Source organism: Parafrankia discariae (genome assembly GCF_000373365.1).
GTDB lineage: Bacteria > Actinomycetota > Actinomycetes > Frankiales > Frankiaceae > Parafrankia > Parafrankia discariae.
The window spans coordinates 57,672-115,342 of the sequence record NZ_KB891170.1 but is presented as its reverse complement, the minus strand read 5'-3'; the positions used below and the strand labels follow the sequence as shown (position 1 = coordinate 115,342).

31 protein-coding genes (1 of these 31 only partly in view) are annotated in these 57,671 nt (G+C 74.1%); 19 read left to right on the top strand and 12 right to left on the bottom strand.

Annotation, left to right across the window (positions count from 1 at the left end; genetic code table 11):
- Positions 1 to 2,338 carry the 3' portion of a LuxR family transcriptional regulator gene (locus B056_RS0109480; RefSeq protein WP_018501629.1) on the top strand. The gene continues 1,370 nt to the left of window position 1, outside the view, so 2,338 of the gene's 3,708 nt are visible here — the last part of the coding sequence; the start codon falls outside the window, past its left edge; its stop codon occupies positions 2,336 to 2,338.
- A gap of 46 nt (positions 2,339 to 2,384) precedes the next feature.
- On the opposite strand, the gene B056_RS35945 is transcribed toward B056_RS0109480, so the two are convergent.
- Complete coding sequence (locus B056_RS35945; RefSeq protein ID WP_035750969.1) at positions 2,385 to 3,056, bottom strand: hypothetical protein; 672 nt, start codon at positions 3,054 to 3,056, stop codon at positions 2,385 to 2,387.
- 459 nt (positions 3,057 to 3,515) lie between these two features.
- Between B056_RS35945 and B056_RS0109470 the strand changes: the two genes are divergently transcribed.
- The 7 genes from B056_RS0109470 to B056_RS0109435 all read left to right on the top strand — a co-directional run bounded on the left by B056_RS0109470 (position 3,516) and on the right by B056_RS0109435 (position 25,212).
- On the top strand, positions 3,516 to 4,547 hold the full coding sequence (locus tag B056_RS0109470) for a helix-turn-helix transcriptional regulator (protein ID WP_035750967.1): 1,032 nt from the start codon (positions 3,516 to 3,518) through the stop codon (positions 4,545 to 4,547).
- A 2,073-nt stretch (positions 4,548 to 6,620) separates the two neighbouring features.
- Positions 6,621 to 15,227, top strand: coding sequence for a type I polyketide synthase (locus B056_RS0109460; protein WP_035750966.1), 8,607 nt, complete (start codon positions 6,621 to 6,623; stop codon positions 15,225 to 15,227).
- Positions 15,220 to 20,574 carry a type I polyketide synthase gene (locus tag B056_RS0109455; RefSeq protein WP_018501625.1) on the top strand — a complete coding sequence of 1,785 codons (5,355 nt, stop codon included), beginning with the start codon at positions 15,220 to 15,222 and terminating at the stop codon, positions 20,572 to 20,574. The genes B056_RS0109460 and B056_RS0109455 overlap by 8 nt, the downstream gene beginning before the upstream one ends.
- Entirely contained in the window at positions 20,571 to 20,909 is a 339-nt protein-coding gene (locus B056_RS0109450; RefSeq protein ID WP_018501624.1) for a phosphopantetheine-binding protein, read from the top strand. Before B056_RS0109455 ends, B056_RS0109450 begins: the two co-directional genes overlap by 4 nt.
- A 102-nt stretch (positions 20,910 to 21,011) precedes the next feature.
- Positions 21,012 to 21,947 (top strand): alpha/beta fold hydrolase, encoded by a 936-nt coding sequence (locus B056_RS0109445; protein ID WP_018501623.1) that lies wholly within the window; start codon positions 21,012 to 21,014, stop codon positions 21,945 to 21,947.
- A gap of 76 nt (positions 21,948 to 22,023) precedes the next feature.
- Positions 22,024 to 23,214, top strand: a complete 1,191-nt coding sequence (locus B056_RS0109440; RefSeq protein ID WP_018501622.1) for a glycosyltransferase — start codon at positions 22,024 to 22,026, stop codon at positions 23,212 to 23,214.
- Between the two features lie 156 nt (positions 23,215 to 23,370).
- Positions 23,371 to 25,212 (top strand): class I SAM-dependent methyltransferase, encoded by a 1,842-nt coding sequence (locus tag B056_RS0109435; protein WP_018501621.1) that lies wholly within the window; start codon positions 23,371 to 23,373, stop codon positions 25,210 to 25,212.
- A 79-nt stretch (positions 25,213 to 25,291) separates the two neighbouring features.
- Here the strand turns inward: B056_RS0109435 and thiC are convergent, their stop codons facing one another.
- On the bottom strand, positions 25,292 to 27,133 hold the full coding sequence (gene thiC, locus B056_RS0109430; protein WP_020572414.1) for a phosphomethylpyrimidine synthase ThiC: 1,842 nt from the start codon (positions 27,131 to 27,133) through the stop codon (positions 25,292 to 25,294).
- 40 nt (positions 27,134 to 27,173) lie between these two features.
- Positions 27,174 to 28,265: a hypothetical protein gene (locus tag B056_RS46370; protein WP_018501619.1), complete on the bottom strand. Its 1,092-nt coding sequence runs from the start codon at positions 28,263 to 28,265 to the stop codon at positions 27,174 to 27,176.
- A 408-nt stretch (positions 28,266 to 28,673) separates the two neighbouring features.
- Between B056_RS46370 and B056_RS0109420 the strand changes: the two genes are divergently transcribed.
- On the top strand, positions 28,674 to 29,618 hold the full coding sequence (locus B056_RS0109420; RefSeq protein ID WP_035750964.1) for a transpeptidase: 945 nt from the start codon (positions 28,674 to 28,676) through the stop codon (positions 29,616 to 29,618).
- Positions 29,619 to 30,096: 478 nt separating this feature from the next.
- Here B056_RS0109420 and gnd read toward each other — a convergent pair whose 3' ends face one another.
- On the bottom strand, positions 30,097 to 31,119 hold the full coding sequence (gnd, locus tag B056_RS0109415; RefSeq protein ID WP_018501617.1) for a phosphogluconate dehydrogenase (NAD(+)-dependent, decarboxylating): 1,023 nt from the start codon (positions 31,117 to 31,119) through the stop codon (positions 30,097 to 30,099).
- Positions 31,120 to 31,316: 197 nt separating this feature from the next.
- On the opposite strand from gnd, the gene B056_RS0109405 reads away from it, so the two are divergent.
- Positions 31,317 to 32,855, top strand: coding sequence for a dihydrolipoyl dehydrogenase family protein (locus tag B056_RS0109405; protein ID WP_035750962.1), 1,539 nt, complete (start codon positions 31,317 to 31,319; stop codon positions 32,853 to 32,855).
- Positions 32,856 to 32,915: 60 nt separating this feature from the next.
- Here B056_RS0109405 and B056_RS43540 read toward each other — a convergent pair whose 3' ends face one another.
- Both B056_RS43540 and B056_RS0109395 read right to left on the bottom strand, forming a co-directional pair.
- Positions 32,916 to 33,059, bottom strand: a complete 144-nt coding sequence (locus B056_RS43540) for a GPGG-motif small membrane protein (protein ID WP_018501614.1) — start codon at positions 33,057 to 33,059, stop codon at positions 32,916 to 32,918.
- A gap of 52 nt (positions 33,060 to 33,111) precedes the next feature.
- A complete protein-coding gene (locus tag B056_RS0109395) occupies positions 33,112 to 34,893 on the bottom strand; it encodes a glycerol-3-phosphate dehydrogenase/oxidase (protein ID WP_018501613.1) in 1,782 nt (593 codons plus the stop codon).
- A 502-nt stretch (positions 34,894 to 35,395) separates the two neighbouring features.
- On the opposite strand from B056_RS0109395, the gene B056_RS0109390 reads away from it, so the two are divergent.
- A complete protein-coding gene (locus B056_RS0109390) occupies positions 35,396 to 36,568 on the top strand; it encodes an acyl-CoA dehydrogenase family protein (protein WP_018501612.1) in 1,173 nt (390 codons plus the stop codon).
- Between the two features lie 102 nt (positions 36,569 to 36,670).
- Positions 36,671 to 37,804 carry an acyl-CoA dehydrogenase family protein gene (locus B056_RS0109385; RefSeq protein WP_018501611.1) on the top strand — a complete coding sequence of 378 codons (1,134 nt, stop codon included), beginning with the start codon at positions 36,671 to 36,673 and terminating at the stop codon, positions 37,802 to 37,804.
- 160 nt (positions 37,805 to 37,964) lie between these two features.
- Here the strand turns inward: B056_RS0109385 and B056_RS0109380 are convergent, their stop codons facing one another.
- Together B056_RS0109380 and B056_RS0109375 are read right to left on the bottom strand one after the other, a co-directional pair.
- Complete coding sequence (locus B056_RS0109380; RefSeq protein ID WP_018501610.1) at positions 37,965 to 39,581, bottom strand: glycerol-3-phosphate dehydrogenase/oxidase; 1,617 nt, start codon at positions 39,579 to 39,581, stop codon at positions 37,965 to 37,967.
- A complete protein-coding gene (locus B056_RS0109375; RefSeq protein ID WP_018501609.1) occupies positions 39,578 to 40,291 on the bottom strand; it encodes a TetR/AcrR family transcriptional regulator in 714 nt (237 codons plus the stop codon). Before B056_RS0109375 ends, B056_RS0109380 begins: the two co-directional genes overlap by 4 nt.
- A 212-nt stretch (positions 40,292 to 40,503) precedes the next feature.
- On the opposite strand from B056_RS0109375, the gene B056_RS0109370 reads away from it, so the two are divergent.
- From B056_RS0109370 to B056_RS0109335, 6 genes are all read left to right on the top strand, one after another.
- Positions 40,504 to 42,273 (top strand): FAD-binding oxidoreductase, encoded by a 1,770-nt coding sequence (locus B056_RS0109370; protein ID WP_018501608.1) that lies wholly within the window; start codon positions 40,504 to 40,506, stop codon positions 42,271 to 42,273.
- A 60-nt stretch (positions 42,274 to 42,333) separates the two neighbouring features.
- A complete protein-coding gene (locus B056_RS0109365; RefSeq protein WP_018501607.1) occupies positions 42,334 to 42,714 on the top strand; it encodes a hypothetical protein in 381 nt (126 codons plus the stop codon).
- A 108-nt stretch (positions 42,715 to 42,822) separates the two neighbouring features.
- Positions 42,823 to 43,557 carry an SDR family NAD(P)-dependent oxidoreductase gene (locus tag B056_RS0109360; RefSeq protein ID WP_020572412.1) on the top strand — a complete coding sequence of 245 codons (735 nt, stop codon included), beginning with the start codon at positions 42,823 to 42,825 and terminating at the stop codon, positions 43,555 to 43,557.
- A 419-nt stretch (positions 43,558 to 43,976) separates the two neighbouring features.
- Positions 43,977 to 45,371 carry an LmeA family phospholipid-binding protein gene (locus B056_RS0109355; protein ID WP_018501605.1) on the top strand — a complete coding sequence of 465 codons (1,395 nt, stop codon included), beginning with the start codon at positions 43,977 to 43,979 and terminating at the stop codon, positions 45,369 to 45,371.
- Positions 45,372 to 45,993: 622 nt separating this feature from the next.
- Positions 45,994 to 48,522 carry an FHA domain-containing protein gene (locus B056_RS0109345; protein WP_018501604.1) on the top strand — a complete coding sequence of 843 codons (2,529 nt, stop codon included), beginning with the start codon at positions 45,994 to 45,996 and terminating at the stop codon, positions 48,520 to 48,522.
- A gap of 225 nt (positions 48,523 to 48,747) precedes the next feature.
- Positions 48,748 to 49,836 carry a hypothetical protein gene (locus tag B056_RS0109335; RefSeq protein ID WP_018501602.1) on the top strand — a complete coding sequence of 363 codons (1,089 nt, stop codon included), beginning with the start codon at positions 48,748 to 48,750 and terminating at the stop codon, positions 49,834 to 49,836.
- Positions 49,837 to 50,068: 232 nt separating this feature from the next.
- Here B056_RS0109335 and B056_RS0109330 read toward each other — a convergent pair whose 3' ends face one another.
- The 3 genes from B056_RS0109330 to B056_RS0109320 form a co-directional block, all read right to left on the bottom strand.
- Positions 50,069 to 52,225: a protein kinase domain-containing protein gene (locus tag B056_RS0109330; protein WP_035750960.1), complete on the bottom strand. Its 2,157-nt coding sequence runs from the start codon at positions 52,223 to 52,225 to the stop codon at positions 50,069 to 50,071.
- 667 nt (positions 52,226 to 52,892) lie between these two features.
- Positions 52,893 to 53,840 carry a S1 family peptidase gene (locus B056_RS0109325; RefSeq protein ID WP_230202917.1) on the bottom strand — a complete coding sequence of 316 codons (948 nt, stop codon included), beginning with the start codon at positions 53,838 to 53,840 and terminating at the stop codon, positions 52,893 to 52,895.
- Between the two features lie 257 nt (positions 53,841 to 54,097).
- Positions 54,098 to 54,475 (bottom strand): hypothetical protein, encoded by a 378-nt coding sequence (locus B056_RS0109320; protein ID WP_018501599.1) that lies wholly within the window; start codon positions 54,473 to 54,475, stop codon positions 54,098 to 54,100.
- Positions 54,476 to 54,769: 294 nt separating this feature from the next.
- Here B056_RS0109320 and B056_RS0109315 point away from each other — a divergent pair, with 294 nt between their 5' ends.
- The gene (locus tag B056_RS0109315; protein ID WP_230202916.1) at positions 54,770 to 56,146 is read left to right on the top strand and encodes a hypothetical protein; all 1,377 of its coding nucleotides are present in this window, start codon (positions 54,770 to 54,772) and stop codon (positions 56,144 to 56,146) included.
- A 282-nt stretch (positions 56,147 to 56,428) separates the two neighbouring features.
- Here B056_RS0109315 and B056_RS0109310 read toward each other — a convergent pair whose 3' ends face one another.
- Positions 56,429 to 57,643, bottom strand: a complete 1,215-nt coding sequence (locus B056_RS0109310; protein ID WP_018501597.1) for an acyl-CoA dehydrogenase family protein — start codon at positions 57,641 to 57,643, stop codon at positions 56,429 to 56,431.
- Positions 57,644 to 57,671: the final 28 nt, after the last annotated feature.

The window sequence follows — 57,671 nt, the reverse complement described above, 5'->3', positions numbered from 1 at the left end:
GTACCGCCCCACCCTGGAGCCCGCGGCCGGGACCACGCAGGAGTGGTACCGGTTCCACCGGATGTTCGCGTCGATGCTGCGCGGGGTGCTCGGGCGCGACCCGCAGGAGGATCCCCGCGAGCTCGACCTCCGCGCAGCTCTCTGGTTCGCCGCGAACGACCACACCCCCGACGCCGCCCGCCACGCGTCGCGGGCCGGTGACTGGCGGTACCTCGCCTGCCTGCTCGTCGACGGCCCGGCACTGGTGGACGTCCTGTTCGGACGTTCGCCCGAGCTCGGTGCCCTCGTCGCCGGGCTGCCCACCACGGCGGCGGGGCTGTCAGCCGAGTGTGATCTCGTCCTGGCCGTCGGGCAGCTGCGCGACGGCCGGCTGGAGGCCGGTTCGGTCAGCCTGGCCTCGGCGCGGGCGCAGCTGCCCGCGGCCGGTTCGGGCCCGGCGGCCGCCCGCCGCCGGACGCTCGTCGACCGCATCGACACCGTGGAGGCGTACCGGGCCGAGCTCGCCGGGGAGCCCGCGGCGATGATCACCGCGGCCCGGCGGCTGCAACGTTCCGGGCCCGCTGGCGACGCGCCCGCCGCGGCGGCGCCACGGCCGGGAGCCGCCACCGGACCGGCGCGGGCGTCCGGGGGTGATCCGGACGACGCGGCGGAGCGGGCCGTGATCGAGCGGGCCGCGGCTGAGCGGGCGCCGTCGCGGCCCGTGCGGGCGCCCGACGAGCGGGCACGCGCGCTGGCGTTGTGCGCGCGGGGCCGGGGGGAGCTGTGGCTCGGCCGGTTGTCCGTGGCCGCCGGCCTGCTGCGCGAGGGCGCCGAGGTGGCCCGGCGGGCCGGGCTCGACGGCGTCGAGGTTTCCTGCCTGGGGGCCCTCGCGCTCCAGTACGCGCTGCGCGGTCGGCTGCGCCAGGGGGAGAGCCAGTTGCGCGCGGTGCTCGGCCCGACGACCGGTCCGCCCGACGCGGCGACCGGCCTCCCGGGCGGGGCGCGTCATCGCGAGCGGTGGGGCGCCCCCGGACTCCCCGAGGCGTACCTGGCCGCTGTGCTGGTCCGTCTGCAGCGTGCGGAGCCGGCCGAGGCGGACCGGTGGCTGGGCGCGGCGCGCATGACGATCACGCCGGCCCACCCCGCGTTCCTCGCCGAGATCGCGGCGGTCTGCGCCGCGCGGCTGCGGCTGCTCGACGGATCACCCGACGAGGTGCGTTCGGCCCGGCGGATGCTGGCCGTCGCCAGGACCGGCCCGACGCCGCCGCTGTGTGTGGCGGCCCGGCGGGCGGCCGAGGCGGACCTGCTCGTCGCCGCCGGCAACCCGGAGGCGGCCCGCCGGCTGCTGCTGCGCGACGGCGATCGGGCGGCCACCGACCCGCAGATTCAGCTCGCGCTGGCGCGTTGCGCCCTGGCCTGCGCCGACGTGCCCGTGGCTGAGGAGGCGCTCGGCCCGCTGCTGCGGGCCGGCGACGGCGGTGCGGGACTCGTCGCGGCGTGCGTGCTCGGCGCGGTCGCGGCCGCCCGGCGCGACGACCACGCCCGCGCCGGTGGCCTGCTCGCCCGGGCGGTGGCGCTCGCCGCCGACGAGGGCATGGTGGCACCGTTCCTCGACGCGGGGCCGGAGGCGTTGGCGATGGTGCTCGCCCATCCCGGGCTGGCCGACGCCCATCCCGCCTTCGTCGCCGTCCTCACCCGGTCGGAGTCGTCCCGATCGTCCGGGCCGCGGCCGGTGGCCGCCCGGTCGCGGTTCATGGCGCCGCGGCCCACGACGCCGTCCCGGGCGGTCGGGCCTGATGTCGTCGTGCCGGCACCGGCCGCGCCGACGTCGCAGCGGTCGTGGACCGCGGTGCCGGCGGCCGGGGCCAGGCCGCCCGGCGGCGTCGGGCCTGGCGGCGGCGTCGGCGGGCCCAGCCGCGGCAGCAGCGGTGGCGGCGTCGTCGGTGGCGGTGCGGGTGGTGCGGGCGAGCTGGGTGGTGCGGATGGTGCGGATGGTGCGAGCGGGCTGGGTGGTGCGGGTGGGCTCGGGTCGCCCCGCGGGCCGTGGCGCGCCGAGGGCGGGGGCGGGGGCGACGCCGGGGGCGCCCGGCGTCGGGGTGCCGCCGGGGGCGGTCCGGCGGGCGGGGGGCCGCGCCCGGGCGGTGGGGGGCATCTGCCGGAGCCGGCCGAACGGCTCAGCGAGCGTGAGCTCGCGGTGCTCAGCTACCTGCCCACGATGCTCACCACCGCGGAGATCGCGGCCGAGATGTACGTGTCGGTGAACACCGTCAAGACGCACCTCAAGAGCATCTACCGCAAGCTGGACGTCGCCAGGCGCCGGGACGCCGTCCACCGGGCGCGTGCCCTTCACCTGCTGTGATCGGCCACCTGTGGTCATCGGCACCTGTTGGGATCGGCACATGCCGTCAGCCCGCCGGGCGGCGCGTCTCGTCGGGCCAGCCCGCGTCGTCGGGGTGCCACCCGGCTCTGGGAGGCAGGTGACGGGCGGGCTCGCCGGGCTCCTCGACGCGGCCTGGGCCGCCCACGGCGGGCCCGCCACCTTGCGGCGCGGCCAGGCCCGGGCCGGTGTCGCACCACCCCGGTGCGACGTCTGAGCGGGGCGGACTCTCTCCGGCACCCCACCACTCGGGACCACCTTCGTGGGGGCACCCGGTGCCGTCGACCGGCCCGGCGGGGCCGGGGAAACCGCTGGGGCCGAGGTCCTCCCACCCGGCGGGGATCCCCGGGTGGGGATGGTGGTCCGGGGGTGGTCCACCGGCCGGGAAACGAAATCCGGTTGGCTCCTCTGTCCCGAATCCTTCAGCGTCGGCCCGCGGCCAGAACCGATCGGTCGTGCCATCCACCGAGGGGGGACGCGGGGGAAAGGGAGGAAGCGGAAGAGTCGCGGCGACCGCGGCCGGCCGGCGGCGGCGCGGCGGACGCAGACCGCGCCCGAGGCAGACGATCAGCGTCGCTCCGCCGGCCAGCATGATGATCGAACCGAGGACCCGCAGGTCGATGCCGGTCAACCGATAGGACAACGCATAGCGGAGGGTTGCGCCCGCGGCGATGAGGAAGATCGCGAATCCGGTCGTCACTCGCTTCACCTCATTTCGGCGGGCCTGGTGGGCCGGCCGCAACGGTGATCGAATGTGATCGTCAGTTATACGTTCGGTGAGAAAACTACCCTCTGTGGCAGCCGGTTACACACGCGCAGCCGAAGGTGGAGGTGGTGGTCGGACCGGGCCAATTTGAGGGCGGTTGCTGGCACCTTTGGGTGGTGGAGGTGCTGCGTTGATGTGACTGTGTGTGGCGCAGTCGTGACGATCAACGGTGTCCCGCGGCGAAATGACGCACGAACTGAGGTTCATTATTCACATAAGCCAGTCAGGCTTATCAGGCGTCAGAAACTAGGCTTCGCAGGCTGGCATCTGGGTAGTCGCGGCCCTAGGCTTGCCGAACATGTCCAGCTTGGCCGGAAATAAGCCGGCTGATTCGCGACTACCGGCCAGTGACCTGGTGTCGGTCTGCCCCCGGAGGCATGTGTGACTGACCGAATGCTCAGCAATCCCGATGGTAGCCCCAGCGGCCATCCGGCCTCCGGCCGACTCGCCGTGACGATGGACACATCGGCGGGGGTTGCCCGGCCGCCCGGCGTGGCGGCCCCGCACCGGGCTCCCACGACGCGGCACGCGCCGATCTCGGCGACATCCGCGGTGGGCCACCCGGGCGCCCGGATGCGTCCCGGCGCGGTCGCGGCGGGGCTGCCCGGCCGCGCCCCCGTCCCGGCCCGCGGGCCGCAGGTGCCGCGGGATCTGGCGCTCGGCGCGGCGGAGCTGCGCGGCGTGCTCCGCGTCGTCGAGGACTGCGAACGGGCGGCGTCGCTGCCGGCGTTCCGTGAGGCGGCGCTCGACGGGATGGCCCGCCACCTCGGCTACCGCCACTCGGCGTTCTTCCTCGGCTCGTCCCCGCAGTCGACCTTCCAGGACGCCCGCCCGACCGGGCGCGGTCTCGCGCTGCGCATGGCCGGGCCCTTCCTGGAGCGCTACCGTAGCCTCGAGGTCTTCAACGACCCGGAGAGCCTGCGGCTGATGTGGGAGCGCGGCCTGGTCACACTCGACGAGATCGGGGTGCCCGACCGGCCCGAGGTCCGGCTGCGGCTGGAGCGCTTCCTGCGCGCCCACGGAATCCACGCGAAGCTGCTGATCAGGCTCGCCGGGTCCGGCGGTGTCGGCGCCGTCGTCTCCCTGCTGGACCCGCGGCCGGGTGCCTTCGGGCCGCGGGACCGCGCGGTGGGTGCCGTGCTCGCCCGCCATCTCGGCAACCTGCTGCGTTTCTACATCCGGGTGAACCCGGGTCCGGCCGTGACGGCGAAGCTCTCCGCCCGGGAGCGCGACGTCGTTCGCCTGGTGGCGGAAGGCCAGTCGAACCGGCAGGTGGCGGAGGCCCTCTGCATCAGCATCGACACCGTCAAGCATCACCTGACGCACGCGCTCGTGGCGACCGGTTGCTCCAACCGCACCCAGCTCGCGCTCGCCTGGCAGCGTGAGATGGGCTCGATGCCGGCGCCGGGACTGCCCCGTCCGTAGCCGGGGGCCGTCATAGTCCGGCCAGTCGTGGCCGGAGCGTCCGCGGGTCCGCGGACCGGCGGCGCGCGAGCGGGCGGTGCGGGGTGCCCACCCGGTGCCGATCGCTCTCCTGCGCACAACCTGTTCATGACTGTCCGTGCGGGTTCGCCCGACCTGCACCCTCCGGGCCGCCAGCGCCCGGATAGCAACGCCCCGGCCGGCCTGCCCGGCAGGGTCGTCGGACCAGCCCACGGTCCGACAACGCCCGGACGTCGAGAGATCGGCGCCCAGGCGGCACACACCGGATCGCGCCCGCCCGCCCGGCGCGCGGCGCGTCCGCGCACCCCGACGGGAGACCGGTGGGGCCGGGACCGCCCCTCCCGGTCATCCGCCGCGGGTGAACGTCGAAGCAACTCGCAGTCACATGTTCGGCGTGGCGGGCCGGCCGGCGATCGGCCGGCCCGCGACGGCGGTCGCCGCCGGGGAGCGGTCCGCATGGAACCGGATGGATTGACCGTCCGTTGTGACAGTTCGGTCGTCCTTCCCCGCGAAGTTCCGGCGGGTGCCGAGCCCCGCGACCGCGACCGCGGCCCCGCCCCCGCCGCCCCGCCCCCGCCGCCCCGCCCCCGCCGCCCCGCCCCCGCCGCCCCGCCCCCGCCGCATGGGCGCCCCGCAGCGGCGGGTGCGTGTGACAGGCCTTCGCGGCAGGTCGTGACCCCCTGACCCCTGGCGGCGGGCGGTGACCGTCGCCGCTGCCGTCGGCGTCGTGTCTCTGCCGCCTTCGCTGTTGTCGGCGCCGTGCCGTCGCCTCGGCCACGCCCTGACCCGACACGCCCTGAGATGGCGCTCCTGACGTGACGCGCTTCCGGGTGACGCGCTCCTGACCCGACGCGCTCCTGACCCGACGCGTCTTCTGGGTCCTGGTCGGACATCCACGCAGGACTCGGGAGAGTCGTTCACGCACTCTGGCGGATGGGCTTCCTGGCAGTGACCTGGCTCTAGTTACTTCGGGTGGTCTCGCCGCCTGCCCGGCCTCTTCGCGGAATGCTCCCCGTGGTCCCGTGTGGCTCGCCGGAGCCCGGATGGCATCCGCGCGGTGCCCTGATCGCGTGGGAAAAGCCCCTGTGAACTGGGTATTTGTCGTGCCCGAGGGGGCGACTCCAAGATGGGCGAGGGAAATGGGCAGCGCTTATGCTTGCGGCTGCTCGCCAAGGGTGACTAGGTTGAACGGGTCATGTCACTGCGTATGTGGGGGTCAGAAGAGACGAGTCTGTCGACGCCGTGTCCGTCCGGCTCAGGCCGGGATCGGCGGCTGCTCCAGATCGTCACCGGAGGAACGGCTGGATGAATGTCATGTCATGGGATTCGGGCGTGGTCCACCGTCGAGGCCGCGGTGCCCGGTCAGGGAAAGTTGACACTGATTCCCGATGGTTTCGATCACCGACGCTCCGCACCCGGACGGTATGACGTGTCACTCTGGGACCGTGCCGGAATAAATTCGGGCCAGCCGTCGAATCGTAGTCATTGCAGGCATGTGTACGGCATCGTCGCGGCGAACATCGGATGTACGGCGAAACGCGCGCTGTCCGCAGAGCCGGACAACACGCCCGGCAGGGCGGGCCAGAAGATCCCGGCGCGCCGTCGCGCGCCGCGTTCCGTGTGTTCGGCCGTGTGTCCGGGTGATGAGCCGGGGTACCTGATCGTTTCGCGACGTGACCTGCTTGTGGAGACCTCGTCCGGACGGGCTAGTATTTCGCGCACGTCCGCTGCCTCGGGTGAGTCGATCGGGCCGGGCCGCAGTCACCACAACCAAATCGTCATCGTCGCCTGCGGCGGGGAGTCCGAGCCGGTCGCCGGTTCTGTCCCTCATATGGAGTTGCACCTGCCTGATGTGCCGATCGCCCCACGACGCCGGGACCGGACTACCTCGAGGCGCGCAGATCAGCGGCGGCCGGTCAGCGATCTCCCCAGTGGTTCACCGGCGCCCGCCGGCCGAGCCCGCCCGAATCCGACCCCGGCCCGCCGGCCGGTGCCGGCGGCAACCGTTCCCGGTCGTCGCCGATCACGGTGGTGCCTGGCCAGGAGGAGCATCCGATGAGCAGCTCGTTCAGTGCCCGACCGAGGCCCGTCGCGGTCGAGCCCGGAGACCGGGACCTGGTCGTCGTCGTCAGCCCGTTCGGTGAGCCCGCGCCGCACCTGGTGGCGGCGGTCGGCCACGCAGGCGGCCTGGGAATCCTCGATCTCGGCCTCGACCCGGCCCGCGGCCGGGAGTCGCTGGCCGCGGCGGTCGCCTGGTCGACCGCGCCGTTCGGGGTCAGGGTCCCCGTGGGCTGCCCGCTCGAAACCGGTGACCTGCCTGCCTGCGTCGACACGGTACTGCTCGCGGTGGACGCCCCGTGGGCGGTGGCCGAGGCCGCCGGGTCTGGTCGGCGCGTCCTCGTCGAGGTGCTGTCCGTGGCTGACGCGGTGGGCGCGCTGGAGGCGGGCGCGGCCGGCCTCGTCGCGCGCGGTAATGAGGCCGGCGGACGAGTCGGTGACCTCACGACGTTCACTCTGCTACAGCACCTGATCGCCGCGAAGCCGACACGTCGGGACGGGTCTGTTGCCCCCGTGTGGGCTGCTGGTGGCATTGGTCCGGCCACGGCCGCCGCGGCGATCGCCGGCGGAGCGGTCGGTGTGCTCATGGACTCGCAGTTCGCGCTCGTGCGTGAGATGGAGCTGCCCACCGAGACGGCGGCCGCGGTCCGCGCCATGGACGGCAGCGAGACCGCGCTGATCGAGGGCCACCGCGTCTACGTGCGCCCGGATCTACCGGTCGCCCGCCTGGTCGGCTGGCCCGCCGGCCCGGGTGCGCCCAGGAACGGAGACGAGCCGGTCACGGACTTCCGGGACACCGGCGGTGAACTCGCCTCCGACGGCGCGCTGACGTCCACCGCGCTGACCTCCACCGGGCCCGCCGCGCCGGCGGCCATGGTGCCGGGCGCCACCGCATCCGCCGCCGGTGGCGACCAGCGCCCGGTCGCGCTGCGGCTGGGCGGACGCGACCTGCGGACGCAGCTTCTCCCCGTCGGGCAGGACGGCGCGCTGGCGGCCCACCTGGCCGACCGGTACGGGTCGGCGAGTGCCCTGGTCCAGGCTGTGCGGGAGTCCGTGCGGACCGCTCTCGACTCGGCGGCGCGGCACCGGCCGCTCGCGCCGGGATCGCCGTTCGCGGCCGCCCGCGGGCTGCGCTACCCGGTCGCGCAGGGACCGATGACCAGGGTCAGCGACCGGGCGCGGTTCGCCCGCTCGGTGGCCGACGCGGGCGGGTTGCCCTTCCTCGCGCTCGCGCTGCTGGACGGGGCGGCGACCCGGGCGCTGCTGACGGAGACCGCCGAGCTGCTCGGTGACCTGCCCTGGGGCGTGGGAATTCTCGGGTTCGCGCCGCCCGAGGTGCGCGCGGCCCAGCTCGAGGCGGTGCACGAGGTACGCCCGCCCTGCGCGCTGATCGCCGGCGGACGACCGGCCCAGTCGGCACCGCTGGAGGCCGCCGGCATCGACACCTTCCTGCATGTGCCCTCACCGGGGCTGCTCGATCGCTTCCTCGCCGACGGGGCGCGCAAGTTCGTCTTCGAGGGCCGCGAGTGCGGCGGCCATGTGGGGCCGCGGGCCAGCTTCTCGCTGTGGGAGGCGCAGATCACCCGCCTGCTCGCCTTCGCCCTGGCCGCCGGTGACGGTCCGGGGTCGCTGGAGGACGTCCACGTGCTCTTCGCGGGCGGGATCCATGACGCGAGCTCGGCGGCCATGGTCGCGGCGGCGGCGGCCCCGCTGGCCGACCGCGGCGCGCGGGTCGGTGTGCTCATGGGGACGGCCTACCTGTTCACCGAGGAGGCGGTCGCCGACGGCGCGATCATGCCCGGGTTCCAGGAGGCGGCGATCGGCGCCACCCGCACCGTGCTGCTGGAGACCTCGCCCGGGCACGCCACCCGGTGCGTGGAGTCCGAGTTCGTGCACACCTTCCTGCGCCGGCGCGAGGAGCTGACGGCCGCCGGCGTGGCGCGCAAGCAGATGTGGGCCGAGCTCGAGTCGCTCAACCTGGGCCGGCTGCGGATCGCCAGCCGGGGTGTCCGCCGGGAGGGTGGCCAGCTGGTCGAGGTCGGGCCCCGCGAGCAGGCCACCGACGGCATGTTCATGATCGGCCAGGTGGCGGCGCTGAGATCGGACCGCACGACGATCGGCCGGTTGCACGCGGAGGTGACCGAGCAGGCCACGGCGCTCGTCGCCGAGCGGGCGGCCGGGTGGGTCGACGAGCCGACCGGGTCGGTCGCCGTGCTGCCGGCCCAGCGCATCGCCGGGAGCGGCGCCGAGCGCGCCGCCGCGATCGACGGAGCCGCGGCCGACCGCGCCGAGGGGACCGTCGGCCGCCAGCCATCGGACGGCGACCGGGCCGGGCGCGCGGCCCGGTCCGTGGCCGCCGTGCGCGAGGCGGCCCGGTCGCTCGACATCGCGATCGTCGGTATGTCAGCGGTGTTTCCGCGGGCTTCCGACGAGAAGGACTACTGGGCCAATGTGGTCGGCGGTGTCGACGCGATAACCGAGGTGTCACCCGAACGGTGGGACGCGGAGCTCTACTACGACCCGGAATCGGTCGTGAAGGACGCCGGCCGGCGAACCCCGTCCAAATGGGGTGGATTCCTGCCGCGGATTCCGTTCGACGCGCTCGCCTACGGAATACCACCGCGCTCGCTGCGCAGCATTGATCCGGGTCAGCTCCTCGCGCTGGAGGTGGCCGCCCGGGCCATTCGCGACGCCGGGTATGAAAGCCGACCGTTCGACCGGCGGCGCGCCTCGGTCGTCTTCGGCGCGGAGTCAGGTTCCGACCTTTCCACGACCTATGGATTCCGCTCCGCGCACCGGGCCTGGGTCGGTGAGCTTCCCGCCGAGCTGGAGGAGCTCCTGCCCGAGCTCGACGAGGATTCCTTCCCCGGCATGCTCGCGAACGTCATAGCCGGCCGGGTGGCGAACCGGCTCGATCTCGGTGGCCTGAACTTCACCGTCGACGCGGCGTGTGCCTCCTCGCTGGCCGCCCTGGACGCGGCCTGCAAGGAACTGACGGCGGGCTCGTCCGACATGGTGCTCTGCGGGGGCGTGGACACCCATTCCAGCGTCCACGACTTCCTGCTTTTCGCCTCGGTGCACGCGCTGTCTCCGGGGGGTCGGTGCCGCAGCTTCGATTCCGGAGCGGACGGCACCAGCCTCGGTGAGGGCGTCGCCGTCGTCGTTCTCAAGCGACTCGCGGACGCGCAGCGCGACGGTGACCGGATCCGCGCGGTCATCCGGTCGGTCGCCGGCTCCTCCGACGGCCGGGCACTCGGTCTGACCGCGCCGCGCAAGGCCGGGCAGGTCATCGCCCTCGAGCGGGCCTACGCGACGGCGGGGATCTCGCCGTCCGAGGTGGGCATGCTGGAGGCGCACGCGACCGGAACGGTCGTCGGGGACCGCACCGAGCTCGCCACCCTCACCGAGGTGTTCACCGAGCACGGCGCCGCCGTCGGCCAGTGCGCGGTCGGGTCGGTGAAGTCGCAGATCGGCCACACGAAGTGCGCCGCGGGCCTGGCCGGGCTGGTCAAGGTGGCGCGCGCGCTGGAGACCGGCGTGCGGCCGCCGACGCTGCACATGGACCGCCCCAACCCGTACTGGGAGCAGGAGAGCAGCCCGTTCTTCTTCGACGACCGGGCCCGCCCGTGGATCGCGCCCGCCGGGCGGCGCCACGCCGGCCTGTCCGCCTTCGGGTTCGGCGGGACGAACTTCCACGTCGTCGTGTCGGCCTACGACAAGGCACCGGAGCCCGCGCACGGCCTGGACCGGTGGCCGGCGGAGCTGTTCGTGATCCGCGGTCGGGACCGCGCCGCCGCGCTGCGCCGGCTGGACCGCCTCGCCGAACTGGCCCGGGCCAACGAGGAGGCGGGCCGGCCCTACCACCTGCGCGATCTGGCCCGCACCGCGGCCGAGGAGCGGGGCGGCCCGGTGCGGATCGCCTTCGTCGTCGACGAGCTGGACGATCTCGCCGCCGCCCTCGACCGGGCGCGCGAGCCGCGGTCGGACTCCCGCCTCGGCGTGTTCGTCCACCCCGGGGACGAGGCCGGCACGTCCGACGCGTCGGCCACGGCCGGCGGCGGCACCGGGACGTCCACCGAGGGCGGCGGCGCCGGACCGGTGGCGTTCCTCTTCCCCGGCCAGGGCAGCCAGCGTCCCGGGATGCTCGCGGACCTCTTCGTGGCCTTCCCGCGGCTGCGCGCCCTGCTGGAGCTCGCCCCGGACGTCGCCGCCACGATGTTCCCCCCGGCCGCCTTCAGCGACACCGAACGGACGGCCCAGGCCGCGGCGCTGACCGACACCCGGGCGGCGCAGCCCGCGCTGGGGATGGCCGGGCTGGCCGTCCACGACATCCTGGCCGGGCTGAAGATCCGTCCCGACCATGTCGCCGGTCATTCCTACGGTGAGCTGGTCGCGCTGTGCGCGGCCGGCGCGTACGACCGGGCCGACCTCGTCCGGCTCAGCCGGGCCCGCGCCGACGCGATCCTCGCGGCGGCCGACGGCGACCCGGGCACCATGGCCGCGGTGTCGGCGACCGCCGACCAGATCCGGGACGCGCTCGGCGCGCCCGCGGCCGACGGCACCGTGGCCGGCGTGGCGCTCGCCAACCAGAACGCGCCACGCCAGACCGTGATCTCCGGGCCCACCGCCGCCGTCGACGCCGCGGTCGCCCGGCTCAAGGACGCCGGGCACTCGGCCCGGCGCATCCCGGTGGCCTGCGCCTTCCACAGCCCGGTGATCGCCGGTGCGGCCGACACGCTGGCCGGTGAGCTCGCCGCCACGGCCGTCGGTGAGCTCACGCTGCCGGTGTGGTCCAACACGACCGCCGCGCCCTACCCGCGGACCCCGGACGGCACCCGCGCGACGCTGGCCGGCCAGGTCGCGGCCCCGGTCCGCTTCGTCGAGCAGATCGAGGCGATGTACGCGGCCGGCGTCCGGGTCTTCGTCGAGACCGGTCCGGGCCGGGTGCTCTCCCAGCTCACGGCGAAGATTCTCGCCGGACGTCCGCACCGGGTCGTGGCGACCGACGCGCCGGGGGAGCACGGCCTGCGCCGGCTGCTGCTCGCGGTGGCCGAGCTCGCGGCGGCCGGGGTGGAGCTGGACCCGTCGGCCCTGTTCGCGGGCCGTGACACCCGCACGGTCCCGGCCGACGGGATGCCCCGGCGCCCGGGCTGGCTGATCGACGGGGCGTATGTGCGGACCGGGCAGGGCGGCTACCTGCCCGGTGGGCTGCGGCCCGCCCGACGGGTGCCGCCGGTCGTGCCGGTCGTGCCGGCTGTCGAGGCCGCGCCGGCTGAGTGGGCCGCGGAGCCAGGGCGGCCGATGGCTGTCGAGGCGTCCACGGCGCGGACGGGTGGCTCTGGTGACACAGACAGGCAGGACGGCCCCGGGGCCTGGCGCGTTTTCGCGCCCGGCCCGGTGGGGGCCGGCGGATCGGCAGGAGGCACTCCAGTGGACGGTCCCCAGATGATGAACGGGCACGCGAACGGGCATGTGAACGGACATCGCGACGGCTGGTATCCGGGGCCGAACGGGTCCGGGGCCGCGTTCGCCGCCGCCGGTGCGAGCCCCGTCGAGCCGGCGGTCGCCGGCCGGCCGGCCGGGCCGGCCCCGGTCACCGGGCCCGCTGACACGGCCGTCCTCGAGTTCCTGCGGACGGGCCGTGATCTCGTGGCGGCGCAGCGCGACGTTCTGTTGACCTACCTGGGCGGCGCCGCCGCGGCCACGCCGGTCGACCACGATGCCGGGCGGTGGGCTCAGGCAGCCCCGCTGCCGGCCCCGGTGGCTCCGGCTGCCGTCCTGCCGCCCGCCACGCCTGTCGCGCCCGCGGTGCCCGCCACGCCCGCGGTGCCCGCCACGCCCGCGGCATCCGCCACGCCCGCGGTGCATGCCGCACCCGCGGTATCCGCGGTGGCCGCGCCTGCCGCCGCCGCGTCTCCGGCTCTGGCCGTGCCGGCTGTGGTGGGTGTGCCGGTGGGTGGTGGGGGGTCTGTCGGGTTGTCGGCGGAGGCTGTGGCGGATGCGGTGGTGGGGGTGATCGCGGATCTGACGGGTTATCCGGTGGAGATGCTGGAGCCGGATCTGGATCTTGAGGCTGATCTGTCGATCGATTCGATCAAGCGGACGGAGATTCTGGGGGAGCTCGCGGGGCGGGTGGGTCTGGCTGGTGTGGGGGCGGGTGATGTGGATGAGTCGGTGGTGGAGGAGTTGGCGGCGGTGAAGACGGTTCGGGGGATCGTTTCCTGGATCGTCGAGCGCCAGTCCGCCGACCCGGCCGCCGACCGGTCCGCCGACCCGGCCTACGACACGGCGCCGGCCGCCCTCCCGGCCACCGCGTCCTCGGCCACCTCGTCTCCGGCGCCGGCTGTGGTGGGTGTGCCGGTGGGTGGTGGGGGGTCTGTCGGGTTGTCGGCGGAGGCTGTGGCGGATGCGGTGGTGGGGGTGATCGCGGATCTGACGGGTTATCCGGTGGAGATGCTGGAGCCGGATCTGGATCTTGAGGCTGATCTGTCGATCGATTCGATCAAGCGGACGGAGATTCTGGGGGAGCTCGCGGGGCGGGTGGGTCTGGCTGGTGTGGGGGCGGGTGATGTGGATGAGTCGGTGGTGGAGGAGTTGGCGGCGGTGAAGACGGTTCGGGGGATCGTTTCCTGGATCGTCGAGCGCCAGTCCGCCGACCCGGCCGCCGACCGGTCCGCCGACCCGGCTGTCGACCGGTCCGCCGACCAGGCGGTCACCGCCGGGGGCGGGGCCGGCCACGGCGCGGGGCCCGGCGCCGCCGCCGGCGCGGGACGGGCCCGGCCCGGACAGGTCGAGGTGCCCGAGCAGAGCCACGCCGAGCGTTGGTCCGCCGTCCCGGCCGCGGTCCCGGCGACCGCCGCGGCGAAGGCGACTCCCGCGGCCGCGGCCACGGCCGTTCCGGTACCGGCGGGTGCGCCGGTGATGTCCGCGCGGCTCGCGGCACCAATTGGTGCCCCGCCGGCCGGCGTCCGGTCAGCCGGTACCGCGTCGGCGCCGGATGGCTGGGGGGTGCTGTCGGCCCCGCGGGGCGCCACGGATCCGGTGTTCGCCGAACGGGTGCCGCTGCGCCGGTTCGTGGTGGAGTCCACCGAGCTGGCCCCGCTGCCGTCCTGGGACGACATCGTCGCCGCCGGCCGCACGGCGGTGCTGGACGGCGCCCGGTTCGCCGTCGTCGACGGCGGGCTCGGGATCGGCCTCGCGCTGTCGAGCCTGCTTGAACAGGCCGGGGCGCAGGTCCGCATCATCTCGGCGAACGACGCCGCCCTGGGCGAGCTGGTCGCCTCCGGCATCGGCGCCGACGGGTTGTTCTGGGCCGCCTCGACGGAGGGCTCGGCGGGGCCGACCGGCGGTCTGCCGGCGGCGTTCCCGGCGCTGCGCGCCGCCGCGCTGGCCGGCGTCCGGCGGCTCGTCGCGGTCACCGGCCTCGGCGGCGATCTCGGCCGCAACGGCGAGATCGGCGACCCCGGCCCGGGCGCCGGGATGGCCGGGCTGCTCCGGACCCTGGCCCGTGAGCTGCCCGACCTCCTGATCAGGCTGGTGGACGTCCATCCCAAGGCGCAGCCGCGGCGGATCGCGGAGAACCTGCTCGCGGAGATGCTCACGCCGGACGCGCCGGTGGTCGTCGGCTACCGCGACGGCGTCCGGATCGCTCCCGAGCTGCGGATGGTCGACCTGGCCGCGGTCACCGGCGGGCCGGATGCTCCGGCCGCCGGGGCGCCGCGGGCCGCCGCGGTTCCGCCGGGGCTGGACGGGTCCGGCGTCGTCCTGCTGACCGGTGGCGCGCGTGGGATCACCGCCCGGACCGCGCTGGCGCTCGCGGGTGCCACCGGCTGCGCGGTCGAGCTGATCGGACGCACGCCCGTCCCGGACGCGCCCGAGGACGAGGCCACCGTGGGCGCGTTCGACCCGCCCGCGCTGCGCCGTGCCCTGATCGCGGCGGGGGTGCGCCGCCCGGCCGAGATAGAGGCCCGCATCGGGCGGATCCTGGCCGAGCGGGAGATCCGGGCCACGCTCGGCGCGCTGCGGGAGGTCGCCGCGTCGGTGCGCTACCACCCGGTCGACGTGCGGGACGTCACCGCGGTCGCCGGCGTCGTCGCCGACGTGTACGCGCGGCACGGCCGGCTGGACGGCGTCGTGCACGGCGCCGGCGTCCTGGAGGACCGGCTGCTGCGGGACAAGTCGCCGGAGTCCTTCGATCGGGTGTTCCGCACGAAGGTCGACGGGGCGCGCGCCCTGCTGGACGCGCTACGGCCCGATGTGGGCTTCGTTGTGCTCTTCGGCAGCGTGGCCGGGGTGTTCGGCAACCGCGGTCAGGTCGACTACGCGGCCGCCAACGACGCCCTGGACGCCCTCGCGCACACCGCCTCGGCGCGTTTCGCCGGCCGGGTGGTCAGCGTCGACTGGGGTCCCTGGGGCACCGACACGGTCGCCGGCCGCGGGATGGTGTCCGCCGAGCTGTCCCGGGAGTACGCCCGCCGGGGCATCGGTCTGATCGACCCCGGGGAAGGGGTCGCCGCGTTGCTGCGGGAGCTCGGTGAGCCGGTCGCGGCCGCGCCGACCCAGGTCGTCTACATGTGCGCGGGAGTCGGGTCGTTCGATGGGTGACACATCCCGCCACAACGGTGGCGGCCCCCGCGACGCGGGTGGGCTTGAGATCGCGATCGTCGGGATGTCCGCGCTGTTCCCCGGTGCGGGCGACCTGGACACCTACTGGCGCAACATCGTCGGTGGCGTGGACGCGATCGCCGACGTCCCGCCGGGCCGCTGGGACCTCGACGAGTACTACGCCGGGGCCGCCGGGGCGGTCGCGGACGGTGACCGGCGGCCGGACGGCGCCGGCTTCTACTGCCGGCGCGGCGGGTTCGTCGACGATCTGGCGACCTTCGACCCCGCCCGGTTCGGCATCGTCCCGGTCTCGGTCGACTGGGCGGAGCCCGACCAGCTGCTCGCGCTGCGGCTCGCCGCCGAGGCGATGGACGACGCCGGCGGGGCCGAGGCGCTCGGTGACCGCGGCCGCGTCGGCGTCGTGGTGGGCCGCGGCGGCTACGTCGGGCCGGGGGTGGCCCGGCTCGAGCAGCGGGTCCGCACCTCGCACCAGCTGGCGACCACGCTGCGCGAGGTGCTGCCGGACGTCCCGGAGGGGGCCGTCGACCAGGTGGTCGACGCGTTTCTGGCCAAGCTGGGCCCGCAGCGGCCGGAGGCGTCCATCGGCCTGGTGCCGAACCTGGCGGCCTCGCGGATCGCGAACCGTCTCGACCTGCACGGCCCGGCCTACACGATCGACGCGGCCTGCGCGTCCTCCCTGGTCGCGGTGGACATCGCGATGCGGGAGCTGGTCGGGGGCCGGGCCGGCGCGATGATCGTCGGCGGCGTGCACATCGTGCACGAGGTCTCGTTCTGGAGCCTGTTCACGCTGCTGCGGGCGCTCTCGCCCACCCAGCGGATCCGGCCGTTCGACCGCCGCGCCGACGGCCTGCTCATGGGCGAGGGCGTCGGGATGATCGTCCTGAAGCGGCTCCCCGACGCCCGCCGCGACGGCGACCGGGTCTACGCCGTGCTGCGCGGCGCCGGGACGTCCAGCGACGGGCGTACCGCGAGCCTGATGGCGCCCGCGTCCTCTGGGCAGATCCTGGCGATCGAGCGGGCCTGGGCGGACGCCGGTCTCGACCCGGCGGCGCCCGGCGCGGTCGGGCTGATCGAGGCGCACGGGACCGCGACTCCGGCTGGCGACGGCACCGAGCTCTCGACGCTGGCGAAGGTCTTCGGCGGCGGCGTAGGGGCGAGCGAGGCCGGGGCGGGCCCGGTCGGTCTCGGCTCGGTGAAGTCGATGATCGGGCACGCGATGCCCGCCGCCGGCATGGCCGGACTGATCAAGGCCGCGCTGGCGCTGCACCACCGCACCCTGCCGCCGACGCTGCACTGCGACGAGCCGCACCCGCTGTTCGACGGGAGCCGGTTCGCCCCGGTCCGGGCGGCGGCCGAGTGGGAGCCGTCCGGCGCCACGCCGCGCCGGGCGGGGGTGAACGCCTTCGGGTTCGGCGGCGTGAACGCGCACGTCGTCCTGGAGGAGTGCCTCGACGACCACGCCGGCGCCGTCGATCCGGTGAGCTTCGGTGGCTCCGCCGGTTCCACCGGTTCCGTCGCCGGCATCGTCGCCGCCGGGACGGGTGCCGAGCTCGGGCCCGACCCGGCGGCCGAGCGGGTCCTGCTGTTCGCGGGCTCGTCGGCGGCCGAGATCGTCGCCCAGCTGGCCGTCCCGGACGCCGACCTGCTCGGGCGGGACGACGCGGCGTCCCCGCCGGTGGGCGGGCCGTACCGGCTGGCGCTGGTGGCTCCCACCCCGCGCCGGCTGGCGCTGGCCCGCACGGTGGCGGCCCGCGGCACCGCGTGGCGCGGGCGCAACGATCTCTGGTTCGTCCCCGATCCGCTGCTCGGAGACCGGGCCGGGCCCGGTGCCGACCTCGGCCCCGACGTCGGCGCCGGGGCCGAGGTCGGCCCGCGGCTGGCGTTCCTGTTCTGCGGTCTGGAGGACAAGTTCGCCCCACGGATCGACGACGTGTGCGACCACTTCGGGCTGGCGCGCCCGGAGGTGGGCGACACCGCCGAGCTCGGCAGCCACGGCGTCGCCAGTGTCCAGGTGGGACGGGTCCTCGACACGGCCCTGCGCCGCCTCGGGGTGGTCCCCGACCTGGTCGCCGGGCACAGCGTGGGCGAGTGGAACGCGATGCTCTCGGCCGGGCTGATGACCGACGAGTACGCCGACGAGTTCATCGGGGTCTTCGACCCGGCCACGCTCGAGGTGCCGGGTGTCGTGTTCGGGGCGCTGGGCTGCGGTGCGGAGGTCGCCACCGAGGCGATCGACGGGTTGCCCGAGATCGTGGTCTCGCACGACAACTGCCCACACCAGTCGATCATCTGCGGGCGGGTGGACAGCGTCGAGACCGCGCTCGCCCGGCTGCGCGCCCGCGGGGTGCTGGGGCAGACGCTGCCGTTCCGTTCGGGCTTCCACTCCCCGTTCCTGAAGCCGCACCTCAAGCGCCTGCGGGACGGTCTCTACAACACGCCCCTGTACACGGCACGCGTCCCCGTGTGGTCCGCCACCACGGTGGCTCCGTATCCGGCGGGGCACGACGAGATCCGGGAGCTGGCCGTCCGGCACCTGCTCGAGCCGGTGCGGTTCCGGGAGCTGACGCGGCGTCTGCACTCCGCGGGCGTCCGGGTGTTCGTGCAGGTCGGGATGGGCAGCGTCGCCGGCTTCGTCGACGACACCCTGAACGGTCCGGGGGATGAGCACGCGTCGCTGGTCACGAACACCACCAAGCGGTCCGGCCTCGACCAGCTCCGGCGGGTCGCGGTGGCGCTGTGGGCCGACGGTGCCGCGCCGCGCCTGGACGTCCTGCCGTGCCACACCAGACCGGAGCCCGCCACTGCCGCCGGCACCGCCGTTGCCGCCGGCACCGCCGTTGCCGCCGGCACCGCCACGGCCGTCGGCACCGCCGCTGCCGGCGCGACCAGGGCGCCGCGGGTGGCCGCACCGGCGGCCCGGCCCGGGCGCCCGGTGCGCCTGCGACTGGGAACGCCGCTGGTCCGGCTCGGCGCGGACGCCCCGGACCTCGCGGCATCGCTCCCGCCCCGGCTCGGCGGCGCGGACGCGGGACGTCGCGGCGACGGCGACGTGCCGGCCCAGGTGGCCGACGGTCCGGGCGGCCCCGCGCGCCATGCCGTCCTCGCCGAACTCGGCGCGGCGGTCGCCGACGCGCGAGCGGTGATGTCCACCGTCACCGACCGCTGGGCCGCGGCGCGGGCGTCCGCTCCTTCCGCGACGGCGCAGACGCAGGCCCGGACCGCAACGGCGCAGGCGGCAACGACGCAGGCAGCAACGGCGCAGGCGGTGCCCGCGCCTGCGGGGGTGCCCGCGGCCCGGCCCGCGGCGAGCGGGCCGGGTGGTGGGCGGACCGTGCGGCGGGAGCTCTCCCTGGCGACGATGCCCGAGGTCGCCGACCACTGCTTCTACCGGCAGCCCCCCGGGTGGTCCGACCCGTCCGACCTGTTCCCGGTCGTGCCGCTCACCGGCGTGCTCGAAATGATCATCGCCGAGGCGAGTGCGCTGATGCCCGGGCGCGCGGTGGTGGCCGTCCGGGACGTGCGGGCCACCCGCTGGCTGGCGATCGAGCCGCCGGTGCAGGTCACGATCACCAGCACCCCGCTGGGCCCGGACGAGATCCGGGTCGACGTCGTCGGCTACACGCGGGCCACGGTCGTCTTCGCCGACGCCTACCCGGCGCCGCCGCGGGTGACCGACACGGCCACCGGGTTCGTCCCGGCGCCGGGCGCGGCGGGGGAGGTCGTGATCCCCGGCGAGGCGCCGTCCCCGCACACCGGGCGCGCAATCTACGACGACCGGCTGCTGTTCCACGGGCCGGGCTACCAGGGCGTCGAGTCCGTCGACGGGATGGCCCCGCTGGGGCTGCGCGGCTGGCTGCGGGTGACACCCGCCAGCGGCGCGCTGCTCGACAACGCCGGGCAGTTCTTCGGGTACTGGGGCATGCAGTACCTGCCGACGGACTGGCTGCTCTTCCCGGCCTCGGTCACCTCGATTCGGTTCTTCGGCCCGCCACCGCCGGTCGGCGTGCGGATGTCCTACCTGGGCCGGATCCGGGACGTGACCGACCGCACCGCCACCGCGGACATGGAGATCCGGGACGCCGACGGACGGCTGTGGGGGCACATCCAGGGCTGGACCGACCGGCGGTTCACCGAGGACGACGTCCTGTGGTCGATGGCACTGGCGCCGGAGGGGAACACACAGAGCCACCTGACGCCGGACGGCTGGGTGGTCGTCACCGAGCACTGGCGTGACCCGGCGTCCCGGGAGCTGTCGCTGCGCCACTACCTCGACGCGGACGAGCGGACCCGGCTGGCCCGGCACAATCCGCTGGCCGCCCGGTCCTGGCTGCTGGGGCGGATCGCGGCCAAGGACGCGGTGCGGCGCCGCTGGTGGGAACGCGGGGCCGGCGCGGTGTGGCCGATCGAGGTCGGTGTGACGGATCTGGTGTCCGGGCGGCTGGTCGTCGGCACGGTGCCCACCCGGCCGGGTCTGCCCGAGCTGACCCGCCCCGAGGTGGGCATCGCCCACCGCCCGGAGATCGCCGTCGCCCTCGCGGTGGACGACCCGGGAGACGTCGGCGGTGTGGGAATCGGCCTGGAGCGCATCGAGGAACGCGACGAACGGCGCGGGCCCGCCGCGGAGGCGGCCGTGCTCGCCGGATCCGAGCTGAGCCTGCTCGACGAACTGGCCGGCGCGGATCCGCGGGCCCGCGTGCTCTGGCTCGCGCGGTTCGCCGCGGCGAAGCAGGCCGCGGCGAAGGCGTACGGGACCGGGCCGGCCGGCGATCAGCGGCGGTTCGTCGTCGGCCGGCCGCGACCGGGCGGATCCGCCGTCCCGGCGGCGGTGCCGCGTGGGCCGGGCGGGATGGTCGCGCACCCGACCGGCGAGCCTCCCGACGTGACCGGCCTGCCGGCCCCGATGCTGGTACCGGTCACCGTCTCCGCGCCGGACGGCGGGCCACCGGCGGAACCGGACGGCGGTCCGGCGGCGGAGCCGGCCGCGGCCGGGCACACTACCGGGGCGGAAGCGGGCGCCGGGGCCGGCGAGACGTGGTGGGTGGCACTGCGCACCATGGACACCACCGGACGGCCCCGTCCCGACACCGAACTCAATGATCACACCGCCGCGTCCGGCGCCGCCACATCCGGCGGCGCTCCCGCGGGCGGTTACATCGTGGCCTGGACCTCGCCACGGATCGAGCGATCCGCGAGGCCTCCGGGCGGCGCCGCCGGGAGCCCGCCCACGCGGCGGCCCGGCGATCAACCCACCGGCCCGGCCGGTCACCGGCCGGGCGCACGGACCGGTACGCAGCCCGATCAGCAGAAGGAGCAGACCCAGCGATGACCACCAACCAGTCGACCCTGGCCGTGGACCCGGCGACCCGCGCGGACCAGGTGCTCGGGGACGTGACGGAGATCCTGCGCGACGTGATCGGCGAGGAGTACGTCGTCGACATGACGATCGGCATGGACACCTCGTTCAACGCGGACCTCGAACTCGAGAGCATCGAGTTCGTGACCTTCGCCGACCGGCTCCGGGAGACCTACGGGGACCACGTCGACTTCGTCGGCTTCCTCTCGGAGATGGATGTCGACCAGGTGATCAACATGAAGGTCGGGGAGGTCGTCCAGTTCATCGTCGACAGCCTCGAGACCGACACGCCGGCCGCCGCCCGTTAGCGGCGGACACGGTCGGCGGGGGGGCGACGAGGACCTCTTACGCGCGCGGCGCGGGGCGCACCGCGGGCGCAACCTTCGTGAACGAAGCTAGGGAGAGAGCACGTGGCTGAGATCGTCGCCAACGGCGTCCGTCTGCATGTGCAGAGGCTTGGGCCCAAGGGCGGGGCCGGTCCCGAGTCGCCGGTCGTGGTGATGGTGCACGGAATGGTGATGGACAACATCTCCAGCTTCTACTTCGCGCTGGGCAACTGCCTGGCCGGAGCGGGATGCGACGTCATCTGCTACGACCTGCGCGGCCATGGCCGCAGCGAGCGGACCCCGACCGGTTACACGATGGTCGACTCGATGGCCGACCTCGAAGGCCTGCTCGACGCCCTCGACGTGCGCCGGCCCGTGCACGTCGTGGGCAACAGCTACGGCGCGACGCTGACCCTCGCGCTCGGCCTGGCCCGCCCGGAGCGGGTGGCGAGCCTGACCCTGATCGAGCCGCCGTTCCTGATCGAGGGGCTCGGCGAGGAGATGGCCCGCTCGCTGACCCAGGTTCTCGCGGCCGTCACCGACGAGGAGGTGGAGGAGTGGCTGGCGAACTCCGCCGGCCGCGCGGTCTCCCGGATCACCCGCGCCTCGCAGGCGCTGCTGAAGGAGACCACGATCGCCGAGGACATGCTGGCCACCCCGCCGTTCTCGCCGGAGGCGCTGGCCAGCCTGCCGATGCCGGTGCTCGCCGTCTACGGGGCGAACTCGGACATCATCGACCAGGCCGAGGGGCTCGCCGAGCTGGTCCCGGACTGCACCCTGGTCGTCCTGGAGCAGCACACCCACATGGTGCTGCGGGAGGCGGCCGACTACCTGCGTGACCTGCTGCGGTGGTGGCTGTTCCGGCGGTCCGAGCCGATGCCCTCGCACCAGGTGCGCGGTGCCGGGTTCGACACCCCCGACTGGGTGCGGCAGATGATCCCGCCGCCGAACCTCAACAACGGGGACGAGCCCACGACGTCGCTGTCCGCGGCGCGGGCCGGTTCGCCGGCCGAGGCCTGACCGTCACCGGTGCGGGTCGCGAAGGCGCGGCTGACTCACCGCCGGAAGGGAGACGAATGGGATTTCGGGGGCTTTGATGGGCCGTGTTCTCTTCGCCGTGCCGCCGCTGACCGGGCACGTGAACCCGGCGGTCGGCATCGCCGGCGAGCTGGCGGCCCGCGGGCAGGAGGTGGCCCTGGTCGGCCACGCGAGCGTCGTCGGCCCGCTCGTCCCGCCGTCCATCCCACTCATCGCGCTGCCGGGGGAGATCTCGGCCGACCAGCGGGCCGAGCTGGAGGAACGGTCCCGGCCGCTGCGCGGGCCCGCGTCGCTGAAGTTCCTGTGGGAGGAGTTCCTGCTGCCGCTGGGCGCCTCGATGGCGCGCGACGTCGGTGCCGTCGTCGAACGGTGGCGCCCGGACGTGATCGTCGCCGACCAGCAGGCGGTCGGGGCCGCCATGATCGCCCGCCGGCGCGGCATCCGGTGGGCCACGCTCGCCACCACCTCGGCGGAGCTCGACGACCCCTACGCGGTGCTCGCCGGGGTCGGGAACTGGGTGTCGGAGCGGCTGCGGGACTTCCAGGTCGCGAACGGCGTCCCGGCGGAGGAGGCGGCGCGCGGTGACCTGCGCTTCTCCGAGGACCTCACCGTGGTCTGCTCGGTGCCCTCGCTGCTGCGCACCGCCAGCCATCCGTCCCATCACGTGTTCGTCGGCTGCGCGGCCGGGCTGCGCCGGTCGGCCCCGGAGTTCCCCTGGGAATGGCTCGACCGGGACCGCCGCACCGTCCTCGTCTCACTCGGGACGGTGACCCGGGAGGCCGGCGGGCGGTTCCTGCGCGCGGCCGCGGAGGCCCTGGTGGGGATGTCCGACCGGGTGCAGGCCGTGATCGTCGCGCCGCCGGGCCCGCTGGACGACCTCGCCGGCCAGGTTCCCGACGACCTGCTGGTCCGCTCGTTCGTGCCGCAGGTGGACCTGATGGACGAACTGGACGCGATAGTGTGCCACGCGGGAAACAACACGGTCTGTGAGGCTCTGTCACGGGGAGTGCCGCTGGTGGTGGCGCCGGTGCGGGACGACCAGCCGATCATCGGCGAGCAGGTGGTGCGGGCCGGGGCGGGTCTGCGGGTGCGCTTCGGGCGCTCGACCCCGGCGACGCTGGCCACCGCGATCGGCACCGTGCTCGACGAGCCGTCCCACCGGGTCGCGGCGCGGCGGCTGCGGGACGAGTTCAGCGCGGCGGGCGGTGTCGTGGCCGCCGCAGACCACATTGAGAAGCTGCTGCCGTAGGCCCGGCCCCGGCGGATCACCAGCCCGCGGGCCCGCTGTCGGGGCCGGGGCTGCCGCCGGGGTCGGGCCCGCCGCCGGAGCGGTGCCCGGTGCCGGTGCCGGTGCCGGGCCCACGGCCGGGGCGCGGGGCGTTCGACCGGCTGGGGTGTGAGAGTCGTGCTGCTGCTGCTACCCATGCTGGTGAGCGTCGGGCTCATCCTGAACGGGATCCGACTGCGCGGCCGGCTGCGCCGGCTGGACACCGTCGCCGCGTCGGGTCGGCCGGTGGACCCCGCCCACGTCTTCCTTGTGGCCGAGGGCGTGCGGCTCTCCGACGCGGCCCGGCGCGCGGCGAGCAACCACGCCCGCCGCGAGCGGCTGCTGGTGCTCGACCTCGTCCCCGCCGACCTCACCGTGGAACGCGCGCTCGACGTGGCCCGGATGGTCGACACCCGGACCTACCGGGCCGACCGCTCGGCGCCCGGCCGGGGTGCCTTCCAGGCCCTGCTGGCGCACGCCGACCTGCTGGACCGGGTCGGCATCACCCAGCGGGAGGGATTCAGCCCGGTCGAGCTGGTCGACATCACGACCCGGCTGAAACGACACGCCCCGGCCGCCACCGACCTGGCCGTCGTTCCCGGGCTGCAGGCCGCGCGCGACGACGCCGCGATGCGGGTACGCGTCCAGCAGCGGGCCTACGCGTGCACCCCGGCGAGTCTGTACATGCCGTACGCGCCGCACATCGGGACCTTCATCGGCGCCCAGATCAACCATCACGTCGCGCTGGTCGCGACGGCGCTGTTCTGGTTCCAGCCCTTCTTCGTCTGCGCCGGGCGGGTTCCGCTCGCCCCCCGCGACCTGATCCGCAGCCCGATCGTCCGCATCCTCGGCCTTGTGATCTTCATCGTGCACTCCGCCCGGGCCGGCCGCCGGGCGAAGGCCGCCGGGCTGCCCGCGGACCCGGCGAAGGAGCAGGCGCGCCGCCGCCGGCAGGAGACAGCCGCCTGGTACGCCGCCCGCGCCCGCCACGTCGGCCGGCTGCGCGAGGCGACCAGCGCCGAGTGCCCCTGGTGCGGGTCGGTCGAACTCGCGGTCCGGGTCCGCTCGCGGGACCTGGAGATGGGCAAGCCCGGGCGGTTCCGCCTCGACGGCTGCGCGGCCTGCGGCCACGTCTTCCTCAACCCGATGATCACCCCGGACGGGCAGGACTACTACGAGCGCGACTGGCGGGACGGCTTCGCCGCCGAGATCGCGGAACACACCCGGGCCCGCGCGGCCGCCGCCGACCGGGCCCGGGCCGAGCTGCTCCGCCCATACACCACCCCACGGGCCTGGCTGGACGTCGGCACCGGCTACGGCCACTTCTGCAACGTCGCCCGGGCCCACTGGCCGGCCACGGTGTTCGGTGGTCTCGACCTCACCGACACGGTGGACGACGCCCACCGGCGGGGCTGGGTGGACACCGCCCACCGCGGCGAGCTGAGCCAGGTAGCGGACGATCTCGCCGGCCGCTACGACGTGATCAGCATGTTCGGCTATCTCGAGCGGACCCGCTACCCGTCGGAGGAGCTGGACGGCGCCGTCAAGGCGCTGGCCCCCGGTGGATACCTGATGATCGAGCTGCCGAACGTGGACTGCCCGGCGGCGCGGCGGCTGCGGGCCTACTGGTCCGGCTGGGACGTGCCGCGCCGGCTGCACTTCATCCCGGCCGACAACCTGCTCGCCGCGTTGGAGGACCGCGGGCTGCGCCCGGTCGCCGTCCAGTTCGGGCCGGCGCTGCGCCCCGGTGACCTCACCCGGGCGCTGGGCCTGCTCATCGAGCGGGTGGCGCCGCGGCGCCGGCCCTGGCTGGACCCGGCCCGCGGCGGGCCGGGACCGCGACTGCTGCGGGTACCGCTGCTGCTGGCCTCGATCGGCCCGTTCCTGCTGGCCGCCGTGCTGGACCGGGCCAGCAGATCCTGGCAGACCCAGGGGCAACGCTCGAACACCTACCGGGTGCTGGCCCGCAAGGAGAGCTGAGGCCGGTAGTCGGTTGGCGTGCGGGCCGCGGGGCTCACCCGGCCGTGGGTTTGGTCGGGGGAGGCCCGCGGCCGTCGGGTCAGGGGGTCTGGCGGTCGGCGAGCGGCAGGTAGATCCGGGCGCCCTGCTCGGCGAACTCCCGGGACTTCTCCGCCAGCCCGGCCTGCACCGCCTCGTCGGTGTCGAGGCCGTGCTCGGCCGCGTACTTGCGGACGTCCTGGGTGATCCGCATCGAGCAGAAGTGCGGGCCGCACATCGAGCAGAAGTGCGCGGACTTCGCGGGCGCCGCGGGCAGGGTCTCGTCGTGGTACTCCCGCGCGGTCTCCGGGTCGAGCGAGAGGTTGAACTGGTCGTCCCAGCGGAAGTCGAACCGCGCGTCCGAGAGCGCGTCGTCCCAGGCCTGGGCGCCCGGGTGCCCCTTCGCCAGGTCGGCCGCGTGCGCTGCGATCTTGTAGGCGATGACCCCGGCCTTGACGTCCTCGCGGTCCGGCAGGCCCAGGTGCTCCTTGGGCGTGACGTAGCAGAGCATCGCCGTCCCGTACCAGCCGATCATCGCGGCGCCGATGGCCGAGGTGATGTGGTCGTAGCCGGGCGCGATGTCGGTGGTGAGCGGGCCGAGGGTGTAGAACGGCGCGTCGTGGCACAGCTCGCGCTGCAGGTCCACGTTTTCCTTGATCTTGTGCAGGGGCACGTGGCCCGGCCCCTCGATCATCACCTGGACGTCGTGCTCCCAGGCGACCGACGTCAGTTCGCCCAGTGTCGCGAGCTCGGCGAGCTGCGCGGCGTCGTTCGCGTCGGCGATGGAGCCGGGGCGCAGGCCGTCACCGAGGGAGAAGGTGACGTCGTAGGCCCGCAGGATCTCGCAGAGCTCGGCGAAGTTCGTGTAGAGGAAGTTCTCCTCATGGTGGGCGAGGCACCACGCCGCCAGGATCGAGCCGCCGCGCGAGACGATGCCGGTCTTGCGCCGCGCGGTCATCGGCACGTAGCGCAGCAGCACCCCGGCGTGGACGGTCATGTAGTCCACACCCTGCTCGGCCTGCTCGATCACCGTGTCCCGGTAGACCTCCCAGGTCAGCTCCTCGGCCTTGCCGCCGACCTTCTCCAGCGCCTGGTAGATCGGCACCGTCCCGATCGGGACGGGCGAGTTCCGGATGATCCACTCCCGGGTGGTGTGGATGTTCCGCCCGGTGGAGAGGTCCATGACGGTGTCGGCGCCCCAGCGGGTCGACCACACCATCTTCTCGACCTCCTCCTCGATGGAGGAGGCGACGGCGGAGTTGCCGATGTTGGCGTTGATCTTCACCAGGAGGTTGCGGCCGATGGCCATCGGCTCGCTCTCGGGGTGGTTCACGTTGGCCGGCAGCACCGCCCGGCCCGCGGCGATCTCGTCGCGCACCAGCTCGGGGGGGAGCCCCTCGCGCAGCGCGACGAACTCCATCTCGGCGGTGATCTCACCCCGCCGGGCGTAGGCGAGCTGGGTCACCGCGCGGCCGGCGGCGGCCCGCCGCGGGGCCTGCCCGGAGCCGAGAAAGACGTCGCCGGCCGGCGCGTCGGACCGCCGCCCGTCGTCGGCGGGCTGGACGGCCCGCCCCTCGATCTCCTCGGTGTCGCCGCGGGCGGCGATCCAGCCGGCCCGCAGCGCGGGCAGGCCGCGTCGCACGTCGACCCCGGAGCCCGGGTCGGTGTACGGCCCGGAGGTGTCATAGAGGACCAGACTGTCGCCCGTGCTCAGTGCGACCTCGCGCATCGGCACCCGCAGGTCGGGCCGGGAGCCGACCAGGTAGGTCTTCCTGCTTCCGGGGAACGGCCGAGCCAGGATGCCCTCCGCCCCGCTGCCGCTGCCGCTGCCGCTGCCGGCGGCCTCGGTCGTCGTGTTGTCGGAAGCCGTGTTGTCGGAATCCGTCGGCCGGATCTGACGCACCACCCTGATCACTCCCTACGCCGGAATTACCCGGACAGGTTCAGGCGGTCGGCGGCACCGGCAGTTGCCTGGCCGCCCTCTCAGCCTCCCAGGGTGGAAGCTCCCGCATCTGCGACGACGCTACGGCAGGTGACTGGCCTCCGCCACCCCCTTGGTCGGCTTCGCCATGTTCGTCACGTACCGTTTCGGGCCATTTCGCGGCGGGATCGCCTGGCCCGGGTGGCGCGGCCGGCCGGTCGGCGGCCTCGACCGGAACCTGCTCGCGCAGGGCCGCGGCGACCAGCGCGGCCGTCTCCGCCGGCGCCTGCCAGAGCTGCTCCACCCCGATGGGGAGGATCCGCCGGCCGGCGGTCCGGGGTCGCCGCGGACCGGGCTGCCCGACCCGCACGAGCAGCCGCCACGGCCCGTACCAGACGTCCAGCCGGCCGGTCGGTGCGTCGGGGGAGCGGGTGGGAGGGGCCAGCACCCGGCCGGCGGGCAGCCCGAACGCCGCCTCGAGCTGCGTGTACCGCAGGCTCAGCATCCGGGGTGTCCGGTGGCCCAGCTCGTCGAGGGTGTCGGCGATCAGGGTGCGTCGACTGATCGGGCCGCGGCGCGCCAGCGCCCGGTGCATCGCCTCGATGGTGACGAAGCCCTGCAGGAGCGCATCGCTGATCACGACGCGGGCGGCGTCGCGCCCACCGCACCACTCGGCCATGTCGACCACCGAGCGGGCCGGCGCGGTACGCGGCGGGAGCCGAGCCCGGTGGACGTCGGCCAGGGCCAGGCGCGCGGTGTGGCGGAACGCGACGCCCACGACGGGCCTACCGCGGCGCCCGGGCGGGACCAGCACCGTCACGACCTCGTCGTCGTGGCCGACGAGCCCGTCGAGGGCGGCGGCCGTGGACCCGCCGAGTACCGCGTTCGGCCCGCCGGCGAGCAGTGCCGCCCAGGCCCGCTGCACCCGCGGTGGCGCGGTGGTGGCGGCGGTGACGAGGACACCGTGCGCGGGCCGCCGCCAGGTGCCGTCGGCCACCCGCGCGCGGATCTCGGCGCGGGTGACGCCGGCGGCGATCGCGTCACGCTCGCTGATGACACCGGACTGCAGGTCGGCGATCTTCCGCCAGGAGGATCGGCCTGGGCTGGGGGCCATGGATAGACGATGCTTGTTGTTGATCCGTTGTGTCCATGAGAAATGGCGGGCTGTGGATAACGTGCATGCCGACCGATACCTGTGTGCAACGCGCGCAGACACCCGCGCCGCTCGCCGGTGGGCCCCGGCACGCCCGGTGACCAGGTTCCGTGCCGACCTCCGCACTGGCCTCCACGTCGGCCTCCACGTCGGGCTCCGCGTCGGGCCCGCGCTGGTGGCGGGCGGCGCGGTGGGCGGAGTGGTTCGTGGCACCCACCCGGCGAGCCCGTATCGTGTGCGACCGGCACGTCCGCGATGTTGCGGGTGTGTTGCCGCACAGCACCGCCCTTGCGCATGTGATGGTGGTAAGCGATGCGGGAGGCGCGGAGGTGGCTGGAGAGGCGCGGCTTCGGCCTGGAAGTCGGAGGAATGGCGACACACCGTAGGTCCGGGTGGTCCGAGGACCGCCGGCTCAGGAGCGCGCGCGGCGTACGCGGCGACCGTGCCACCGCGCAGACCGTCGCGATCGGGATGGCCGCGGTCGGCGCGACGCTGGTGGTCGGCGCCGCCGGAGCACTGCACGTGACCGGCTCGGCGGAGGATCCGGACATGTCGACGACTGCGCAGGCTCGAGACGGGGTTGTTCCCGCCACTTCGACGCGGCCGGAGGTGGCCACGCCGCACCGCATCACCGACTCGGCCGACAGCCCCGGGCCCACGGCCTCCGGTGGCCACGAGGCCGTCGCCCCGGGCGCGCGGCCGGCCGCCGGCGTGATCCCCGGCGTCGGCGACCTCATGATGGCGCGGATCCCGTCGTCGACCAGGCAGGTCATCGTCGTGACCGGCGCCGACCAGTCGTCGACCGTGAACCGCGTCGTGCTCTGGCAGCGCGCGGACGCCGACGCCCCCTGGACGGCCGTTGGCGCGGAGATCCCCGGCCGCAACGGGGCCAACGGCTGGAGCCACGACCACGTCGAGGGCGATCTGCGCAGTCCGGTGGGCGTGTTCAGCCTCACCGCGGCCGGGGGCCGCTACGCCGACCCGGGCACCGCGCTCCCCTACGAGTACCGCCCGTCCTTCTACCAGGCCGGCGGCTACGAGGGCGACCCGATGGGGGAGGCCTTCAACTACGTGGTCGCGATCGACTACAACCGGCTGCCGGGGCATCCGCCGTCCGACCCGACCCGGCCGCTGGGTGCCGCGGCCGGCGGGGACATCTGGCTGCACGTGGACCACAACACGCCCACGCGCGGCTGCGTCAGCCTCCCGCAGGCCTCGATGGAGACTGTCCTGCACTGGCTGGCCCCGAGCAGTCATCCCATGATCATCATGGGTGACCGGGCAAGCCTGCAGGCGTCCGCCGGCCAGCAGTGATCCCGGCCGCGTCGCCGGGGGGCCACGGGCCGCCGCCGGCCGCCGTCACTGGGTGCTGGCGGTCGCCAGCGATCAGAATGACGTATATCGGACGAAATTCTCGCGGGCCGGGGCGGCCTGCTCGCCTTTTGGCATCCCGCTCGTCCTTTCGGGCGAGATTTCGCTGAAAAAGCCCCCGAAACGGCGAGAAAGAAACCAAACGGCTAGTAGCTGAGCGCCAGAAGCGGGCCGCGATGTCCGCTGTCCGGCCCGAGGTGTCCGCAGGCCGGGCCAAGCCAGGCCAGGTGTCCGCTGTCCGGCCCAAGGCTCGTCACCGGCCGGGCTCGCCCGGACCTGGGCTCCGGCCGGCAGCCCCACCAGCACAACCGCCCACCAGCGCAACCACGGGGGTCCGGCGCAACCGTGGTGGCCCAGCGCAACCGTGGCGGTCGAGTGCGGAGCGTGGACACACTGACGCGCTCGACCGCCACGGTTTCTCCTAGCCTTCCGTCTTCTTCTCGGCGTGGCCGCCGAACTGCTTGCGCATCGCGGACAGGAGCTTGTCGGCGAACAGCGACTCGCCGCGCGAGCTGAACCGCTCGAAGAGCGAAGCGGTCAGCACGTGGGCCGGAACGCCCTCCTCGACCGCGGCCAGCACCGTCCACCGGCCCTCGCCGGAGTCGGAGACCCGGCCGCCGAACTCGGTGAGCTTCGGGTCCTCGGCGAGCGCGGTGGCGGTCAGGTCCAGCAGCCAGGAGCTGACCACGCTGCCGCGCCGCCACACCTCGGCGACGGAGGCGATGTCGAAGTCGTACTGGTAGTACTCCGGATGGGCCAGCGGTGCCGTCTCGGCGTCGTGCAGGGCGGCCTCGGAGCGCCCGATGCCGGCCTTCTCCAGGATGCCCATGCCCTCGGCGAAGGCCGCCATCATGCCGTACTCGATCCCGTTGTGGATCATCTTGACGAAGTGGCCCGCCCCGTTCGGGCCACAGTAGAGGTAGCCCTTCTCGGCCTGGGCGATCTCGCCCGTCCGGCCCGGGGTCCGCGGCGCGGTGTCGACGCCGGGCGCGATCGTCTCGAACAGCGGCTCGAGGCGGGCGGCCACCTCCGGCTCGCCGCCGATCATCAGGCAGTAGCCGCGCTCCAGTCCGAACACGCCGCCTGAGGTGCCGACGTCCAGATAGTGCAGGCCGCGCTCGGCCAGCTTCGCGGCCCGGTCGACGTCGTCCCGGTAGTAGGAGTTGCCGCCGTCGATGATGATGTCACCGGCCTCGAAGTGCTCCGCGAGCTCGAAGACGGTCTGGCCGGTCAGACCGGCCGGCACCATGACCCAGGCCGCCCGCGGGGTGCTCAGCGCGGCCGCGAACTCGGCCAGCGAGTTGGCGCCCACGGCGCCCTCGGCGGCCAGTGACCGCACCGTCTCGGGGTTCACGTCGTAGACCACACATTCGTGCCCGTCGCGCATCAGCCGGCGGACGAGGTTCGCGCCCATCCGGCCGAGTCCGATCATTCCGAGCTGCATCTGAACTCCCGATGGTCCTGCACGGACCGGTCGAAGGTGAGGTCCTCGAGCTCCATCCTGCCGTCGGCACCGGGACACCTCGTCGCGTCCTCGGTCACGCCCGGTGGGCGGTCCACCCGGTGCGGTGGCGTTCAGGCGGAACGGGGCAGGTGAGATGGTGCCTCGCGACGCTGGTCCCGACGCGGAGAGGTGTGCCCATGAGTAGGTCCGACGACGCCGACGGAGGTACGGGCGCCAGCGAGGCCGACGTGATCGTGATCGGAGCCGGGCCGGCGGGCGAGGTGGTGGCCGGCCGGTGCGCCGAGGCGGGCCTGTCGGTGACGGTGATCGAGCGCGAGCGGGTCGGCGGGGAGTGCTCCTACTGGGGCTGCATCCCCAGCAAGACGCTGCTGCGCCCCGGCGAGGTCCTGGCGGCCGCCAGAGCCGTCCCCGGGGCGGCGCCCGCCGTCGGCGGGATCGACGCCGCGGCGGCGTTCGCCCGGCGCGACGAGATGGTCGGCGGGTACTCCGACGCGGGCCAGCTCCCGTGGCTGCGCGAGCGCGGTGTGGTGGTGCGGCGCGGGGCCGGCCGGCTGGTCGGCGAACGTCGGGTCGCGGTGCGCGCGCCGGACGGCGCGGAGGAGGTCCTCACCGCGGCCCGCGCGGTCGTCCTGGCGACCGGTACGCGGGCCACCGTCCCGCCGGTCCCCGGGCTCGCCGGAGCCGATCCGTGGGACAACCGGTCCGCGACCGGTGCCCGCGCGGTGCCCGCCCGCCTCGCCGTGCTCGGCGGTGGCGCCGTCGGCGCCGAGCTCGCGCAGGCGTTCCGCCGCCTGGGCAGCGCGGAGGTCACCATCATCGAGGGCGGCCCCCGCCTGCTCGCGCACGAGGAGCCGTTCGCCGGCGACGAGGTGCGGGCGGCGTTCGAGGCCGAGGGCATCACGGTCCACACCGGCCGACGGGCCGTGGCCGTCCACCGGGAGGCCCCGGCAGCGGGCACGCCGGCAGGATCGGGCACGCCGGCAGGATCGGGTGAGCTCGCCGGGCCGGGCGCGCCGCGCGGGGCCGTGGTGGTCACCCTGGACGGTGGCAGCGGTGGCAGCGGCGTCGGCGGGCCCGAGCGCGTCGTCGCGGACGAGATCCTGGTCGCCGTCGGGCGGACGCCCGCCACCGGCGAACTCGGCCTGCCCGCGGTCGGCCTGCCCGAGGGGGGCTTCGTCGAGGTCGACGACCGGATGCGGGCCACCGGCGTGGCCGGGGACTGGCTCTACGCCGTCGGGGACGTCAACGGCCGGGCGCTGCTCACCCACATGGGCAAGTACCAGGCGCGGGTGGCGGCCGACGCCATCACCGGCCGCCTCGACCCGGCGGGCCGGGCCGCCGCCGACCGCGCCGACCCGGGGGCCGTCCCACGGGTCACGTTCACCGATCCGCAGGTGAGCGCCGTCGGCCGAACCGAGGCGGCGGCCCGGGCGGCCGGTCTGGATGTCCGCGTCGTCACCGTCCCGACGGCGTCGGTGGCCGGGTCGTCGGTGCGCGGCACCGAGGCCGTCGGGACGTCCCAGATCGTGGTGGACACCGCCCGCCGGGTGTTGGTCGGGGCGACGTTCGTCGGCCACGACACGCAGGAGATGGTGCACGCCGCGGCCATCGCGATCGTCGGGGCGGTCCCGCTGGAAGATCTGTGGCACGCGGTGCCGTCCTTCCCCACGGTCAGTGAGGTCTGGTTGCGCCTGCTGGAGGCCTACGGCCTGTGACCGGCAGGCGGGCCCGCCGCGGGCCCGGACCCGGGCCCGCGGCGGGTTGGCTCGGCGCCGTCAGGTGAAGATCGAGACACCGCCGGGGCCGACGAGCAGGCCGATGACGATGAGCGCGATCCCGTACAGGATGGCGCCCCGGACCAGGGAGACGATGCCCGCGATCACCAGGATGACGGCGATCAGCCAGAGAATGAATTCCATGGTCGTCTCGTTCCTTACCCGAGGTCAACAAAACCTCCCCGGGACGTTCGGATCAGGCCGGGGCGGCGGCGCCGCGGCCCTCCGGCACGACCGGGCGGACGTCGGGAGCGCCCAGCCTGGCCGCGTCGGCGGTGTGGTCGTCGGCCTGCCGCTGTGACTCGAGCTCGGCGGTGACCCGGGCCCGGTAGTGATCGATCTCGCGCCCGACGGTGGCGGAGCTCCAGCCGAGGACGGGGGCGATCAGTTCGGCGACCTGGGGGGCCGCCTCCAGGCCGCGGTCGGCCGTCTCGATCGAGATACGGGTCCGCCGGGTCAGGACGTCCTCGAGGTGCAGCGCGCCCTCGTGGGACGCCGCGTACACGGCCTCGACCGCCAGGTACTTCGGGGCGCCGAGCAGCGGGCGGCCGAGCTCGGCCCGCTCCGCGACGAGCGCCAGCAGCTCCTCGACGAGGGTGCCGTACCGGTGCAGCAGGTGCTCCACCCAGGCGACGTGCAGCCCGGAGGCGCGGGCCAGGCCCTCCCGGGCGTTCCACAGCGCCGGGTAGCCGTCCGCGCCGAGCAGCGGGACGCGGTCGGTGCACGACGGCGGCACCGAGCGGCTCATCCCGGCGGTCGCCGCGTCGACGGCGTCCGCCGCCATCACCCGGTAGGTCGTGTACTTGCCGCCGGCGACCATGGTGAGCCCGGCGACCGGGCTGACCACGGCGTGCTCCCGGGACAGCTGGGAGGTGTCCTCCGACTCGCCGGCCAGCAGCGGCCGCAGGCCGGCGTAGACGCCGGTGATGTCCTCGGTGGTCAGCGGCGTGCGCAGCACCCGGTTGACGGTGTCGAGCAGGTAGGAGATGTCCGCGCTGCTGGCGGCCGGGTGCGCGAGGTCGAGGTTCCACTCGGTGTCGGTCGTCCCGACGATCCAGTGGCTGCCCCACGGGATCACGAACAGGACACTTTTCTCGGTGCGCAGGATCAGCCCGGTCGAGCCGTGGATGCGGTCGCGGGGGACCACGATGTGGACACCCTTCGACGCGCGCACCGAGAGCTGCCCGCGCCCGCCGACCATCGCCTGGATGTCGTCCGTCCACACCCCGGCCGCGTTGATCGTCTGCGCGGCGCGGACCTCCAGGTCGACCCCGTTCTCCAGGTCGCGCACCCGCACCCCGGCGACCCGGTCACCCTCCCGCACCAGCCCGGTGACCTGGGCGCTGGTGGCGACGAGCGCGCCGTAGCGGGCTGCCGTGCGGGCGACGAACATGGTGTGCCGGGCGTCGTCGACCTGCCCGTCCCAGTACTGGATGGCGCCGACGAGCGCGTCGGCGCGCAGCGACGGGAACTCGCGCAGCGCCGCCTTGCGGGTCAGGTGCCGGTGCAGCGGAACACCCCCGCTGCGGGGGGCGCTACCGTCCCCGCCCGGCCGGGGGGCGATGCGCCCGATGCCCTGCCCGAGGGTGTCGTAGAGCAGCACGCCGCTGCCGATGTAGGCGCGTTCCCAGCCGTGATGGGTCAGCGGGAGCAGGAACGGGATCGCCCGGACGAGGTGCGGGGCGATCGTCTCCAGCAGCAGCGACCGCTCGCGCAGCGCCTCGCGGACGAGGGCCCCGTTGAGCTGCTCCAGATAGCGCAGGCCACCGTGGATCAGCTTGCTCGACCGGCTGGACGTCCCGGCGGCGAGGTCGCGGGCCTCGAGCAGGGCCACCGACAGGCCACGGCTGGCCGCGTCGAGCGCCACCCCGGCGCCGGTGACGCCGCCGCCGATCACGACGACGTCCACCGGCTCGGCGCGCATGCGCCGCAGCGCGGCTGCCCGGCTGGCCGGGTCGAGGCGGGCGGTACCGGTCATGGTGTGTGGATCCCCCTTCGACCGTTTCCTGTCCTGGGCGTCCTGCGCTGGGCTGTGCTGTGCCGGGCGGTCCCGGGTGTTCCTGGCCCGGGTGTCGCGGTCCTGGGTGTTCCTGTCCCGGGTGCCGAGGTGCTCGGCGCTGCTGTCCCTGGCGTTGCTGTCCCTGGTGTCGCCGTCCCGCGGTGCGGACGGCTCCGTTCCATCGTGCCGGCAGTTGCTGCGCGCCGCTCACGCTGAGGTGAACGGTGGGTGTCGATCGGGCGCACGGGGGCGCGGATGGCCTCCATGATGCCCAGCGCCGCCGCCGCCGGGTCCGGTCTGGGCAGTGGCGGTCGTCGCGCCGGCTGATCCCGGGCCCCTGTTTGAGCCCGGCGCCGCCTGCCGGGGCCCGGATGGGGCATGCTGGTCGGGCGAATCGATCTGCTGCCGTCGCACACCGTCGGGCGGGGGTGCCCGACCAGGGGGCCGCCCGATCCACGACCTGGCCCGGAGTGGTGATCAGATGGACCTGACCTTCAGCGCCGCGGAGGAGGCGTTCCGCGCGGACCTGCGGAGCTGGCTCGCCGAGAGCGTTCCCGCGGCGTGGCGGGAGCCGGGCTTCTGGGCTGGCGTCCCCGACGACGAGGCCTTCGGGCTGCGCCGGGAGTGGGAGCGCCGCAAGTTCGACGCGGGCTTCGCCGGCATCGACTGGCCCACCGAGTACGGCGGGCGCGGCGGCACCCCCGGCATGAAGGCGATCTACGACGAGGAGCTGGCGCTCGTCCGCGCGCCCGCCACCGTCAACCCGCTCGGCCTCGCCTTCCTCGCGCCGACGATCATGGCGGTCGGCACGGACGAGCAGAAACGCGAGGTCATCCGTCCGCTGCTGCGCTGCGACGTGATCTGGTGCCAGGGTTTCTCCGAGCCGGACGCGGGCTCCGACCTGGCCGCGCTACGGACGTCCGGCGTGGCCGACGGCGACGACATCGTCGTCAACGGCCAGAAGGTCTGGACGACCAACGCCAGCCACGGCGACCGGATCTTCACCATGGTCCGCACCGAGCCGGGCAGCCAGCGCCACCGCGGCCTGTCGATGCTGCTGCTCGACATGCACCAGGCCGGCGTCGAGGTGCGGCCGCTGCGGCAGATGAGCGGGGCGACCGAGTTCGGCGAGGTGTTCTTCACCGACGCCCGGGTGCCCGCCCGTGAGTGCCTCGGCGGCCTGGGCAACGGCTGGGCAACGGCGATGCTGTTGCTCTCCTTCGAGCGCGGCGCGTCGGGCATCTCGCAGTACACCGCCTTCCGGCAGACCTACGACGAGATCGTCCGGGCGGCCCGGGCGCTGGGGCGCGACACCGACCCGGTGCTGCGCCAGGAGCTCGGCCGCCGGCTGGCCGAGCTCGAGTGCCTGCGCTACCACGCCATGCACGTGCTCACCCAGGTGGAGCGGGGCGCCGACCTGGGCGCCGAGTCGTCGATGACCAAGTTGCAGTGGTCCGAGACCTACCAGGACCTGTTCGAGACCTTCGACGACCTGCTGGGCGCCGACGCCGCGGTCAGCACGCCCGTCGCGGGCCTCGACCTCTCCGCTCTGCAGTCGGAGGGGTTCTGGTCCAGGTCGGTCACCATCTGGGGCGGTTCGTCGCAGGTGCAACGCAACATCGTCGCCGAGCGGGTGCTCGGCCTGCCGCGCTGAGCCGCGGTACGCCGTGCCGTGCGAGCGACGCCGTGCGAGCGGTGCCGAGCGAGCGGTGCCGAGCGGTGTTGAGCCGCGCCGAGTCCGGAAGGGACCACCGAAGTGTTCTTTGCGCTGACTGACGAGCAGCGGGCCCTGGGCGAGACCGTCCGGGCCTTCCTCTCCGACCGTTTCGACCTCACGGCGGTGCGGGCGGTGTTCGAGGACACCGCCGGCGACGGGCACCCGCCGGAGCTGTGGAAGTCGGTGGGGGAGCAGGGCTGGCTGGCGGTGTGCGTCCCCGAGGAGTTCGACGGACTCGGCCTCGGGCTGCTGGACGCCCAGGTGGTCGCCCGCGAGCTCGGCGCGGGGGCCGTCCCGGGGCCGTGGCTGCCGACGGTGCTGGCGGGAGAGGCGGTCCGGCTCGCCGGGTCGGACGCGCAGCGGGCCGAACTGTTGCCGCGCCTCGCCGACGGTGATCTCGTGGCGACGGTGGCCCTGCGGGGAGCCGGCGGCGCCTGGGACGCCTCCGGCGTCGCGGTCACCGCCCGCGGCGATGAGCTGTCCGGGACGGCGTCGCCCGTCGAGTATCCCGGGGTCGCCAACCTCGTCGTCGTCGCGGCGGCCGAGCCCGGCCCCGCCGGTGCGGATCCCGCCGGGGGCGGTGTGGGCCTGTACCTGCTCGACCCCGCCGCGGCCGGTGTCACCGTCCGCCCGCTGGCCGGTCCCGACGGGACCACCCGGCTCGCCGCCCTGGAACTGGCCGGGGCACGGGCCCGGCGGCTGCCCGGTTCGTCGGTGGCGGCGCTCGCCGACCTCGTCCGGCGCGGCGCGCTGCTCACGGCGGCGGACCAGGCCGGGGTCGCCCGCGAGGCGCTGACCAGGACGGTCCGCTACGACCGGGAGCGCATCCAGTTCGGCCGGCCGGTCGGCTCGTTCCAGGCGCTCAAGCACCAGCTCGCGGACCTGCACGTCGCGGTCACGATGGCCGAGCACGCCGTGATGTACGCCGCGCACGCGCTCGACGCCGGCCTCGACGACCTGGAGCTCGCGGTCGCCGTCGCCAAGGCGAAGGCCAGCCAGGCGGCCCGCGACGCGACCGCGGCGATGATCCAGTACCACGGCGGCATCGGTTACACCTGGGAACACGAGGCGCACTTCTTCTACAAGCGGGCCCGCCGGCTGTACGGGGCGTTCGGTGACCCGCCCGCCCATCTCGAGCGGGTCGCCGCGCTGACCGTCGACTCCCTGGCCTGACGGCCTGACGGCCTGACGGCCTGACGGCCTGACGGCCTGACGGCCTGACGGCCTGACGGCCTGACGGCCTGACGGCNGGCCTGACGGCCTGACGGCCTGACGGCCTGACGGCCTGACGGCCTGACGGCCTGACGGCCTGACGGCCTGACGGCCTGACGGCTCAGTCGATCGGCGAGCCGGCGGGGACGGCACAGGCCGCCAGCACTTCGCGGGCCGCGTCGAGCGCCGCCGCGCGGTCGGCGGGGACCAGCCCGACGCGGGTCCGCCGGTCGAGCAGGTCGTCGGCGTCAAGCGCTCCCTCGTGGCGCACGGCGAACATCAGCTCGGCGCGGGTGACCGCGACCCCGTCGGCGATCGGCGTGAGCAGCCCCGGATCGTGCTCGGCCAGGGCCAGCACCGCCGGGGCCTGGGTCCCGTAGCGGGCCACCAGCCGGCGCGGCGCCGGCACGGCGGCGAGGACCCGGCGCGAGGCCGCCCCGACGAGGGGGAGCCGGTCGGTCCGGCAGGGCCCGGCGTCCAGGTTGGCCTGGGCGACGGCGGCGTCCACCGCGTCCGCCGCCATCCGCCGGTAGGTGGTCAGCTTGCCGCCCACCACGGTGATCACACCGTCGGGCCCGACGTGGACGGCGTGCCGCCGGGACAGGTCCGCGGTGCGCCCGCTCGGGCCGTCCAGCAGCGGGCGCAACCCGGCGAACGCCCCCAGCAGGTCCGCGCGGTCGACCGGGGTGGCCAGCACGCTCGACACGACATTCAGCAGCTGGGTGATCTCCTGGGGATCCGGCGTCGGAACGTCCGTGACCTCGTCCGTCGGGATGTCGGTCAGGCCCACGTACACCCGCCCGTCGCCCTGCGGCAGGACGAGGGCGTACCGGTTGCGCTCGCCGGGGATCGGCACCGACAGCGCCGTCGGCGTGCCGCCGAACGCCGCCGCGGGCAGCACCAGGTGGGTGCCGCGGCTGGGGCGCAGCCGCACCTGCGGCGCGAGCGCGGGCGCCCAGACGCCGGTCGCGTTCACCACGGTGCGGGCCCGCAGCGTGCACCGGGTGCCCGTCAGGGTGTCGACCACCTCGACGCGGGCCGGCTCCGGCGGCAGGCCACCGTGCCCCGCCGCGCGCGCCGGGCCGTACCCCGAGCTCCCCACCGACAGCACGCGGACCCGGGTCAGCACCCGGGCGCCGAACGCGGCCGCCGTCCGGGCGATCGTCACGACCAGGCGGGCGTCGTCGACGAGCTGGCCGTCCCAGTGGAGCAGGCCGCCGCGCAGCCCGGCCTCGCGCAGCCCGGGGACCATCCCGAGCGTCTCGACCGCCGACATCCGCCGCGGTGGCGGCAGCACCGTGCTCGGCGTTCGGGCGCCTCGCCGCAGCAGGTCCGCCAGGCCCATCCCGGCCCGGGCCAGCAGCGCCGAGCCGGCGGGGACGTCCTCGGTGAGCGGCAGCACGATCGGCAGCGGGTGCACCAGGTGTGGTGCGGTGCGGCGCATCAGGATCTCGCGCTCCAGCGCGCTCTCCCGCGCCAGCCCGAGGTCACCGGAGGCGAGGTAGCGCAGCCCGCCGTGGACGAGCTTCGAGCTCCAGCGGCTGGTGCCGAAGGCCAGATCGTACGCCTCGACGAGGGCGACGGACAGCCCGCGCGAGGCTGCGTCGAGCGCCACCCCGGCGCCGGTGACGCCGCCGCCGACGACGAGGAGATCGACGGCCTCGCCGCCCGCGAGCTCGGCGAGCTCGCGGGCGCGGCGGTCGGCGGTGAGCGACGAGCGGTCGAACGGTGTGCTCATGACGGCGCTCCCGGGTGCTCGATCGGCCGGATCTCGTCAACCGCGGCCTCGGCTGTCTCGGCTGCTTCGCCGGCGCGCGGGGCCAGGTAGCCGTCCAGGGTCAGGTGAAGCTCACGCGCCAGTGCCTCCTCGGTGATCTCGTCGCCCAGCGCACCCGCGGAGAGAACGTATGACTGCACGATGAGCAGCACCATCCGTGCCTGGGCCGCCGGGTCGCCCGCCCGGACGGCGCCGCCCGCCTGCGCCGCGCGCAGCTGCTCGCACAGCAGCTCCAGGACGAGCCGCTGGGTCGCGCCGAGGCGCTCCAGGACGTAGGGGACCAGCAGCTCCGGGTCCGTTTCGGTGATCTTGCGGAACAGCGGGTTCGCGCGGAAGGCCCGCGCCGCGGCGACCAGGTAGCGCACCAGGCCGGCCCGCGTGCCGGCGGCCAGGGACGGCTCGGCCGCTCGCGCCGCGGCCGTGACGATCCGGCCCCACTCGCGCGTCATCACGTCGCCCACGAGAGCGCGCAGGTCGGGCCAGCGTCGGTACAGCGTCATCCGGCTGATGCCGGCGCGCCGGGCCACGTCGGTGGCGGTCGTCCGGCGCACGCCGACGCTGAGCAGCGACGCGGCGGCGGCGTCCAGGACGGCCGAGTCGGAGCTCTCGCCGCGCCGGCCCGCCGCGGGGGCGGGTGCCGGCAGGGTGCGGGGTGCTGTCGGCCCGGTCACCGGTCGCCTCCCTCCCGGATCGTGTGACGCCGCTGGTCGTGTGACGCCGCTGGTCGTGTGACGCCGCTGGTCGTGTGACGCCGCTGGTCGTGTGACGCCGCTGGTCGTGTGACGCCGCTGGTCGTGTGACACTGTTACTTGAGTTGTCACAGCGTATCGACAATACCGCGCAGACACCGCGCAGACACCGTGGAACGAATGAGGTGACGGCGATGACCACGCAGGCCACGACCCCGACCCCGCCCCCGACCTCGCCTTCCGGCGGTGCCGCCCCGGACGCGTCCGTCGATCCGGTCTGGTGGGGGTGGGGCGCGGCGGCCGAGCACCACCCGCTGCCGGCCGCCGTCCACGACCTGCTCGCCCTGCTGGGCATTCCCACCCGCCCCAGCCCGCCGGTCGCGCTCGCCGACATCACCCTCCCGCCGGTCCGCCTGCCGGGGCAGGTGCTGGACGAGCTGCGGGCCGTCGTCGGCGCCGCCCAGGTCCGGGACGACCGCGAGGCACGGATCCGGCACTGCCGGGGCCGCTCCACCGTCGACCTGCTGCGGCTGCGGTCCGGGGACGCCTCCGACGCGCCCGACGCCGTCGTCGCGCCACTCGATCATGATCAGGTCCTCGCGGTGCTGGGGATCTGTTCCCGCCACCGGGTGGTCGTCGTCCCGTTCGGCGGTGGCACCTCGGTCGTCGGCGGCCTCACCCCCCGCCTCCCGTCGGGTCAGGCGCCCGACGGCACACCCCGCCGGCCTGGCGTCATCGCGCTCGACCTGCACCGGCTCGACCGCCTCCTGCGCGTCGACCAGCTTTCCGGGACGGCGGTGCTGGGCGCCGGCCTGCGCGGGCCCGCCGCGGAGGCACTGCTCGCCGAGCACGGCCTGACCCTCGGGCATGTCCCGCAGTCGTGGGAGTACGCCACGATCGGCGGGTTCGCGGCGACCCGGTCGAGCGGTCAGGCCTCGGCCGGCTACGGGCGGTTCGACCAGCTCGTCACCGGGCTGCGGCTGGCCACCCCGGTGGGGACCTGGCAGCCGGGGCGCGGGCCGGCGTCGGCGGCCGGCCCCGACCTGCGCCAGCTCGCGCTGGGCTCCGAAGGCGCGTTCGGGGTGATCACCGAGGTCACCGCGCGGGTGCGGCCGGCTCCGGCGCGGCGGCGGTACGAGGGCTGGCGGGTCACCGACCTGGCCACCGGCCTGGACCTGCTGCGGGAGCTGGCCCAGCGGGACCTGCTGCCCACCGTCCTGCGCCTGTCCGACGAGCTGGAGACGGCCGCCGGCCTCGCCAACGCCGTCACCGCGGGCACCGACACCACCGCGGGCACCGACACCACCGCCGGTGTCGCTGCTGGTGCCGCTGCCGGCGGCGGTTCCGGCGGCGTCGACGGCTCCGCGGGCGGGTGCTACCTGGTCGGCGGGTACGAGGGGAATGAGGACGAGGTGACCGGGCGCGCCGCGGAGGTCCGCGCGGTGCTGCTGGGTGCCGGCGCCCACCCGCTCGGCGAGGACGTGGGACAGGGCTGGGCCGCCGGTCGCTTCCACGCCCCCTACCTGCGCGACGCCCTCCTCGACGAGGGAATCTTCGCCGAGACCCTGGAGACCGCCGCCTACTGGGCGGCGATCCCGACGCTGTACGCCGCGGTCCGGGCGGCGGTGACGGGCGCGATCGAGTCCGACGGGTCGCCGGCCGTCGTGCTCTGCCACGTCTCGCACGTCTATCCGGCGGGGGCGTCGCTCTACTTCACGGTTGTCTGCGCCGAGGGCCCGGACCCGATCTCCCGCTGGGACCGGGCGAAGCGCGCCGCCGGAGACGCGATCATGGCCAACGGCGGCACGATCACCCATCATCACGCGGTCGGCACGGACCACCGTCCCTGGATGTCCGCGGAGGTCGGGGAGGTGGGCGTCGCGGTCCTGCGCGCGGTGAAGACCGCGCTGGATCCGGCGGGCATCCTCAACCCGGGTGTCCTCGTGCCGCCACTGTCCGAGTAACGCCGCGGGGGATAGCGGGGCTCGGTGTGACGTTGTGGACACGGCGGGTATTGGTTCGGGGTGCAGACATTCGCCGCCGTCATCGTCGCCCTGGTGCTGATCTCGATTCCCCTCCTGTTGGTCACGGCCGTGCTCGCGGTCGTCTATCACCGGGCGGCGCCCCTGCGAGCCGCGAACGCGGTCGCCGCCCGCGCTGTCGGCGGGACCACGGCCGGTGGGAGCACCGCCGTCACCCGCCCGACGTCCGGCCTCGGCCGGGCGGCCACCGGCACCCGGCCGGTCGAGCGCCGTGGCGGCCGGCCGAAGCGCCCGCGCCGTCCGCTGCTGTCGCACCGCCGTCGGCGTCGCACCGGCACCGGCCGCGCCGGCGTCGGCCGATTCGGCGCCGGCCGCCTCAGCGCCGGCGGCCGCGCCCGTCGGACGTCGTCCAACCCGCGTTGAGGGTGGCGCTGGTCAGCCGGGGCCGTCGGGGGCCATGATTCTGGCGCGACCTGGCCGAACCGGTCGCATCGCGACACGGGACGGACATCGCGCGTCAGGATGGGCACCATGGACAACGGCACGGCCAACGGCCGGGAGCCGGCGCCGCCGACCCGTGGGCTGATCGTGGTGGGGCCGGGTGCCGCCTTCGGTGCCGCGCTGCTGCGCCGGTTCGCCGAGGAGGGGTTCGCGCTCGGCGTGCTCTCGCGCTCGTCCGACACGGTCGCCCGGATCACCGCCGAGCTCGCCGCGGACGGCCACGACGTCACCGGCGCGGTCGCCGACGTCACCGACCAGGCGGCCTTCGGGGCGGCGACGCAGCGGCTCGCCGCCGCGATCGGCGGGCTGACCGTGCTGGTCTACAACGCCAAGCTCAGCATTCGTGGCACGGCGTTCTCGGTGCGGGCGGACTCGATGAACCAGACACTCGCGGTGAACGTGACCGGGGCGCTGACCGCCGTCCAGGCGGCGGTGCCCCTGCTGGTGGAGCGGCCGGGCGCCACCGTCCTGCTGACGGTCGCGGGCACCCGCAGCGAGCCGGCGGCGGGTCGCTTCGCGCTCGCGGTGGGCAAGGCCGGCCTGGCGGCGATGGGCGAGGCGATGGCTCCCGGGCTGGTCGCCCAGGGCGTCCGCCTGCGCACGGTGGTGCTCGACGGCCGGGTCGGACCGTCCGGGCCGCTGCTGCCGGAGGCCGTCGCCGATCACTTCTGGCACGCGTTCGCGGCGCCGGGCGGAACGGCGTTCCGGCTCGCCGCCCCACCGCGGCGCCGCCGCGGCGCCCCGCAGCTGCCGCTGGAGGTGTGACCCCGCGATGCTGCCGGCGGACTCGCCCCCGACGGACTCCGCCGCCGCGGACTTCCGGGCGGACAACACGCGGAAAACGGATGGAACGGGTTACTTCGCCGTGGGCCGCGTCGCGGGCCATGGAACAGCGAGTCACCGACGAATGTCGGGGTCGGTAATCCGACACGTACACAACACAGGTGATCGGACCCGACACCGCTGTCCGCCCGCCCCACGTGCGACCATCTTTTGATGGGCCGACGGTTCGGACGGCGGCCCGGCCGGTCGGAGGCTCGTGTCGAGCGCTCGGGCCGTCGTCGTGCCGCCGGCCGGGCCACGCCGATCGTTGATCGGGGCGGTGGACGACTCGACATGACCGACTGTGACACGGCGGCGCCACGCCGGAGGCCCCGACGTGGCGCGGAGCGGGAGATGTTCCGGTGAACCACGGGCGCGGCGGGGACGGGCAGGAGCCCGCGGACGCCACCAATGTCATGCCCCCCGGGGGATCCGGCGGGGGCGAGGCCGGTACCCGGCCGACCCAGGACGTGCGGCGTCGTTCCCGGCCGGGAGCCCCGGCGGCCCCGCCGCCGCCCGCGGACGCGTTCCGCCCGTCCGGTCCGCCGCCACCCGCGGACGCGTTCCGTCCCGGCCGTCCGGTGCGCCCGGCCGACGAGCAGCCGGAGCACGATCACGTGCCCCCGATGACGGAGCCGACGCTCGGCGGGGCCATCGACGCGATCCGGTACGGCGCCGTGCCTCCGGGCGCGGCGGTGCCCGCTCCGACGGCACCCGTCGGGCCGGGTGACCTGTGGACGGGGCCGGCCTCCGGCCAGTCCCAACGGCCCGGCGCGACCGGCCCGCAGTACGGCCAGCCCGGTCAGTACGGCCAGTACGGCCAGCCCCCCGCGGGGACCTACACCGACAGCGGTGGTCATGTCCGCCCGGTGCCCGGCAACGGTGGTTACGGGGAGGCCTACCCGGCCGCCTCCGACAGCGGAGGTCTGCCCGGCGGTCCGGGGGGTCCGGGTGGTTCGGGCCCGGCGCCCGGCCCGAAGCCGGCTCGGCGCCGCCGCCGCGGGCGCATTCTCGCGATCGTCGTCGTGGTCCTCCTTGTGCTCTTCGTGGTGGGCGACCGGGTGGCGGTCGCGATCGCCAAGGACCAGATGGTCAAGCAGATCGAGGTCAGCGTCGCGGACAGCCTGGAGCCCGGCGCGACTCCGCCGACGGTCAAGAACGTCACCATCGGCGGCTTCCCGTTCCTCACCCAGGTGCTGTTCGGAAAGTTCAAGAACATCGGCGTCACGATCGAGGGAATACCAACTCCCGGCCCGCGTATCTCGCAGGTCCACGCGAATCTCAAAGGCCTTCACGTCCCGCTCGGTGACGCGCTCTCCGACAACGTCGGCGAGGTGCCCGTGGACGACATCCGGGCGACGGTTCGGATCAGCTATGACGACCTGAACACCTACCTCGCGAAGCAGGATCCGCCGGTTCAGGTCAACCCGGTGGACGGTGGTGACCGGGTCGAGGTCTCCAGCCGAATCGACACCGGGATTCTCGGATCGCAGGAGATCGGTGGCGTGACCACCTTCGAGGTTCAGGACAACGCGCTCACCCTCGTGCCGTCGGAGCTGTCGCTGAAGGGCAGGATCAACGCCAACATCCCGCTCCCCGCCGGTCTCCGGCTCGACTCGATCCCCATCCCGATCGCCGGGCTGCCGTTCGACCTCAACATCGTCGCGGCGTCGACGGACGCCACGGGTCTCTCGCTGACCGCGACGGCCAAGGACGTCACCCTGCCGGCCGCGCCTGAGCCGGCTGGCGGTCAGTGACCCACAAGATCGGGGCAATTCGGGCGGATCGCCGCGTCGAGTGCTGGCCAGGGGGTCCCGGTGCGAGGTCGTGGCCGCCGGGCCGTCCGGCCGCGGGCCCCCTGTCGCGGGGCTGGCGCGATGCCCCCGCGGTGGCGTCCACGGGCGCCGTGGAGATCGCCGCGGGGGGCTGTCCGAGGTGGGTCGCGAGCGCGTACGGTAGCGGGTCAGATCGGCGACAGAAGCTGCTCACGGGTCTTCCGGACGGGCATTGTCGGTGGTGCACCGATCCCGTCCTCGTCACCGGTGCTCGTGCCGGACTTGCCACACTCGGTCACAGCTCCGGTGCTGACGCGATATGAAAGGCACCGGGAAGTGAACGAACGACGCGAGGAGGGTTAGAGGTGTCGGCTCCAGAAACGGCTGAAGCGGCCCGTTCGACGGCGCTCGCGTCACCCGGGCTGGATCAAGGTCGACACTCGACGCTACGATCTGCGGCATCCCGCAAGATCGGTCAAGGTAGTGAGGATCCACCGGTGGTGGCACCGTTGCCCGTCCCGTCCGGAGACCGATCCGGGCGATGTGCAGAAGAGGATTTCGGCGGGGCATCCCGGCCTGCGTCCCGTCGTGAAGGGGGAGAGTCGTGCAGACGACGTATCTGAGAGTCGTCACCGAGGCCGGTGCCGCCACTGTGCCGGCAGGTGAGCAGTTCATCATCGGACGCGCTCGGACCGCGGACTACGTTATCGCCGACAGTCGCGTCTCCCGCCGGCACCTGCTGGTCGAGCAGACCGGTTCGGGCTGGTCCGTCCGCGACATCAGCTCCAACGGGACCTGGGTCGACGGCCAGCGGATGCCCGAGTCGGTGAGCGTCCAGGGCGAGGTCCGTTTCCGGCTCGGCACCCCCAGCGGGCCCGAGGTCGTGGTGATGCCCGAGTTCCCCGCCGCGCGCGGCGGGTACGACGACGAGCCCGAGTACGACCCGGCCGGCTACGACATGCAGACGATGCTGCCCGGTTCCACCGGCTACCAGCCCCCGCGGCCCACCGCCCCGACCCGGGGCCAGGGCGGCGGGCGCGGCGCGGCGCCGCAGAGCGGGTCGGCAGCCGGTGGTGGGGGTGGCGGCGGCCGCGGCGGCAGCGGCTACGACCCGGCGCAGACGCCCTCCGGCTCGACGAGCCTGGAGCAGGAGCACGAGCGCCGGACGACCTACCGGCTCCGGCAGGGCACCATGTCGCTGGGCCGGGCCCGCGACAACGACATCGTCATCACCGACCTGTTGGCCTCGCGCCGGCACGCCGAGCTCTACATCAACCGCAACGGGCTGCAGATCGCCGACCTCGACTCGGCCAACGGCGTCTTCGTCAACGGGCGCCGGATCAGCCGGGCGAACGTGAGCCAGGGCGACGTGATCGCCATCGGCCACCACGTCTTCCAGCTCGAGGGCGAGCTGCTCGTCGAGTACCTCGACTCCGGTGACGTCAGCTTCGAGGCCGACGCCCTCAACGTCTGGGCCGGCGAGAAGCAGCTCATGCACGACATGACCTTCAAGCTTCCCGGGCGCGCGCTGCTCGGCGTGGTCGGCCCGTCCGGTGCGGGCAAGTCGACCCTGCTCAACGCGCTGACCGGGTTCCGCCCGGCGGACAAGGGCAACGTCCGCTACGCCGGCCGGGACATGTACTCCGAGTACGACGAACTGCGCCGCCGGATCGGCTACGTGCCGCAGGAGGACCTGCTGCACACCTCGCTGACCGTCCGCCGGGCGCTCGAGTTCGGCGCCGAGCTGCGGTTCCCGCCGGACACGACCAAGGCCGAGCGCCGGCAGCGGGTCGACGAGGTCCTCGCCGAGCTGGGTTTGACCGGCCACGCCAACACGCAGGTCTCCCGGCTCTCCGGTGGCCAGCGCAAGCGGACGTCGGTCGCCCTGGAGCTGCTGACCAGGCCGACCCTGCTCTACTTGGACGAGCCGACCTCCGGTCTCGACCCGGGCATGGACAAGAACGTCATGGAGTCGCTGCGCAAGCTGGCGGACGACGGCCGTACGGTCGTCGTCGTCACGCACAGCGTCGCCCAGCTCGACCTCTGTGACTACGTGCTGGTCCTCGCGCCCGGCGGTTACGTGGCCTACTTCGGCCCGCCCGGCGACGCGCTGTCCTTCTTCGGCGCGAAGGACTACCCGGACGTCTTCCTCAACCTGGAGGCGACCCCGGGCGCCGAGTCGGCCGCCCGGTTCCGTCAGTCGCGGTACTACGTGCCGGCGTCGATCACCGCGCCGTCGGCGCGGCCCGCGCCCGAGGACCTGCCGTCCATCCGGCAGCAGTCGGTTCTCTCCCAGCTCGTCACACTGAGCCGACGCATGATGGCGGTCGTCGCCTCCGACAAGTCGTACCTACGACTGATCATCGCTTTCCCGTTCCTCCTCGGGGCCATTCCACGGGCGATTCCAGGGGATATGCTGGCCCAGGCGGACGGGCCGAACCGAGACGCACCGACAGTGCTACTTGTCGTAACACTGTGTGCCTGTTTCATGGGCATGTCGAACTCGGTGCGAGAAATCGTCAAGGAGAGACCGATCTATCGCCGAGAACGGGCGATCGGTCTATCCCGGACGGCCTATATCGGTTCCAAGGTCGTGGTGTTGACCCTGGTCACCACGCTGCAGGCCCTGGTGTTCACGACGATCGCCCTGGCCGGCCGCAAGATGGGCGACGGCCTGTTCGGGTTCCCCTTCCTCGAGGCCGCGGTCGCCGTGATCGCGCTGTCGCTCGCGTCGGCCATGCTCGGCCTGGTCATCTCGTCGCTGGTCGACAACGCGGACAAGACCATGCCGCTGCTGGTGCTCATCACCATGGCCCAGCTGGTCTTCTCCGGTGGTCTGGTCGCCGCTGAGGGAACGGTCGGTCTCGAGCAGGTCAGCTGGATCGCACCCGCCCGGTGGGGCTTCGCCGCCCTCGCCTCCGTGATCGACCTGAACAGGATCTCCGGTTTCGGCACGCCGATCAATCCGGACTTCCCGGCCGACCCGCTGTACCAGTTCACCACCACCCAGTTCGCGATCGACATCGCCGGTGCCGCCGCGGTGGGCGCGGTCTGCATTCTCGTCACCTCGCTCCTGGTGCGGCGGATGGACCCGAAGACGAACAAGCGCCGCCCGGCCGCCCCCGTCCGCTAGGCCCCACCGCCGGCGCGGCCACGCACGGAGCACGCCCGAAGGGGCGGTGCGGCACCCTCGACGAGGGCGCCGCCCGCCCCTTCGGGCGTTTCGGCGTCCGGTGTGCCGGTGTGCCGGCCGGGATGCCGGTCGGTCGATCGGTGGACAAGCTCACGCGGAATCGGGTCATCCACACCGGCGGCCGGAGCCGGCCGCCACGCCGCGCGGTGGCGCAGACTCGGGCCCATGCCGGACGCTCACGACCGAGTCGTCGCCCTGGCCCGGAGGCAGGACGACATGATCACCCGTAGCCAGGCCCGTGGGCTCGGCCTGTCCGACGGGGCGATCGCCGCCCGCCGGCGGGCCCACGGCTGGCACACCCCGATCCGCGGCACCCTCGTCGTCCCCCCGGTGCGCGACCTGGTGCGTGCCCACGCCCGGGCCGCGCTGGCCGCCGCCGGCGGGGCGGTCTGCCTGCTGACCGCGGCCCGGCTGCACAGGCTTCCCGGCCTGCCGCCCCGGAGCGAGACCGAGCCCGTCGACGTCGCCTTCCCGGGCGGGGCCGCGTTCCGCGGCCGGCGCGGCTGCCGGCGGCACTGCATGGAGCTGCCGCCAGGCGAGACGACGGACGTCGCCGGCATCGAGGCGACAACCGTCCGCCGCACACTGGAGGACATCATCCTCCGCCTCGACCGCGCGATCTCCGTCCCGATCCTGGACGCCCTCCTGCACCGCGGCTGGCCGAACGATCCCGGTGTTCGCGGTGCTCCTGGTGCCCCTGGTGCGGCTGCCGGCGCGGTGCGTCCCTCGCCCGACTTCGTGGACCTGAAGGAGGCGGTGCTGCGTCGCAACGACGCAGGTGAGGGACCACCGGGCGTCACCCGGCTGTGGAACCTGGTGGACGGGCGCGCGGGCACCCCGCTGGAGTCGCGGGTGCGTCTCGCCCTGGCCGAGGCGGGCCTCGAACCGGAGGCGGTCCGCTGGGCGCCGCCCGGCGCGGCCACCGACCGGGCCGACGAGCGGGTGCATCTCGCCTGGCCGTCGGCCGGGCTGGCGGTGCAGACCTACGAGCTCGCGTCCTCGTCGGCTTCGGAGCCGCGGGCCTGCGAGGTGGCGGTTCCGCCGGCCTCGCGTGCCTCGCCGGCCTCGGAACGGCGGGCTTGCGAGCTCGCGGTTCCGCCGGCTCGGGAGCCGCCGACCGCCCAGTGGAGCGGGCTACCGGAGCGACTGGCCGGTCTGGGCATGACCACCCTGTGGTTCACCTGGGGCGACCTGCGCGATCCGGGCCACCTCGCCTCGACCGTCCGGAGCCACCTCACCGGCCGCGACCGGTGAGGGCGCGCCGATGGAGATACCGGACAGCGGGGGCCTCGTTCGACGCTGGCCTCTCGCCTTTTGGTTTCTTCCTCGCCGTTTCGGGTCGATCTCGGCGGATTCCGCGCTAAAAGGGCGAGAAGGAAATTAAAGGGCGAGCAGGCCGGTCGGAGTGTCGGGTTTTATGTCGTCAGGTGGCGGTCCGGGCTGCCGGTCGGGTCGCCCGGCGGGAGTGGAAGCCGGCGGTGCTCGGTCAGCCGGAGCTCCAGCGCACGTGGAAACCGGCGGTGCTCGTGAGCAGCCGGTCCGCCGCGGTCGTGTCCGCCGGGTTGGTGAGGTAGATCCGGCGCAGCGGTGTGCCCCGCTCCCCGGTGAAGCTCAGGAGCGATCCGTCGGGCGAGTAGGCCGGATCCTGGTCCCGCCCCGGTTCGGCGGTCACCCGCTCCACCGCGGAGCCGTCGGTGTTCATCTGGTAGATCTCGAGGTCACCGTCGACCTCGCGGCTGAACGCGATCCGCTTGCCGTCCGGGGAGAAGGTCGGGTCGGCGTCCCGGTTGCCCTGGCCGTTGGTGATCGGCGTCGGCTGGGAGTTGGGCCTCGCCGGGATCGTCACGATGAAGCCGCGGTCGCTCTCCGTCTCGGACGACCAGTAGGCGATGAGCTCACCGCTCGGCGACCAGGCCGGGTCCGTGGCCTGGGGCTTGGCGCCCAGGCGGAACAGGCCGGATCCGTCGAGCGCGACCACGTACAGGCCCGGGTTCGGGAATCCGGACTCGTCGGTCGTCGACCGCACGACGAGGAACTTGCCGTCCGGGGACAGCGACGGCCGGGCGTCGTCGGCGATCGTCAGCTTCGCGGCGGGGCCGCTGGTGAACAGCTTCACCGGGGACCCCGAACCGTCCGCCGCCACCGCGTAGAGGGCGTTGGGCGAGCCCTTGCGGAAGAAGACGACGGTCTTACGATCCTTGCTGATCGAGGGCAGCATGTCGTTCTCGGCCGAGGTGGTGATCGGCTTGGTGTCCGCGAGCTCACCCTGCGCGGGAACCCGTCCGGTGAACAGGTCGTAGTTGCCGTTCTGGTCGCTGGCGAAGACCATCGTGTCGAGGCCGAGCGGGGTGGCCGCCTGCGGAATCCCGGCCGTGGCCCCGCCGCTGGCGGCGGCTGACCCGCCGGCCACGGCCGAGCTGTCGTCGCTGTCGTCGCCACCGCTGGTCGCGACCAGGGTCGCGGCGACGACCACCGCCGCGACCGCCGCCGCGGCGCCGACGATGACGGGCGTGCGGCGCTTCTTGGCCGGCGTGCCGCCCGTGCCGGGAGTGTCGCCGCCCTGAGCGGGAGGTGTCGGGCCGCCTGCCTGGGGGTGGAAGCCGTCCTGGGCGCCCGATCGGCCGCCGACGCCGGTCGGGAGCCTGGTGGGAGCCTCGGTGCCGCTGTAGCCGGCGGGGCCCTGGGTCGCGGCCGCGGTGGCCATCGTCGGGCCGTCGTCCCCCTGGCCGCTGCCGGGCACGGGCAGGTTCCAGCCCTGCAGGACGTTGGTGACCTCGCGCGGGTCGATCGTGGCGTCGGCGTCCTCGCCGGAGTCGCCGAGCAGGCGGAGCATGAGCTGCTGCGCGGTCGGCCGGGTGGTCGGGTTCTTGCGCATCGAATGCCAGACGATGGGGTGCAGCGCCGGGTCGACGCCGTCGAGCCGCGGCTCCTCGTGCAGCGCCCGGTAGAGCAGCACCTGCGCGTTGCCGTCCCCGAACGGGTAGCGCCCGGTGGCGGCGTAGGTCACCACGCCACCCCACGCCCAGATGTCGACCGCCGGCGTGACAGCTCCGCCCTCGATCTGCTCCGGGGACATGAAGGCGGGGGTGCCGAGCTGCTGGAGGTCACCGGTGAGGTTCGTGGCGGCGTCCAGCGCGCGGGCGATGCCGAAGTCGATGACGCGCGGCCCGAACGGTGAGAGCACGACGTTCGACGGCTTGAGGTCACGGTGCACGATGCCGGCCCGGTGGATGGCGGTCAGCGCCGCGGCCACGCCGACGGCGAGCTGCTCGAGGTTGGCGTCGGCGAGCGGACCGTTGCGGGCGACGAAACGAGAGAGGGTCTCGCCCTCGATGAACTCGGTGACCAGGTAGGGCTGAGGGGCGTCCGGGTCGGCGTCGAGCACCTCCGCGGTGCAGACCCGGGCGACCCGGCGCGCGGTCTCGGCCTCGAGTCGGAAGCGGGCGCGGAACTCGGCGTCGCCGGCGACGTCGGCGCGGATCACCTTGATCGCGACAAGGCGGCCCTGCTGCGACTTCCCCAGGTAGACCGTGCCCATGCCGCCCTGGCCGAGTTTGCTCAGCAACTGGTACGAACCGAGTTCACGGGGATCGTCCGCGCCGAGCGGAACGGTCCTCGCCGTCACACCGGCATCCGATGACATCGAGCCCACCCTCACCTGCCGTGGCGGGTCGAGTGCCTCGCGTGAGGATCGCCGCCGGGTACCGGAGTCTGATCACTATCGGTAGATCACTACCACAGAATTGGGTCCGAGCGCCATTCCCGCGAATCGGAAGAGAATCCTGTGTAGTCGGCATCACTGTATGCGGGGGTGGTGGTGAAAGCGCACCCCGCCCGGCTGTCATTGGGCGGACATGCCCGCCGGCACGGGGTCGGTGTCGGTGCTCCGACAATGCTGTGCGATTGTCCGGGGCGGCCTGCCCGTACAACGGCCCACCGGGACGGCCATCGGGCGGTCGGTGGGAACGACGCGGCGCGGTGTGGCGGCCGGGAACGGCCTGGCGCGGCAGGTGGGAACGGCACAGGGCGGTGGTCGGGAACGACACGGCGGGGCGGGTGGGAACGGCCAGGTCCGGGCTGCCTCGGCGGCCGGCGGACCGGCGTCGACCGGCCGGAACCGGCGGGCCCCGATCGTCAGGCGCCGGTCGACGGTGAACGGTGAGCGGTGTGGGGCGGGTCCCGAAACGAGGACCGGCCGGTCCCGGGCGAGAGGAATACGCCCGGGACCGACTGGGACCGAAAAGCGTGCGATAACCACGGCGTGATGACCGTGTTGCGACAACCGTGTCGCGATTACCGTTTTGTGTCGACTACGTCACGATATGTACGCCGTAGCGTGCTGCGACATTGTTCCACAGCTCGGCGTACGAGGTGGTTCCGTTACCCGCGATGACGTGCCCGCGGATGTACTTGTCGGAGCCGCTGGTGGCACCGACGAAGAACGGCGAACCGGAGTCGCCGCCCTGTGGGAGGACACCGCCGGTGAAGGCGGCCACCGGCGACTTGCAGCCGCTGCTGGTGCAGACGGTGGCTGTGACGCTCTGCACGGTGTGCCCGCAGTTCTCGCCCGTCGTGCGACCGCTGTGGCAGTAGTTGGTGAAGCCGACCACGGGATTGCCGGCACCGGCGACGTGGTAACCGGTGCTGCTGTTGACGCCGCCGTTGTAGATGAACGACCCGTACGACTGGCCGCCGAGCAGCTCCATGTCCTTACTGGGCAGTCCGTTGCCGCTGACCACACCGAAGGTGCGGTTGCCCAGCTCGGTGACCTCGGTCGCGCCGTTGGACGCGCAGTGCCCGGCGGTCACCTGGTACCGGGTGTTCGCCGAGTCGGCGACGGTGTAACCCGAGGAACAGATGGCCCCGCCGGACTTGATCCCGGCACCGCCCCAGAATGAGGGGATGTCGTCGCGCCGACTGAACAGGTCGGTGACCTTCCCCTTGCGGACCACGACCTGGCTCGCGTCCTTGCCGAGCAGCGTGGCCACGTCCCTCGCGGGCGCGTCGGTCTCGACGATGACCTTGCCCAGGTCGGGATCGGCGTAGACGCCGAAGGTGTAGATGGTTCCCTTGTTCCGGACGAAAGTGATCACCTTCGACTGGACCTGGCTTGAGGCCTCGGCGAGGTCGGCCGCGACCTGGTCCGTCGCGAAGGTGGCGTCCGCGGCCGGAGCGGCCACCGCGTTGTCGACCGCGATGGTCGCCTTGCTGCCGCCCGAGGAGTTCGCGGCGTACACCGGAATCGTGCTTGCGATCACGGTGAATCCGGCCACAGCCAGGCCGGCTCCGCCCCAGCGGAGTCTCGATCTAGAATTTCTCACCTAATACTCTCCGGAAATCTGCAGAACGATTGTCGGATGCGTTCAGGTTGTCTGCACACCTGGGGCATCTCTCCAAATCACTGGAGATCGCCGGCACAGTATCGAGGTGGTTCGGAGCGTCGAGGTTTCGACGCCTGTCTCCTTCTTGACAAGCAAATCCGTACAAAAAGTTGGTTGTACGGTGATGTCCGCGCCTAGTAGTCCTCGACCTTTTCTCGCCGGATCTGGACGAGATCGGCGTCGGCGCCGACGAGTCGCTCCGTCACGGCCGCCGGGGCGTCGGTCTCCAGGATGACCCGTCCTATCCCGGAATCTATGTAGACCCCGAAGGAGTACGAGGTGTCATGGGTCTGGGCATAGGCCGTGACCCGCTGGTTTATTTCCTTCGAGACGCGGCGCAGGTCCTCCGGGTCCGGACGTGGTGTGGCCCCTGTGTCGGCCGCGGGAGGGGAGTCGGCCCCACCGCCCGGGCCGCCCGTCGGGCCGGGTTGGCACGCGGCCCCCGTGGCCGCCAGGACAGCGAGCAGAAAGCCGAGGCCACCTCGGCGGAATGTCGGTCTGGACCGTCCCATGGAATGTCCTCCTGCAGGTCACCGGGATGATGTCGGCACGGTGATTGTCGCTGCCCGCAAGGCCGGTTCGGCGTAGCGGCGGGCATGGAGGGACCCGCCGGCCACGGACCGTTTCGCCCGCTGAACGCCGCGCCGACCGGGCGGTACCTGAGGATCTGGGCGGATACATGCCTGCCTGGGGTCTCTGTGCGGGCACACCCACAGTTGTGCCATTCTCGGCTACGACATACCTCGCGCCCGGATGGGGTGGGCACGGCCGCGGTCGCGAGCGCCGACGACGAAAGGGCTTGACGCGTGCCGCGTTTGAGTCGGGCCACGGTGACCAGCGCGGTGCTCGCCGTCCTGGCGCTCATCACTGCGGTGACGCTTGTCACGCTCGCCGCTGTCCGCGACGATCCCGCCGTGTACGCGGCCGGCGGGTCCGGCGGCGACGGGAGCGGCGAACCGATCGGCCCCCGCTGGGGCTTCCTGCGCTCCGACGTCGTGTCGCCGGCGGCTCCGCTGGAGCCGCCCGACTCCGCCGCCGCCGGAAGCTGGCAGGTCATCGATGCCCTGGCCGAGGCCAGGCCGGTGATCTCCCGGATGGCCGTGGGTCGTTACAGCGTGGTGTTCCCCGGCCTGGGCGTGTCGCAGCGGCGTGGCGTCGCCCTGGCGACGGCGATCGGCGGGCCAGGGCCGGCCGGCCCGGCCGGTACCGACCCGAAACCCGCCACGACCGGCGACGCGACCGGCGACGCCGGTGCGGCCGCGCCGGCCCACTGCCACGTGGTCGACTGGGAGGCGGTACGACCGTCGCCGGACGGACCTGGCGACGCGGTGACCGCCGGAGGACCGCGGTCCGGGGCGTCCGGGCGGCTGGACGAGCGGGTCGACCTGGCCTGCCGCCGTCCGACCGGCCAGTTCGTCGACTCCCGGTTCAGTCTGCTGTTCACCTACGCGCCCGAGGGCTACCGGCCACCGGCCGGGGACGCTCCCTATGCCTACGTGCGCCTCGACCGCGCCGACCACTCCGACTCCCGGCCCCGCGACGCCTACAGCGTGTCGGGGCCTGGCACGGTTGCCGTCCACCGCCTCGGCACCGGCCGCTATGCCGTCGACCTGGTCGGGGCCGAGTTCGTCCGCCCCGGCAACAACCTCCAGGTCAACGCGGCCGGTGACTCCGCCGCCGGGTGCAACGCCCTCGGCCGGGAGGTCAGGGCCGACCGGCAGTCCGTCCTGGTCGGCTGCGCCGAGGGCACGACGCCGGCGGACACGCCGTTCGTCCTGCTGTACACCGACCGCGACGCGCTGGTGCCGACCGGCGCCGGCACGTTCGCGCAGCTGTTCACCGGCGTCGTCCGCGACGGCGGACCGCTGGAGCCGGCGCCGCTCGGGGACGCGGTCGACGCCTGGGCGCGTTACTCGGCGAACAGCGCCGGATCGGTCAACACGGTGCGGCGCACGGGAGTCGGTGTCTACGAGGTGGTCCTGCCCGGTGTCGCCGGGACGCCCGATCACCTGAGCGTGACCGCCTACGGCGAGCCGACCGCGAGATGCTCGGTGGACGACCGGGCCGCGGGTTCCGGCGAGCGCGACGTGACCGCCACCGTCCGGTGTGTCGACGGGTCGGGCCGCCCGGTCGACAGCCACGCGAGCGTGGCCTACCTCAGCGCGGCGGGCCTGACCGGCTGACGCCCTTGGCCGGACGACGGGCGGACGCCCTTGGCCGGACGGCCGGCTGACGCCCCCCGGCCGGACCACCAGACACGGTCGATGCCCCCGACATCGCCCCCGTTCCCGCATCGGCGGTCCGGCCTACGCCAGATTGAAGACCGCTTCGGGTCGGCGAACCCCGTCTGTTGCCGGGATTCCGCAAGTCAATCCCTTAAATCCGTGCTCCATCCACCGCTGTCACCGTGCCTGGGCCGATCGGGCGGATCGGCAGGGTCAGACGGATCAGGTGGATCGGGTGGATCAGGAGAGGTGCATGCCGGAGATCGCCCGCGCGACCACGAGCCGCTGGATCTCCGACGTCCCCTCGAAGATGGTGTAGATCTTGGCGTCGCGGTACATGCGCTCCACCGGGTGCTCCCGGCTGTAGCCGGCGCCGCCGAGGATCTGCACCGCCTTCTCGGTCGCCCACACCGCGACCTCGCCGGCCTTGAGCTTCGACATCGAGCCCTCCCCGGCCTCGAAGCGCCGTTCGTTGCGGCCCATCCACGCGGCGCGCCAGATGAGCAGGCGGGCCGCGTCGATCTCCATCCGCAGGTCGGCCAGCGCGAACGCGACCGCCTGGTTGGTGATGATCGGACGTCCGAACTGCTCGCGGTGCCGGGCGTAGTCCAGCGCGTACTCGTAGGCGGCCCGGGCGATGCCCACCGCCTGCGCGCCGACCGTGGGCCGGGTCATCTCGAAGGTCTGCAGGGCGGCCTGCCCCGAGGAGCGGGAGCCCTCGCGGGCGCGGGCGAGCCGCTCGTCCAGCTTCTCCTTGCCGCCGAGCAGGCACCGGCCGGGTACCCGGACGTCGTCGAGGAAGACGTCGGCGGTGTGCGAGGCCCGCAGGCCGAGCTTCTTGATCTTCCTGTTGCCGGTAAGTCCCGGGGTGCCGGGCGGGACGACGAACGCGGCCTGGCCGCGGGCCCGCAGCGCCGGGTCGACCGAGGCGACGACCACGTGGACGTTCGCGATGCCGCCGTTCGTGATCCATGCCTTCTGGCCGTTGATCACCCATTCGTCCGTCGCCTCCTCGTAGCGGGCGCGGACCCGCATCGACGAGACGTCCGAGCCGGCCTCGGGCTCGGACACGCAGTACGCGGCCACCTTCGGGTCGGCGGCGTCACCGAAGCACTGGGGCACCCACTCGCCGAGCTGGTCGAACGTCCCGGCGGACGCGATCCCGGCGACCGCCAGCGACGTTCCCATGATCGACATGCCGATGCCGGCGTCGCCCCAGAACAGCTCCTCGGAGAGGATCGGCAGGCCCAGGCCGGTCTCCTCGGCCCACAGGGCGGCCAACGTGTCGAAGTTGTAGAGGCCGATCTTGGCAGCCTCCTGGATCACCGGCCAGGGAGTCTCCTCCCGCTCGTCCCACTCGGCCGCCGCAGGGCGGACGACGTCCGCGGCGAAGCCGTGCACCCACCGCCGGAGCTCGGTCTGCTCGTCGGTGAGATCAAGGCTGAAGCCGCTCATGGGTTCCTCTCGTGGCCCCGGTCGCCCG

Excerpts from the sequence above, each read along its gene's own strand:
- B056_RS43540 (WP_018501614.1), bottom strand. The coding sequence starts at position 33,059 with ATGGAATTCATTCTCTGGCTGATCGCCGTCATCCTGGTGATCGCGGGC.
- B056_RS46370 (WP_018501619.1), bottom strand. The coding sequence starts at position 28,265 with ATGGCCCCCAGCCCAGGCCGATCCTCCTGGCGGAAGATCGCCGACCTG.
- B056_RS0109455 (WP_018501625.1), top strand. The coding sequence starts at position 15,220 with ATGGGTGACACATCCCGCCACAACGGTGGCGGCCCCCGCGACGCGGGT.
- B056_RS0109450 (WP_018501624.1), top strand. The coding sequence starts at position 20,571 with ATGACCACCAACCAGTCGACCCTGGCCGTGGACCCGGCGACCCGCGCG.
- B056_RS0109330 (WP_035750960.1), bottom strand. The coding sequence starts at position 52,225 with ATGTCATCGGATGCCGGTGTGACGGCGAGGACCGTTCCGCTCGGCGCG.
- B056_RS0109310 (WP_018501597.1), bottom strand. The coding sequence starts at position 57,643 with ATGAGCGGCTTCAGCCTTGATCTCACCGACGAGCAGACCGAGCTCCGG.
- B056_RS0109395 (WP_018501613.1), bottom strand. The coding sequence starts at position 34,893 with ATGACCGGTACCGCCCGCCTCGACCCGGCCAGCCGGGCAGCCGCGCTG.
- B056_RS0109470 (WP_035750967.1), top strand. The coding sequence starts at position 3,516 with ATGCTCAGCAATCCCGATGGTAGCCCCAGCGGCCATCCGGCCTCCGGC.
- B056_RS0109420 (WP_035750964.1), top strand. The coding sequence starts at position 28,674 with ATGGCGACACACCGTAGGTCCGGGTGGTCCGAGGACCGCCGGCTCAGG.
- B056_RS0109440 (WP_018501622.1), top strand. The coding sequence starts at position 22,024 with ATGGGCCGTGTTCTCTTCGCCGTGCCGCCGCTGACCGGGCACGTGAAC.
- B056_RS0109390 (WP_018501612.1), top strand. The coding sequence starts at position 35,396 with ATGGACCTGACCTTCAGCGCCGCGGAGGAGGCGTTCCGCGCGGACCTG.
- B056_RS0109380 (WP_018501610.1), bottom strand. The coding sequence starts at position 39,581 with ATGAGCACACCGTTCGACCGCTCGTCGCTCACCGCCGACCGCCGCGCC.
- B056_RS0109460 (WP_035750966.1), top strand. The coding sequence starts at position 6,621 with ATGAGCAGCTCGTTCAGTGCCCGACCGAGGCCCGTCGCGGTCGAGCCC.
- gnd (WP_018501617.1), bottom strand. The coding sequence starts at position 31,119 with ATGCAGCTCGGAATGATCGGACTCGGCCGGATGGGCGCGAACCTCGTC.
- B056_RS0109335 (WP_018501602.1), top strand. The coding sequence starts at position 48,748 with ATGCCGGACGCTCACGACCGAGTCGTCGCCCTGGCCCGGAGGCAGGAC.
- B056_RS0109360 (WP_020572412.1), top strand. The coding sequence starts at position 42,823 with ATGGACAACGGCACGGCCAACGGCCGGGAGCCGGCGCCGCCGACCCGT.
- B056_RS0109320 (WP_018501599.1), bottom strand. The coding sequence starts at position 54,475 with ATGGGACGGTCCAGACCGACATTCCGCCGAGGTGGCCTCGGCTTTCTG.
- B056_RS0109370 (WP_018501608.1), top strand. The coding sequence starts at position 40,504 with ATGACCACGCAGGCCACGACCCCGACCCCGCCCCCGACCTCGCCTTCC.
- B056_RS0109405 (WP_035750962.1), top strand. The coding sequence starts at position 31,317 with ATGAGTAGGTCCGACGACGCCGACGGAGGTACGGGCGCCAGCGAGGCC.